The organism is Canicola haemoglobinophilus (genome assembly GCF_002015075.1).
Lineage (GTDB): Bacteria > Pseudomonadota > Gammaproteobacteria > Enterobacterales > Pasteurellaceae > Canicola > Canicola haemoglobinophilus.
In genome coordinates this window covers 150,737-208,407 of record NZ_MUXZ01000004.1, presented here as the reverse complement: position 1 = coordinate 208,407, position 57,671 = coordinate 150,737, and the positions used below count along the sequence as shown (strand labels likewise).

At 37.2% G+C, this 57,671-nt stretch carries 53 protein-coding genes, 3 tRNA genes, 1 other RNA gene and 2 pseudogenes (2 of these 59 running past the window's edge); 26 read left to right on the top strand and 33 right to left on the bottom strand.

Annotated elements, in window-relative coordinates:
- From B0186_RS01540 to ffs, 6 genes are all read right to left on the bottom strand, one after another.
- Nucleotides 1–435 carry the start of a TerY-C metal binding domain-containing protein gene (locus B0186_RS01540; RefSeq protein ID WP_078217623.1) on the bottom strand. 597 nt of this gene lie to the left of the window's left edge, so 435 of the gene's 1,032 nt are visible here — the first part of the coding sequence; the start codon lies at nt 433–435; its stop codon lies off the left edge, out of view.
- 8 nt (nt 436–443) lie between these two features.
- Complete coding sequence (locus tag B0186_RS01535; protein WP_078217622.1) at nt 444–1,082, bottom strand: vWA domain-containing protein; 639 nt, start codon at nt 1,080–1,082, stop codon at nt 444–446.
- 72 nt (nt 1,083–1,154) lie between these two features.
- On the bottom strand, nt 1,155–1,793 hold the full coding sequence (locus B0186_RS01530) for a vWA domain-containing protein (protein ID WP_078217621.1): 639 nt from the start codon (nt 1,791–1,793) through the stop codon (nt 1,155–1,157).
- Nucleotides 1,794–1,821: 28 nt separating this feature from the next.
- Nucleotides 1,822–2,190 carry a stress protein, tellurium resistance protein TerZ gene (locus B0186_RS01525; RefSeq protein ID WP_078217620.1) on the bottom strand — a complete coding sequence of 123 codons (369 nt, stop codon included), beginning with the start codon at nt 2,188–2,190 and terminating at the stop codon, nt 1,822–1,824.
- 9 nt (nt 2,191–2,199) lie between these two features.
- Nucleotides 2,200–3,204, bottom strand: a complete 1,005-nt coding sequence (locus B0186_RS01520; protein ID WP_078217619.1) for a TerC family protein — start codon at nt 3,202–3,204, stop codon at nt 2,200–2,202.
- Between the two features lie 222 nt (nt 3,205–3,426).
- An RNA gene (ffs, locus tag B0186_RS01515) (signal recognition particle sRNA small type) lies at nt 3,427–3,525 on the bottom strand.
- Between the two features lie 128 nt (nt 3,526–3,653).
- Here ffs and B0186_RS01510 point away from each other — a divergent pair.
- From B0186_RS01510 to B0186_RS01495, 4 genes are all read left to right on the top strand, one after another.
- Nucleotides 3,654–4,526: a ferritin-like domain-containing protein gene (locus tag B0186_RS01510; RefSeq protein WP_078217618.1), complete on the top strand. Its 873-nt coding sequence runs from the start codon at nt 3,654–3,656 to the stop codon at nt 4,524–4,526.
- Between the two features lie 90 nt (nt 4,527–4,616).
- Nucleotides 4,617–5,171: a CDP-diacylglycerol--glycerol-3-phosphate 3-phosphatidyltransferase gene (gene pgsA / locus B0186_RS01505; protein ID WP_078217617.1), complete on the top strand. Its 555-nt coding sequence runs from the start codon at nt 4,617–4,619 to the stop codon at nt 5,169–5,171.
- 155 nt (nt 5,172–5,326) lie between these two features.
- Nucleotides 5,327–5,402: transfer RNA gene (locus B0186_RS01500), tRNA-Gly, on the top strand.
- Between the two features lie 21 nt (nt 5,403–5,423).
- Nucleotides 5,424–5,510, top strand: a tRNA-Leu gene (locus B0186_RS01495).
- Between the two features lie 157 nt (nt 5,511–5,667).
- Here B0186_RS01495 and dapB read toward each other — a convergent pair.
- From dapB to map, 8 genes are all read right to left on the bottom strand, one after another.
- A complete protein-coding gene (gene dapB / locus B0186_RS01490) occupies nt 5,668–6,480 on the bottom strand; it encodes a 4-hydroxy-tetrahydrodipicolinate reductase (protein WP_078217616.1) in 813 nt (270 codons plus the stop codon).
- Nucleotides 6,481–6,500: 20 nt separating this feature from the next.
- Entirely contained in the window at nt 6,501–7,130 is a 630-nt protein-coding gene (locus tag B0186_RS01485; protein WP_078217615.1) for a LysE family transporter, read from the bottom strand.
- Between the two features lie 9 nt (nt 7,131–7,139).
- Entirely contained in the window at nt 7,140–7,625 is a 486-nt protein-coding gene (locus tag B0186_RS01480; RefSeq protein WP_078217614.1) for a phosphatidylglycerophosphatase A family protein, read from the bottom strand.
- Between the two features lie 9 nt (nt 7,626–7,634).
- Nucleotides 7,635–8,639, bottom strand: coding sequence for a thiamine-phosphate kinase (gene thiL, locus B0186_RS01475; RefSeq protein ID WP_078217613.1), 1,005 nt, complete (start codon nt 8,637–8,639; stop codon nt 7,635–7,637).
- 27 nt (nt 8,640–8,666) lie between these two features.
- A complete protein-coding gene (gene nusB, locus B0186_RS01470) occupies nt 8,667–9,101 on the bottom strand; it encodes a transcription antitermination factor NusB (protein ID WP_078217612.1) in 435 nt (144 codons plus the stop codon).
- Between the two features lie 9 nt (nt 9,102–9,110).
- Nucleotides 9,111–9,584, bottom strand: coding sequence for a 6,7-dimethyl-8-ribityllumazine synthase (gene ribH, locus B0186_RS01465; RefSeq protein WP_078217611.1), 474 nt, complete (start codon nt 9,582–9,584; stop codon nt 9,111–9,113).
- Between the two features lie 78 nt (nt 9,585–9,662).
- Complete coding sequence (glnD, locus tag B0186_RS01460; RefSeq protein ID WP_078217610.1) at nt 9,663–12,248, bottom strand: bifunctional uridylyltransferase/uridylyl-removing protein GlnD; 2,586 nt, start codon at nt 12,246–12,248, stop codon at nt 9,663–9,665.
- 64 nt (nt 12,249–12,312) lie between these two features.
- On the bottom strand, nt 12,313–13,116 hold the full coding sequence (gene map, locus B0186_RS01455) for a type I methionyl aminopeptidase (protein ID WP_078217609.1): 804 nt from the start codon (nt 13,114–13,116) through the stop codon (nt 12,313–12,315).
- 135 nt (nt 13,117–13,251) lie between these two features.
- Here map and erpA point away from each other — a divergent pair, with 135 nt between their 5' ends.
- The 5 genes from erpA (at nt 13,252) to B0186_RS01430 (ending at nt 21,763) form a co-directional block, all read left to right on the top strand.
- Complete coding sequence (erpA, locus tag B0186_RS01450; RefSeq protein ID WP_078217608.1) at nt 13,252–13,593, top strand: iron-sulfur cluster insertion protein ErpA; 342 nt, start codon at nt 13,252–13,254, stop codon at nt 13,591–13,593.
- A gap of 19 nt (nt 13,594–13,612) precedes the next feature.
- Nucleotides 13,613–13,975, top strand: a complete 363-nt coding sequence (locus B0186_RS01445) for a YacL family protein (protein ID WP_078217607.1) — start codon at nt 13,613–13,615, stop codon at nt 13,973–13,975.
- Between the two features lie 15 nt (nt 13,976–13,990).
- Nucleotides 13,991–16,318, top strand: a complete 2,328-nt coding sequence (gene mrcB / locus B0186_RS01440) for a penicillin-binding protein 1B (protein WP_078217606.1) — start codon at nt 13,991–13,993, stop codon at nt 16,316–16,318.
- Nucleotides 16,319–16,540: 222 nt separating this feature from the next.
- Nucleotides 16,541–18,811 carry a 5-methyltetrahydropteroyltriglutamate--homocysteine S-methyltransferase gene (gene metE / locus B0186_RS01435; protein WP_078217605.1) on the top strand — a complete coding sequence of 757 codons (2,271 nt, stop codon included), beginning with the start codon at nt 16,541–16,543 and terminating at the stop codon, nt 18,809–18,811.
- Between the two features lie 228 nt (nt 18,812–19,039).
- Nucleotides 19,040–21,763: a TonB-dependent receptor domain-containing protein gene (locus tag B0186_RS01430; protein ID WP_078217604.1), complete on the top strand. Its 2,724-nt coding sequence runs from the start codon at nt 19,040–19,042 to the stop codon at nt 21,761–21,763.
- A gap of 81 nt (nt 21,764–21,844) precedes the next feature.
- Here B0186_RS01430 and truB read toward each other — a convergent pair whose 3' ends face one another.
- From truB to B0186_RS01395, 8 genes are all read right to left on the bottom strand, one after another.
- Entirely contained in the window at nt 21,845–22,762 is a 918-nt protein-coding gene (gene truB, locus B0186_RS01425; protein ID WP_078217603.1) for a tRNA pseudouridine(55) synthase TruB, read from the bottom strand.
- Between the two features lie 12 nt (nt 22,763–22,774).
- On the bottom strand, nt 22,775–23,155 hold the full coding sequence (gene rbfA / locus B0186_RS01420) for a 30S ribosome-binding factor RbfA (protein ID WP_078217602.1): 381 nt from the start codon (nt 23,153–23,155) through the stop codon (nt 22,775–22,777).
- A gap of 65 nt (nt 23,156–23,220) precedes the next feature.
- The gene (infB, locus tag B0186_RS01415) at nt 23,221–25,731 is read right to left on the bottom strand and encodes a translation initiation factor IF-2 (protein WP_078217601.1); all 2,511 of its coding nucleotides are present in this window, start codon (nt 25,729–25,731) and stop codon (nt 23,221–23,223) included.
- Between the two features lie 20 nt (nt 25,732–25,751).
- Nucleotides 25,752–27,233 (bottom strand): transcription termination factor NusA, encoded by a 1,482-nt coding sequence (gene nusA / locus B0186_RS01410; protein ID WP_078217600.1) that lies wholly within the window; start codon nt 27,231–27,233, stop codon nt 25,752–25,754.
- A 14-nt stretch (nt 27,234–27,247) separates the two neighbouring features.
- Complete coding sequence (rimP, locus tag B0186_RS01405; RefSeq protein ID WP_078217599.1) at nt 27,248–27,706, bottom strand: ribosome maturation factor RimP; 459 nt, start codon at nt 27,704–27,706, stop codon at nt 27,248–27,250.
- A 172-nt stretch (nt 27,707–27,878) separates the two neighbouring features.
- Nucleotides 27,879–27,955 (bottom strand) — tRNA-Met (locus B0186_RS01400).
- A 94-nt stretch (nt 27,956–28,049) separates the two neighbouring features.
- Nucleotides 28,050–28,181: a hypothetical protein gene (locus B0186_RS12120; protein WP_268875269.1), complete on the bottom strand. Its 132-nt coding sequence runs from the start codon at nt 28,179–28,181 to the stop codon at nt 28,050–28,052.
- Entirely contained in the window at nt 28,181–28,900 is a 720-nt protein-coding gene (locus B0186_RS01395) for a BUD32 family EKC/KEOPS complex subunit (protein WP_078217598.1), read from the bottom strand. Before B0186_RS01395 ends, B0186_RS12120 begins: the two co-directional genes overlap by 1 nt.
- A gap of 153 nt (nt 28,901–29,053) precedes the next feature.
- Between B0186_RS01395 and B0186_RS01390 the strand changes: the two genes are divergently transcribed.
- The gene (locus B0186_RS01390) at nt 29,054–29,530 is read left to right on the top strand and encodes a low molecular weight protein-tyrosine-phosphatase (RefSeq protein ID WP_078217597.1); all 477 of its coding nucleotides are present in this window, start codon (nt 29,054–29,056) and stop codon (nt 29,528–29,530) included.
- A gap of 97 nt (nt 29,531–29,627) precedes the next feature.
- Here the strand turns inward: B0186_RS01390 and B0186_RS01385 are convergent, their stop codons facing one another.
- Nucleotides 29,628–31,019: a Do family serine endopeptidase gene (locus B0186_RS01385; protein WP_078217596.1), complete on the bottom strand. Its 1,392-nt coding sequence runs from the start codon at nt 31,017–31,019 to the stop codon at nt 29,628–29,630.
- 129 nt (nt 31,020–31,148) lie between these two features.
- On the bottom strand, nt 31,149–31,559 hold the full coding sequence (locus B0186_RS01380) for a Z-ring associated ZapG family protein (RefSeq protein ID WP_078217595.1): 411 nt from the start codon (nt 31,557–31,559) through the stop codon (nt 31,149–31,151).
- Nucleotides 31,560–31,764: 205 nt separating this feature from the next.
- Between B0186_RS01380 and lolA the strand changes: the two genes are divergently transcribed.
- Nucleotides 31,765–32,379, top strand: coding sequence for an outer membrane lipoprotein chaperone LolA (gene lolA / locus B0186_RS01375; protein WP_078217594.1), 615 nt, complete (start codon nt 31,765–31,767; stop codon nt 32,377–32,379).
- Nucleotides 32,380–32,444: 65 nt separating this feature from the next.
- Nucleotides 32,445–33,785, top strand: a complete 1,341-nt coding sequence (locus tag B0186_RS01370) for a replication-associated recombination protein A (RefSeq protein WP_078217593.1) — start codon at nt 32,445–32,447, stop codon at nt 33,783–33,785.
- A 49-nt stretch (nt 33,786–33,834) separates the two neighbouring features.
- Here B0186_RS01370 and B0186_RS01365 read toward each other — a convergent pair whose 3' ends face one another.
- Nucleotides 33,835–34,443, bottom strand: a complete 609-nt coding sequence (locus B0186_RS01365; protein ID WP_078217592.1) for a riboflavin synthase subunit alpha — start codon at nt 34,441–34,443, stop codon at nt 33,835–33,837.
- Between the two features lie 56 nt (nt 34,444–34,499).
- On the opposite strand from B0186_RS01365, the gene B0186_RS01360 reads away from it, so the two are divergent.
- Nucleotides 34,500–35,894, top strand: a complete 1,395-nt coding sequence (locus tag B0186_RS01360) for an MATE family efflux transporter (RefSeq protein ID WP_078217591.1) — start codon at nt 34,500–34,502, stop codon at nt 35,892–35,894.
- Nucleotides 35,895–35,947: 53 nt separating this feature from the next.
- On the opposite strand, the pseudogene B0186_RS01355 reads toward B0186_RS01360, so the two are convergent.
- A pseudogene (locus tag B0186_RS01355) lies at nt 35,948–36,064 on the bottom strand (hypothetical protein); the annotation flags it as partial.
- A 20-nt stretch (nt 36,065–36,084) separates the two neighbouring features.
- Nucleotides 36,085–36,786, bottom strand: coding sequence for a hydroxyacylglutathione hydrolase (gene gloB / locus B0186_RS01350; RefSeq protein ID WP_078217590.1), 702 nt, complete (start codon nt 36,784–36,786; stop codon nt 36,085–36,087).
- Nucleotides 36,787–36,821: 35 nt separating this feature from the next.
- Here gloB and B0186_RS01345 point away from each other — a divergent pair, with 35 nt between their 5' ends.
- Nucleotides 36,822–37,541 (top strand): class I SAM-dependent methyltransferase, encoded by a 720-nt coding sequence (locus tag B0186_RS01345; protein WP_078217589.1) that lies wholly within the window; start codon nt 36,822–36,824, stop codon nt 37,539–37,541.
- 19 nt (nt 37,542–37,560) lie between these two features.
- Here B0186_RS01345 and B0186_RS01340 read toward each other — a convergent pair whose 3' ends face one another.
- The 4 genes from B0186_RS01340 to B0186_RS01330 are packed head-to-tail and all read right to left on the bottom strand — an operon-like array spanning nt 37,561 to nt 42,139.
- The gene (locus B0186_RS01340) at nt 37,561–38,376 is read right to left on the bottom strand and encodes a betaine/proline/choline family ABC transporter ATP-binding protein (protein WP_078217588.1); all 816 of its coding nucleotides are present in this window, start codon (nt 38,374–38,376) and stop codon (nt 37,561–37,563) included.
- An 11-nt stretch (nt 38,377–38,387) separates the two neighbouring features.
- Entirely contained in the window at nt 38,388–39,365 is a 978-nt protein-coding gene (locus tag B0186_RS11825) for an ABC transporter permease (protein ID WP_211272413.1), read from the bottom strand.
- Nucleotides 39,352–40,203 (bottom strand): glycine betaine ABC transporter substrate-binding protein, encoded by an 852-nt coding sequence (locus B0186_RS11820; protein WP_211272412.1) that lies wholly within the window; start codon nt 40,201–40,203, stop codon nt 39,352–39,354. The genes B0186_RS11825 and B0186_RS11820 overlap by 14 nt, the downstream gene beginning before the upstream one ends.
- A gap of 46 nt (nt 40,204–40,249) precedes the next feature.
- Nucleotides 40,250–42,139 carry a site-specific recombinase gene (locus B0186_RS01330; RefSeq protein WP_078217637.1) on the bottom strand — a complete coding sequence of 630 codons (1,890 nt, stop codon included), beginning with the start codon at nt 42,137–42,139 and terminating at the stop codon, nt 40,250–40,252.
- Nucleotides 42,140–42,332: 193 nt separating this feature from the next.
- Here B0186_RS01330 and tsaE point away from each other — a divergent pair, with 193 nt between their 5' ends.
- The 6 genes from tsaE (at nt 42,333) to hflX (ending at nt 48,709) form a co-directional block, all read left to right on the top strand.
- Nucleotides 42,333–42,803: a tRNA (adenosine(37)-N6)-threonylcarbamoyltransferase complex ATPase subunit type 1 TsaE gene (gene tsaE, locus B0186_RS01325; protein WP_078217587.1), complete on the top strand. Its 471-nt coding sequence runs from the start codon at nt 42,333–42,335 to the stop codon at nt 42,801–42,803.
- 12 nt (nt 42,804–42,815) lie between these two features.
- Complete coding sequence (locus B0186_RS01320; RefSeq protein ID WP_078217586.1) at nt 42,816–44,087, top strand: LysM peptidoglycan-binding domain-containing protein; 1,272 nt, start codon at nt 42,816–42,818, stop codon at nt 44,085–44,087.
- A gap of 14 nt (nt 44,088–44,101) precedes the next feature.
- Nucleotides 44,102–45,967, top strand: coding sequence for a DNA mismatch repair endonuclease MutL (gene mutL, locus B0186_RS01315; protein WP_078217585.1), 1,866 nt, complete (start codon nt 44,102–44,104; stop codon nt 45,965–45,967).
- Entirely contained in the window at nt 45,964–46,893 is a 930-nt protein-coding gene (gene miaA / locus B0186_RS01310) for a tRNA (adenosine(37)-N6)-dimethylallyltransferase MiaA (RefSeq protein ID WP_078217584.1), read from the top strand. The genes mutL and miaA overlap by 4 nt, the downstream gene beginning before the upstream one ends.
- A 131-nt stretch (nt 46,894–47,024) precedes the next feature.
- Nucleotides 47,025–47,315, top strand: coding sequence for an RNA chaperone Hfq (gene hfq, locus B0186_RS01305; protein ID WP_078217583.1), 291 nt, complete (start codon nt 47,025–47,027; stop codon nt 47,313–47,315).
- 41 nt (nt 47,316–47,356) lie between these two features.
- The gene (gene hflX, locus B0186_RS01300) at nt 47,357–48,709 is read left to right on the top strand and encodes a ribosome rescue GTPase HflX (protein ID WP_172459667.1); all 1,353 of its coding nucleotides are present in this window, start codon (nt 47,357–47,359) and stop codon (nt 48,707–48,709) included.
- 13 nt (nt 48,710–48,722) lie between these two features.
- On the opposite strand, the gene B0186_RS01295 is transcribed toward hflX, so the two are convergent.
- Nucleotides 48,723–49,664 carry a sigma 54-interacting transcriptional regulator gene (locus B0186_RS01295; RefSeq protein ID WP_078217581.1) on the bottom strand — a complete coding sequence of 314 codons (942 nt, stop codon included), beginning with the start codon at nt 49,662–49,664 and terminating at the stop codon, nt 48,723–48,725.
- Between the two features lie 207 nt (nt 49,665–49,871).
- Here B0186_RS01295 and B0186_RS01290 point away from each other — a divergent pair.
- From B0186_RS01290 to B0186_RS01265, 6 genes and pseudogenes are all read left to right on the top strand, one after another.
- A pseudogene (locus tag B0186_RS01290) lies at nt 49,872–50,690 on the top strand (SIR2 family NAD-dependent protein deacylase); the annotation flags it as partial.
- Nucleotides 50,691–50,917: 227 nt separating this feature from the next.
- Nucleotides 50,918–51,385 carry a hypothetical protein gene (locus tag B0186_RS01285; RefSeq protein ID WP_078217579.1) on the top strand — a complete coding sequence of 156 codons (468 nt, stop codon included), beginning with the start codon at nt 50,918–50,920 and terminating at the stop codon, nt 51,383–51,385.
- 67 nt (nt 51,386–51,452) lie between these two features.
- Nucleotides 51,453–52,172, top strand: coding sequence for a Sir2 family NAD+-dependent deacetylase (gene cobB, locus B0186_RS01280; protein ID WP_078217578.1), 720 nt, complete (start codon nt 51,453–51,455; stop codon nt 52,170–52,172).
- A 55-nt stretch (nt 52,173–52,227) separates the two neighbouring features.
- Nucleotides 52,228–52,977, top strand: coding sequence for a PP2C family protein-serine/threonine phosphatase (locus B0186_RS01275; protein WP_078217577.1), 750 nt, complete (start codon nt 52,228–52,230; stop codon nt 52,975–52,977).
- Nucleotides 52,978–53,023: 46 nt separating this feature from the next.
- Nucleotides 53,024–54,361: a DUF262 domain-containing protein gene (locus B0186_RS01270; RefSeq protein WP_078217576.1), complete on the top strand. Its 1,338-nt coding sequence runs from the start codon at nt 53,024–53,026 to the stop codon at nt 54,359–54,361.
- 10 nt (nt 54,362–54,371) lie between these two features.
- Entirely contained in the window at nt 54,372–56,342 is a 1,971-nt protein-coding gene (locus B0186_RS01265) for a GmrSD restriction endonuclease domain-containing protein (RefSeq protein WP_078217575.1), read from the top strand.
- 63 nt (nt 56,343–56,405) lie between these two features.
- Here B0186_RS01265 and pntB read toward each other — a convergent pair whose 3' ends face one another.
- Nucleotides 56,406–57,671 carry the 3' portion of a Re/Si-specific NAD(P)(+) transhydrogenase subunit beta gene (gene pntB / locus B0186_RS01260; RefSeq protein WP_078217574.1) on the bottom strand. The gene runs 195 nt beyond the window's last position, so 1,266 of the gene's 1,461 nt are visible here — the last part of the coding sequence; the start codon falls outside the window, past its right edge; the stop codon is at nt 56,406–56,408.

Below are 57,671 nucleotides of genomic sequence, written 5' to 3'. Positions count from 1 at the left end.
TATACCAATATTGATCAGCTTCGCTCTATGCGAATAGCTATTTTTCCAACGAACAATTGCTGAATTAGTGTCATCAGTACTTGCTCCATCTGACATAAAATAAACAAGCGGCTTCCAATCACCTTTTTTCTCGGCAGTGTTGCGAATAATGTCTTTATCTAAACAGTCCATTAGATGATTTAACGCTGTACCAATTGATGTGCCAGAACCAATCGGTAAACGGGGAGGATAAAAACTAACAAGCTCGGTTAAAGGGGCTAATGTTCCAGCTGCACCAGCAAAAGCAATTACCGAGAGATAAACACTTTCTAAGGCGTAAGGGTCACGACGTAGCTGGTTGACTAATCGGCTCATTCCTTCTTGCATTTGGCGGAGATTTTCTCCCACCATACTCTCAGAAATATCAATGACGAGATACACAGGTAAACGACGCATAAAATCTCCTATAACACTATGTTAATTTCTGTTGGAGGAGGAGGAAGGGAACTATTCGCAGGTGCTCCAACGCTAACACTGGTTTGAGCAACAGAAGCTGAAACCCATTGGAAGAATTGTGCAAAACTGTTGGCATCCATCGTATCTAACGACACCACTGTATCAGTCAGTTTCTTTAATACTTTTGGATCAGCTTTGGGGCCAGCAGCACAAGCCACAATGTTGCCAAAATTGAGCGATTTCACTGCTGGAATAGCTTGCTCATAAGCCATCACATCAGAAGGTTTACCATCGGTGAGTAAAATAAGTATAGGACGCCAATCGCCTTTTTGAGTTTCTGTACCTAAAATACGATCTTTTTTTACCGCACTTGCTAACTCTTCCAACATTTTACCTAAGAAGGTCGCCCCACTATCTGGGCAACTAATTGTTGGTAAGATAACGTCTTCAAGTGCGGTTAGAGGTAAAACATTTTTAATCTGATTATCAAAGGTTGAAATAGAGAGATAAACGCTTTCCAATGCATAAGGATTTTGACGCAACGCAGAAAGAAGTGATTGCAAACCAACATTCACTGCTTCTATTGGCTCTCCTTTCATTGAGCCTGAAGTATCAATACAAATATAGGTGAGAAGTCGTCTAGACATAATAAAACCAAATAAACGTTGTAGATGTGGTAGATATAGAAGACGGAAATAACTTCCGCCGTCTAAATAAGGTTAAAGTACAATATTCAGTTCTGCTGGCGGTGGAGGTAATTCACCTAAACCACTTACATCTTTCTTATTTAAGTCAACTTTTTGGCTAGATACCGAAATGGAAGCGGAAACCCATTTAAAGAAAGCTTTGATAGAATTTGCATCTGCTGTATCAAGAGAAACGACACTTTCTGTAATTTGCTTTAACACATTCGTATCCGCACCAGCACCTGCGGCACATGCAACAAAAGTACCTGTTTTTACTGTGCGGATAGCATTGATGCCTTGTTGTAAATCATCGGTAGGTAGACCATCTGAAAGTAAGAACACAACAGGTTTCCAATCTCCCTTCACTTCCGAAGAGCCTTTTTGCACCTCTCTATTGATACAGTCTACAAGTAAACTTAAAGCACCACCCATTGCAGTAACGCCACTCGCTTGTAAATCAGGAATTTGGAAACTCATTAATTCTGTTAATGGTGTCACTTGTTTTGCTGTGGTGTTAAATGTAATCACAGATAAATAAGCTGTTTCCAAAGCATAAGGATCTTGACGTAAAGCTGATACCAACATCTGCAATCCATTTCTAACAGACTCAATTGCCTCGCCCATCATTGAGCCAGAAGTATCTACTAATAAATAAACGGGTAAACGACGCATAATGTTCTCCTAATCAATTCATATATCATCAATAACAAGATTGTGTTGGTAAACCATTCTTACGATTTAATTCTTGAGCGGCCTTACATGCAGATTGAGATTGTTTACCTGCACAGTTCTGATTAAACCAAGAAGTTAGTTGTCTATGTTTATCCGCTTTTTGGTTATAAGCATTCACTTCGTAGCTTGAATATTGATTAACCGAAGTGCGAGATAATTCTTCATCTAACCACTTCGCTTGGTTATAAATTTCCACGCATTGTTCCATTTGTTGATCGCTAATGACAGGGACGTACCCTGTTGTTGAAGATGTTGGTGGAGCGGTATAACGTTGAGCAACCGCTACACTCATAAAACCTAAACAAGCGGTTAAAATTGTTAAATTTTTTACAAACATAAAATATCCTTATTCTTCAGATTTTTTCTCTGGGAAAATGAGTGAAGCAATAACGCCAACTGCTAATGTACCAAGTACAATATAGAGACTCATATTTGGGCTAATATGAATACCTGTATCACCAAGAGCATGATTCCAAGATTGGATACCCATTTTGACACCGATAAAGAAGAGTAAAGCAATAACGGCTTTCTCAAGGTGAACAAGATATTTCGTTAATGCTGCTAAAATAAAGTAAAGACTACGCAAACCAAGAATAGCGAAGATCATTGCCGCATAAACAAGTAGTGGTTCTTGAGTTACCGCAATTACAGCTGGAACGGAGTCAAAGGCAAAAGCAACATCAGAGGTTTCAATTGCCATTAGGCATAGGAATGCGGGTGTAACATAACGTAAACCTTTACGAGTAGTTGAAGCAATCTGTTCTTCTGAAAGTTCGGAATGTTTTACTAAGAAACGATCACCAAATAATTTGGTATAAACGGGCATTACTTTCCCCGTCCAGAGAACACTCCAGTGGTTTGAATAATCTTCAATTTCTTCATCATCATCGCCACTGCTTGCCAACATTTTCCAACCGCTCCAGATTACAAATGCAGCAAAACCAAAACCAATCCAAGGACTTAAAGAGAAAAGAGCGGTTCCAGCAACAACAAAGATTGCTCGGAAGATTAAGGCTCCCACAATTCCCCAGTATAGAATGCGATGTTGTAGTTTTCCTGTGATACCAAAGGATGAAAAAATTGCCATGAATACCATTAGGTTATCTACCGACAAACTTTTCTCTAATACATAACCAGCAAGATAGAGATCGGCATCATTTTTACTAAAGCGAATCCACAAATAGGCATAAAAAGCTAAAGCGAGCCCAATCCAGAAAAGAGACCAAAGTGTCGCATCTTTAACGCTAATTTCTTTGGTATTGCGGTGAGCAAATAAATCGAGGTAAACGGAGAGCAGAATAACGCTGAAAAAAACAATAATTGTTTCGATAGGGAAGCCGAAATGTTCCATTAAATGCATTCCTTAAAAATTTGAATAAACTTCCTTATTGTAAAAAAAAAAAAAAAAAAATCAAGGACACTGGAAAAAATGTTTAATTTGACTGCGGTAATACAATTATTAGCTACAAAAACCTTTAGGATTTATAAACAAAGGAATGAAATAAGCAAAACAAAGGCAACTGAAAAGTTGCTTTTTTTGTAAGTGATTTTGATATTGGCTTGATGGGCGGAAACCTTTCCAGCTTGATCTCGGCACACAGAAATTCTGACTTTGGCTGCTTTCTTCCGAACCTGACCAGGTAAACCAGACACTATTGCGAGGAACCGAAAAGGTTTCCATAGAATTAACCGAACGGTTAATGGCGCACATTATCCTATAAGCAAATTCCGATTGCAAATCTTTCTCTGATAATTATACTTTGAGCGGCTAAAGATTATTCTATTCAAACAAGGAAAAATATGACCGCACTTTCAGTTCAAGAATTCTGGCAAAAAATCAAAACAGCCTTAGCAGAAACAGATCCTTATGAAAAATGTCGATTAGTTAACTACTTATATGATGAAATTTTACCTAACATCACTTTAGATAAACTAGAAGATTTTCCGATTGTAGTACCAGAACAAGATATCGTTGGAATTCCAACTAAACCATCACTTGTTGCGCCTAAAGATGTACCTAAACGTTCTTTTGCTACAAATGAAGGCTATGCTGCAACATTACACTCCATTGCACATATTGAATTTAATGCAATAAATCTTGGCTTAGATGCTGCTTGGAGATTTGGTCGTAAGGCACAAGAGGAACTCAATCAAGGCATGCCTTTTATCAAAGATTGGCTTAGGGTTGCATGCGAAGAAAGTACTCATTTTGCGCTCATTAATGAGCATTTAAAAACATTAGGTTATCAATATGGTAATTTTGAAGCTCATGCGGGTCTATGGGAAATGGCTCAAGCAACAGCACATGATATTTGGGAACGAATGGCATTAGTGCCCAGAGTTTTAGAAGTAAGAGGATTAGATGCAACGCCTGTACTACAAGAAAAAATTGCACAGCGCAAAGATTTTGATGCGGTGGCAATTTTAGATATTATTTTGCGTGACGAAATTGGCCATGTTTCGATTGGAAATCATTGGTATCATGCGCTTTCAGCCAAACGCCAACTAGATGCAATGAAATGTTTTGGGGAGCTCTTGCATAAGTATCGTATAGTGATTTTCAAAGGTGTCATTAATACTGATGCTCGTATTCAAGCAGGATTTACGCAATACGAATTAGACTGGATCTATGAAATTGAACAAACTTTAAAATCCTATATCAAAAATAATTAATTATTTTATTTTGTTAGTTGTACTCGACTTTTAAAAATAAGGGATATGCTTTAAAATACAGCGTATCCCTACTCTACGCAAAACCGCATTATGAAATTCAATATTCCAACTATTCTCACTTTATTTCGGGTTGCTTTAATCCCTTTTTTTATTCTGGCATTTTATTTGCCATTTAGCTGGGCTCCATTTCTAACAACACTTATTTTTTTTATTGCATCAGTAACTGATTGGCTAGATGGATATTTAGCTAGAAGATGGAACCAAAGCACACCTTTTGGTGCATTTTTAGATCCTGTTGCAGATAAAGTGATGGTTGTTGCAGCTTTAACCTTAGTTGTTGAATATCAAAATGCTTTTTGGGTAACTATACCAGCAATCATCATGATTTCTCGTGAGATTATTATTTCAGCGCTAAGAGAATGGATGGCAGAACTTGGTAGTCGTAGCAAAGTGGCTGTATCTTGGCTAGGTAAAGTAAAAACAGCCTCCCAAATGCTTGCTCTTGGTGGACTTTTATGGCGTTACAATCCATTAATGGAGATTACAGCTATTATCTTTCTATATATAGCAGCAATCTTAACTGTATGGTCGATGTTTCAATATTTAGCTATTGCCAAAAATTACCTTTTAGCTGATAGTGAATAATGTAGATAAAACGCTCAATTCTAATATAAAAAACCACAACACTTTTAACACAGATTTATTTTTAATCACTTGAATAATTTTTGCAATTTTTTATTTGACTCAAGATCAAAAATCAGTAAAATGCACACCTGTTGTCAGGCAGCACTGATAATTAAGCGGGAATAGCTCAGTTGGTAGAGCACAACCTTGCCAAGGTTGGGGTCGCGAGTTCGAGCCTCGTTTCCCGCTCCAAATTAAATCAGCGTTCTTGATGCCCGAGTGGTGAAATCGGTAGACACAAGGGATTTAAAATCCCTCGCCTTTCGAGGCGTGCCAGTTCAAGTCTGGCCTCGGGCACCATTATTTAAAGATGACAATGATGAAAGAGATAGTTGCGATGAGCGACTTTTTTTATGCCTGAAATTCAGAATACATTAGATTGAAAATATATAAATTACTCCCATAAAAAATGGTGCAAGATTTTAAACCTTGCACCATACAAAAAATTCAACCGCACTTACAGATTATTTAAATCCAACACATCAGTCATATCAAAAAGTCCTTTCTGTTTAGAAGAAATCCATTTTGCTGCACGTACTGCCCCATTGGCAAATGTCATTCTGCTAGAGGCTTTATGGGATATTTCTACCCGTTCACCAATATCCGCAAACCATACTGTATGCTCGCCCACAACATCGGCTGCACGAATAGTAGAAAAACCAATCTCATCTCGTTTACGCTCGCCAGTAATACCTTCTCGAGCAAATACCCCATGCGTCTTTAAATCTCTGCCTAAGGTTTTAGCAATATGCTCGCCCATAGATAAAGCTGTGCCAGATGGAGCGTCTACTTTATGGCGATGATGAGCCTCAATTACTTCAATATCGCAATAATCCCCCATAACTTTTGCCGCTTTATCTAAGAGCTTAAACACTAAATTCACGCCCACACTGTAATTTGAGGCAAAAACAATAGCGATGTTCTGTGCTGCTTGTTGGATCGCTTGTTTACCTTGCTCATCAAATCCAGTAGTACCAATAATCATATTTTTTTGTTGCTCAACACAAAATGCTAAGTGCTGAATTGTGCCTTCTGGACGAGTAAAATCAATTAATACATCAAAATTATCTTTTCCTTGCGCTAAATTATCAGTGACTTTAACCCCAATAGCGCCAATACCTGCTAACTCGCCAGCATCAGCCCCGACTAAAGATGAGCCAGTACGCTCAAAGGTTGCGCCAAGTTCAACGCCTTCCGCATTATATACAGCTTGGATTAACTGGCGACCCATTCTACCGCCAGCACCAACAATCCCAATTCTTAACGTCATTGTATTCCTCCTTGTATTTATCAATTGCCAAGACCTAAGGAAAAACCACTATAAATTAAATATCCACCAAAACAAAGAAAAAAGATCCCAGCAAAATTATCAATGTAACGACTATATTGGCTATAAAATCTTTTTACCGATTTGTGAGAAAAAATAAGCGCAATAAAGGAAAAATATAAAAAAACTTCAAGAGTTAATAAGAAAAGTGCGGTAATGATTTGCCATGTTTCGGTTAAATTCACTAACACAAAAGACATCACACTACTGAAGAAAATAATTGCCTTTGCATTAGACAGATTAATCAATAATCCTTTTAAAACCTCTTTGCCAATACTCGTTTTTGAGCTTTTTTCTGGTTCAGCGCTTTCAAATTCAACATTTGTATTCGTTTTTACCATTAATATGCCAAGATAAGCCAAATAGCTACCACCTAGCACCATGATAATGCCCTGTAAACTAGGATAAGTTGTCAATAAAACGGCTAAACCAAGAATAGCTGAAGTTGCCCAAACCAAACAACCTAAGCTAATACCAAAAGATGCACAAATCGCATTTCTTTTAGAATGGCTCGCTGCTAAGCGACTAATGTAGAAAAAATCGGGACCTGGTGTCAGTAAACCGAATAAATTAACTAATAATAAATTCAACATAATTAATCCTTACATAAAATAGCGCAAGATAAAAACACTGATTACTGCGTACATGGCTGCCAAAACATCATCTAGCATAATGCCGAAACCGCTTTCTAATTTATGATCAAAATAGCGAATAGGGTAAGGTTTTAAAATATCGAAGAAACGAAATGTAATGAAAGCAATGCTGCACCAAAGCAAGGACAAATCAGGTATAGCAAGCAATACGATAAAAATGCCAACAAACTCATCCCAAACAATTGAGCCATGATCATGAACGCCCATATCATCTGCTGTTTTTTGACAAAGGTAGCAACCTAATAGGAAACAAAGTGCGGTGGTAATTGCAAAAGAAAATGCGGACATAACCTGCAACAGCAACCACCCCACAATTAAGCCGGCAAGCGTACCCCAAGTGCCCGGTGCAGGTCGAATGAGCCCAGAACCTAAACCAAGAGCAAGAAAATGAATGGGATTAGTTAAAGAAATACGAGATAAAGGATTACCTGCCATAGTGAAATCTTATTTAAAATGATCGAAACCTTGTAATGAATCTAGCTCAACAGGTTTTCCATTACGCTGAAAACTAATACGCTGTTTATGACGAATTTGCCCAACACAACTATAATTTACGCCAATATGCGCTAAAGCTCGCTCTAACTTTTCACGATTGCGATCTGGCACAGTAAAGCAAAGTTCATAATCCTCTCCGCCTGTTAAAGCAAATTTCTCTGCCTGCGCCAAGCCTACAGTTTCGATTAATTGTTCAGACAAAGGCAACTTGTCTAAATCAATCACTGCCCCACATTGGCTACGTTGCAGAATATGTCCTAAATCCGCAATAAAACCATCTGAAATATCAATAGCGGCATTGGCTAGCTCCGCACTTGCTAATTCTAATCCGAGCAAAACTCGAGGCGTTGGGCGCAAATGGCGCTGAATTAAATATTCTTGCTCAAACGTAACCGCACTTTGTGCCCCCATTTGCTCTTGTTCAGCATTTTGTAGCAACAATGCAAGCCCAGCTGCACTATCTCCGAGAGTGCCAGAAACATAGATCCAATCACCATCTTGTGCACTATGACGACAAAGCGCTTTGCCTTTCGGTACAATGCCTTGAGCAGTAATAGTGATGGTATAAACAGGGCCTTTAGTAGTATCGCCACCAATTAGCGCCACATTATAATGATCCAATACATCAAATAAACTTTGGCTAAATTCACTCAGCCATTGCTCATCAACATGAGGCAAAGTAATAGCAAGGGAAAACCATGCTGGCGTTGCCCCCATGGCAGCAAGATCACTTAAATTAGTAGCAGCAGCTTTATAAGCTAAATCGGCAGGCTTAATGGAAGGTAGAAAATGCGTATTTTCTACCATGGTATCAGTGGTTATTGCGATACGTTGATTTTGGTAATGTTCAGTAATGGCGCAATCATCACCGATAGAAACAATCACATCTTTCCGCTGGAGGCGTTTTGATGCGGTGAAATAGCGCTGAATAATATCAAATTCGCCATTACTCATTCTGATAAACCCAGTTATTTACGATAGTTATTTGCGAGAAAGTGCGGGAGCAATTTTATCTAAAACACCATTGATGTATTTATGGCTTTCTTCAGCACCAAATACTTTCGCTACCTCAATCGCCTCATTGATCACGACTTTATAAGGGACGTCTAATTCAAATTTCAGTTCATAAACCGCCAAGCGTAAAATGGCACATTCGATTGGATCTAACTCTGCAGTATTACGATCTAAATAAGGCGCCATTGTGCTATCAACAACATCAACATTATTCACTGTTTGGCGAAATAATTTTCTGAAATACGGCATATCAACGCCTTTCATTTCGTCATCTTGATCCACAATGAAATTTAATTCTATTTCTTCAGGTGCATTTTTTGAAATAGCCCAAGAATAAAGGGTTTGTACCGCACATTCTCTTGCTCTACGGCGCGGAGATAATTTTTTAACTTGTTCTGTCATTTTTATCTATTACGCCTTGTCAATTTGAGCTAATAAATTCACCATTTCTAATGCAACTAATGCTGCTTCTGCGCCTTTATTACCTGCTTTAGTACCTGCACGCTCAATAGCTTGTTCGATATTTTCAGTAGTTAATACCCCAAAAGCAACTGGCACTTCAGCTTGCATTGCAACTTGTCCCAAGCCACTACTCGCCTCGCCTGCCACATATTCAAAATGCGCAGTACCACCACGAATAACTGTACCTAATGCCACAATCGCATCATATTTTTTGCTATCTGCTAAACGGCGAGTCACTAAAGGTAATTCATAAGCACCAGGAGCACGCACTAAAGTAATATTTTCTTCTTTAACTTGACCAATACGTTTAAGCGCATCTAAAGCGCCTTCTAATAAACTTTCATTAATAAAACTGTTAAAACGAGCAATAACAACAGCAATTTTTGCATTTGGCGCTGCAACCATACCTTCTAAAACTTTCATTCTTTTTCCTATTTGGCAATAAAATAAATCGGGTGCGGATTTTAGCATAAAAAATCTAGCCGATGTAGAAATTTATCTTTAGCGAAAACTACTTTCAATACGTTCTTGCAATAGTAAACGCTCTTGCTCGGTTAAGGCTTGATTATGCTTATTAGTCAAAATAAAGAAATCCTCTACTTTTTCCCCAATGGTAGAAATTTTTGCATTTAATAAATTCAGCTCTAATTGGGTAAATATTTGACTAATTTCTGCTAACAAGCCTGCTCTATCTAAGGAACAAAGCTCCATTTCCGTTTGTGCTTGTTTATGCACATTTAAAAATCTTACCTCAGTTTTAACGTAAAAATGTTGCAATTTATGATTGTTCATTCTAATTGCTTTAGGTAATTTGTCACTTTCTAATCCTGCTATTAATGCGCTTTCTAACTGGCGGCGGCGATCATTTTGTAACAAACTTCCATCTAATTCCGTAATGATAAAACTGTCAAACACATAACCATTTGTCCCTGTGATAATTTGCGCCCCATGAATACTCAGTTTCTTAGCACCAATAATACTGGCGACTTTATAAAATAAATGAGCTTGGTCTTGGCAATAAATAAACACTTCTGTGCCAGCGGAAGAAAAACGATTACTCACCTTAACTAAGAAATTATGCTCATTATTGAGCAATAATTCTGAATGCCATGCGATTTGTTTTGGTGTATTACGTAAAAAATATTCACAAGGAAAATCTTGCCAAAGTTGTTCAATTTGTTCTTCCGACAAAAATCCATATTTTTGCTGCAACAAAATCCATGCTTGTCTGCGATGTTCTTCGGCTTTCTTTTGATGATCTAATAAATTGTCCATTCCTTGCTTAAACTGATCTAAGCTGTATTGATATAAAGTCGTAAATAAAGATCTTTTCCAACTATTCCATAAGGTTTCATTGGTTGCACAAATATCCGCCACAGTTAAACAAGTTAAATAATTTAACCGCACTTTATTTTTCATTTCTTCAGCAAAATCTAAAATGACTTGCGGATCATGAATATCTCGGCGTTGCGCGGTAATCGACATAAGTAAATGTTGCTCAACTAGCCATGCCATAGTGTCAATTTCTCGATTATCAAATCCATGTTGCTGCGCAAAAATACGCATATCAACAGCCCCTAATTCCGCATGATCGCCACCACGCCCCTTGGCAATATCATGAAATAAGGCAACAAGGTACAGCAAAGTGCGGTCTGTTAATTCAGAGAAAATAGTATGGCAAATAGGATGACTATGTTTTGCTTCATCCTGTAAAAAACCCTCTAATTTCAGCATTACACGCAAGGTATGCTCATCAACTGTATAAGAATGAAATAAATCAAATTGCATCAAGCCTTTAATTCCACACCATTGCGATAAATAAATATTCAATACGCCATATTTGTGCATTGGCAATAAGGCTCGAGAAATAGGATTAGGTTGTGAAAATAAACGTAAAAATTTTTCTCTGGCAAGAGGTAAATCTGACAAATTCCCTGTAAATTGTTGAATGGCAATATATAGCTTACGCAAGGTTGCAGAATGAATTTCTGTATTAGATCTTTGAGTCAAATAATAAAAAAGATCGAGTATTTTATCTGGCGTTTGCAGAAAAATATCGGGATTTTTAACACAAATCCCATTATTAATAAGGTAAAAATCTGTATCTAAAACCTGCTGTTCAATAATTTGTGAACGAGCCACAAAATGCTCTTGGTAATGCTTAACTAAAATATCACTTAATACTGAAATAGATTGTAGCGCTTGGAAAAAGACTTTCATCATTTTCTCAACGCCTTGATTTCCTTTACCGACAAAACCAAGCAGCTCGCACACTTTAAGTTGGCGATCAAATAACAAACGATTGTCATAGCGTTTTAAAATTAAATGTAAAGCAAACCGCACTTGAAATAAAAATTGCTGGCTTTTTTTCAATAACGCATATTCTTGTGGATAAATAAAGCCAGCATGCAAAATATCCTCTAAATTTTTGGCACCAGTATGTTTCAATGCAAGCCAATAAATAAGATGCAAATCACGCAAGCCACCGGGACTGTATTTTAAGTCTGGTTCAAGGTTGTAGCTAGTATTGTGATAACGCTGATGACGAGCAATTTTTTCAGCGACTTTAGCGTTAAAAAAGTCTTCAATTTGCCAAAAGTCTTCTTGTTGCAAAAGTGCGGTTAATTTTTGCAATAAATCTTGTTGACCACATAAATATCGGCTTTCTAATAAATTTGTTGCAATACTAATATCTTCTCGTCCAGCTTGTTCACATTGTGCTAAAGTCCGTACAGAATGGCCAACCTCAAACCCGCAATCCCAAAGGAATTGAATAAAAGTCGCTATTTTTTCTTCTAATTCAGCACTAGGCTCCTCTTCCCCTAACAATAAAACATCCAAATCGGACAGAGGAAAAAGCTCTTCTCGCCCATACCCCCCCACTGCAATAAGAGTTAAATGGCTTTGATCCAATTGGAAATATTGCCACAAATGAATTAACAGTTGATCACAAAAGGTTGAGCGATTATGAATTAGCTGATCCACAGATAATTGCTGAAAATGAGCCAATTCAAATTGTTTAAGTTGCTCTTTCTGTGCTTTGATTGTTGCGATTGTAGGATTGGGAGTTGGAAGATAAGAAAACATAAGTTGCCCTAAAAATAAATAAAAGAAATGCAACCTTGAAAGATTGCATTTCTAAATTGATAAATTACATATTAACCATTATTCGACTAATTCGCCCAGCTTGTTCTTCTTCCTCACGAATTGTCATCACTTCACAGCCGTCTTTGGTTACAACAACTTGATGTTCATATTGAGCTGAATGGCTACGATCCTTGGTTTTTACTGTCCAACCATCGCCCATTAAACGCACTTCTTTTTTACCAGCATTAATCATAGGTTCAATGGTAAAAACCATGCCTTCACGCAAAATAACACCACCGTCATCAGCATAATAATGCAACACTTGAGGATCACTATGGAACTCCGTACCAATACCATGTCCACAATACTCACGCACCACACTAAAACCTTGGTTTTCCGTATATTTTTGTACTGCTCGCCCAATTTCATTTAAACGAACACCAGGTTTTACCGCTCGCAAACCAATATATAAGGCTTCTTGTGCTGCCTCAACTAATTTTTGGCTACGAATATTGGTTTCTCCCACAATATACATTTTGGAATTATCGCCAAAATAACCGTCTTTAATCACAGTCACATCAATATTGACAATATCGCCATGCTTCAGCACTTTGTCTTCACTTGGGATGCCATGACAAACAACTTCATTTAAAGAAATACAAGTCGCTTTTGGAAAGCCATGATAGCCTAAGCAAGCAGGAATTGCTTTTTGTTCGTTAACAATATATTCGTGACAAAGACGATCTAATTCGCCTGTCGTTACACCTGCCTTAACATAAGGCTCAATCATGACCAATACATCAGAGGCTAATTTACAAGCAGTGCGTAACTTTACTATTTCTTCTTCTGTTCTAATTGGAATTGCCATAATTTCTTCTCTACGTCATAAAAAATTTGTGGCGCATTATAACATTAAATTTTTTATAAATCTTGAATGGTTTAGTTGGTTATTAGATAATAGCCCACTGATTTTTAATACAAGGCAAGATTAGTGGAAGATATTATGACAGATATTGCAGTTCCTTTAACATTTACTGATGCAGCAGCAAATAAGGTCAAAACCTTAATTTCAGAAGAAGAAAATAGCGAATTAAAATTACGAGTTTACATTACTGGCGGCGGTTGTAGCGGTTTCCAATATGGTTTTACTTTTGATGAAAAAACCAATGACGGCGATTTAGTTATCGAAAATTCAGGGGTAAAATTAGTGGTAGATCCTATGAGCTTACAATACCTTATCGGCGGCACTGTTGATTACACTGAAGGCTTAGAAGGTTCGAGATTTATTGTAAACAACCCAAATGCTTCAACAACTTGTGGTTGTGGCTCATCTTTTAGCATTTAATATTTTTACTATTTAAATTATGGACTATCAATTTACTCGCTATCCAGATCAAGTCGTGGTCAAATTTTCTATGGAACATCAAGCGATAGCAAATTGGTTCAATACAGAAGTGCGGTTAAATTCTCAATTAATTCCTACCGCACTTAATTACCTACAACAAGCCAAACAATCTCATAGCAAACAAGAATTTAGCCTGATTGGTAGTGAGTTTTCTCTCTTTATTAATGAAGATGAAGTCATGATCAAAGCAAATAATCTAGCTATTGATGAACAAGACGAATTAGAAGATGACTTCCATTATTACGATGAAGAAAGTATCGCTTTCTGTGGCTTAGAAGATTTTGAACAATTTTTACAATCCTATCTTTCTTTTATTGCTTAAACTAATCAATGATCAATGACAGCGAAACAAAAGCAAAATACAGCTCAATCCAAAAAGAAAAGCAAAAAGCAACGTTTTTTGCTTTTTAGTGCAAAACTTGGTTTCACTTTATTATGTGGAGCTGCATTCTACGGCATCTATTTAGACGGAAAAATCCGTACCAAAATGGACGGGCAAATTTGGCAATTACCTGCCGAGGTTTATAGCCAAATTGAAAGTATTCGTTTATCTGATCAATTAAGCTTAGAGCAAATAAAGCAAATTCTATTAGAAAATGAATATCGCCAAACAACCATGATTGCGGCACCCGGCGATTTTAAAATTGAAGATAATACCTTAGTTATTTTACGCCGAGCTTTTCCTTTCCCAAATCATCCTGAAGCACAACGTGTTTTTCGCTTGCGTTTCAACAATAATAAATTAGCAGTCATTGAAGATTTAATTAGTGTTAAAACAATTGATGAATTTCGTTTGGCACCCAAATTGATTGCAATGTTGCAATCAAATAAAGAAGAACGTTTAGCAATTCCATTGCAGCATTATCCAAGATTATTAATCGATACCTTACTTTTAACCGAAGATCGCCGCTTTTATGAACATGATGGGATAAGTTTACTGGGGATTACTCGAGCTTTAATTACCAATATCAAAGCAGGTCATAATGTACAAGGTGGAAGTACATTAACACAACAACTCGTAAAAAATTTATTTTTAAGCAATGAACGGACTTTAAGCCGTAAAGTGAATGAAGCCTTAATGGCGATCATTTTAGATTTTCGCTACGATAAAAATCGCATTTTAGAAACCTACCTTAATGAAATTTATTTGGGACAAAATGGCGATACACAAATTCATGGTTTTGAATTAGCTAGCCACTTTTATTTTGGTCTGCCTATTCGAGAAATCAGCTTGGATCAAATCGCACTCTTAGTAGGAATGGTAAAAGGTCCTTCACTCTATAACCCTTGGCGTAATCCACAAAATGCCTTAGAACGCCGTAATGTTGTACTAAAACTCATGCTCGATCACAAAGTGATCAGTGATGAACTCTATGAGTTGCTCAGTAAACGCCCCTTAGGTGTTCAAAAGAAAGGACAAATTAACCGCAAATACCCAGCATTTATCCAAACTTTACAACAAGAATTAAGGGAAAAATTAGGCGAAAATAAACTCTCTACTTTATCTGGTGCAAGAATTTTCTCTACTTTAGATCCAAAACAGCAAGAATATGCGGAAAAATCAGTAATAAAAACAGTTTCAGAGTTACAACTGAAACATAAAAATCCACATTTAGAAAGTGCGATGGTAATTGCAGATTATAAAACGGGTGAAATCCGAGCGATTGTTGGAGGGCTACAAACAAACTACGCTGGATTTAACCGCGCTTTAAATGCTCGCCGCCAAATTGGTTCTTTAGTCAAGCCATCTATTTATTTGGCTGCCTTGTCCGATCCTGAGCAATTCCGCCTCAATAGCCCTATTCAAAATCAGCCGATTACCATTCGTATCAAAGGAAGTCAGCCTTGGCAGCCTCGCAACTACGATAGAAAGTATAGTGGTTCAGTCATGCTTATGGACGCCCTTGCACGTTCACTCAATATTCCAACGGTGAATATTGGTATGAAGGTGGGTTTAAGCAAAGTCATTGACACTCAAATGGCAATGGGTTGGGATAATGTCAAAATCCCTAAAGTACCAGCCACATTATTAGGGAGCTACTCTATTTCCCCTTATGATGTGACTAAATTATTCCAAACTATTGCTAATGAAGGAAAACATATTCCATTATCCACTCTCGATAGCATAACAGATCAACAAGGAAACCTGATTTATCAACGCCCAATCGTGCCACAACAAGTAGTTCCACAAGAAGCCGCATTCCAAACCTTATTTGCGATGCAACAAGTTGTTGAGCGAGGAACCGCTCGTAGCTTACAAAATCAGTATGCTTCACTTAATCTTGCTGGAAAAACGGGAACAACCAACGAAGCAAGAGATACTTGGTATGTGGGTATTGATGGCGAAAATGTAGTGACTGTATGGCTGGGACGAGATGATAATGGCGAAACAAAATTAACTGGTGCAAGTGGCGCATTAAAAATCTACCAAGATTATTTATCTCGAGCAGAAGTTCAAAAATTAAAGCCACAAAAACCAGCACAAATTGAATGGATTGGCATCAATTCTTATGGTGGTTGGGACTGCTCTAGTTCTCGAACTATTCCTGTCTGGATAAATAACGGACAAATATTCTGCAACAATGCCCCAGAACCTAGCGAGCCAAGACCATCTATTTGGGATGTCCTATCCGCACCAGTGGAAGATGCGAAACCCGTGCCATAACCTTCCTTTTATTCTAAAAAATAGCGAGTTCAAGCTCGCTATTTGATTCTGATACCCTCTTTCAACAAATCTTTCTTAAATAACACCGCACTTTTATGAATTTTATTCATATAAAACGTGAAAATTATGAGATTGCATCATTTATCACTTTTATTGCATTATAGCTTCACGCAGACGTTTAGACGTCTATTTGATTTAAAATGAAATATAGGAGATTCGATTATGACAACATTCCACGTTTTAGGCTTTCCACGTGTTGGGGCAAAAAGAGAGTTAAAATTCGCTCAAGAGCGTTACTGGCGTAAAGAGTTAGCAGAGCAAGATTTATTAGATTTAGCTAAAGCATTGCGTGAAAAAAATTGGAAACATCAAGCAGATGCAAAAGCTGATTTTGTCGCAGTGGGTGATTTCACCTTTTACGATCACATTTTAGATCTACAAGTGGCAACGGGAGCGATCCCAGCTCGTTTTGGGTTTGATAGCCAAAATTTAACCCTTGATCAATACTTCCAACTGGCTCGTGGTAACAAAGCACAATTTGCGATTGAAATGACCAAATGGTTCGATACCAACTATCACTATTTAGTGCCAGAATTCCACAAAAATACCCAATTTAAAGCGAATCCAGCTCATTATGTGAACCAGATTCGTGAAGCCAAAGCGGCAGGACACAACGTTAAACCTGTGATTGTTGGGCCTTTAACATTCCTTTGGTTAGGTAAAGAAAAAGGTGAAGCCTTCAACCGTTTTGAGTTACTCAATCAACTGGTGCCTGTGTATGTTGAAATTTTAAACGCGTTAGTGGCAGAAGGTGCTGAGTGGATTCAAATTGATGAACCCGCTCTTGCGTTAGATTTACCACAAGAATGGGTTGAAGCTTACAAAACCGTTTATGCCGAACTGAGCAAAGTCAATGCGAAATTATTGCTCGCTACCTATTTTGGATCTGTGGCAGAACACGCTGAATTATTGAAAGCCTTGCCAGTGGACGGTTTACATTTAGATTTAGTGCGTGCTCCAGAGCAACTGGCTGCCTTTGAAGATTACAGCAAAGTGTTATCTGCGGGCGTGATTGAAGGGCGTAACATTTGGCGTGCAAACTTAAATGCAATGCTTGATGTGTTAGAGCCGCTACAAGCGAAATTGGGCGAGCGTTTATGGATTGCCCCAAGCTGTTCATTATTGCATACCCCTTATGATTTAAGCGTGGAAACACAACTTCAAGCGAAAAATCCTGATCTCTATTCTTGGTTAGCCTTCACTCTACAAAAACTGGAAGAATTAAGCGTGATTAAGACCGCACTTGAGCAAGGTCGTTCTGCGGTAGCAAGCGAGTTATCAGCAAGCCAAGCAGCCGCTGATGCTCGTACCAACAGCAAAGAAATTCATCGTCCAGAAGTGGCGGAGCGTTTAGCAAACTTACCTGCCAATGCGGATCAACGTAAATCGCCGTTTAGCGAACGTATCAAATTGCAAAATGCGTGGCTAAACCTACCGCTGTTACCAACCACCAATATTGGCTCATTCCCACAAACAACGGAAATCCGCCATGCTCGTGCAGCCTTTAAGAAAGGCGATTTATCCCTTGAAGATTACGAAGCAGCGATGAAAAAAGAGATCGAGCTTGTGGTGCGTGAGCAAGAAAAATTAGATTTAGATGTGCTTGTACATGGCGAACCAGAGCGTAATGACATGGTGGAATATTTCGGCGAATTATTAGACGGTTTTGCCTTCACCAAATTCGGCTGGGTACAAAGCTACGGTTCACGCTGTGTGAAACCACCAGTAATTTATGGCGATGTGGTTCGCCCTGAACCGATGACAGTGCGTTGGTCACAATATGCGCAAAGCCTTACACAAAAAGTGATGAAAGGAATGCTAACTGGCCCTGTAACTATCCTGCAATGGTCATTCGTGCGTAACGACATTCCACGTTCAACGGTATGTAAACAGATCGGCGTGGCACTTTCCGATGAAGTGTTAGATTTAGAAAAAGCGGGCATTAAAGTGATCCAAATTGACGAACCCGCAATTCGTGAAGGCTTGCCACTCAAGCGGGCAGATTGGGATGCTTATTTGCAATGGGCAGGCGAAGCTTTCCGTTTAAGCTATATGGGCGTGGCGGACGACACACAAATTCACACCCATATGTGTTATTCCGAATTTAACGACATTCTGCCAGCTATTGCAGGCTTAGATGCGGACGTGATCACCATTGAAACTTCTCGTTCTGATATGGAATTATTAACCGCTTTCGGCGATTTCAAATATCCAAACGACATCGGTCCAGGCGTGTACGATATTCACAGCCCACGAGTGCCAACGGAGGAAGAAATCGAACGCTTACTTCGCAAAGCCCTCAACGTTGTACCAAAAGAGCGTTTATGGGTAAACCCAGACTGCGGCTTAAAAACTCGTGGCTGGCCTGAAACCATCGCACAGCTTGAAGTGATGATGGCAGTAACCAAAAAATTACGTGCGGAATTGGCGTAGTCGAAATAATCCTAAAATAGAAAATACAAAACGGGCAGATCGAAAATCTGCCCTTTGAGTTGCAAAAAAAAACAAAAATACCACCGCACTTTTCCCTTTCCTATTTCATATAAAAAGACCTTATCACCCACAATTAATAATAATTCTCAATATTATTGACATTATCTATTTTTTCCTTAAAATTATTGCGCTTTTTACGCAAATTTATAATAACAGGATTATTTCAATATGAATAAATTAGTCAAAACACTGATTGCAACGGCTTTAGCCAGCTATATATCATCAATAGCTTATGCTGATGATGTTGAGGCGGAGCTTGATGCAATTGAGGTTGTAGGGCAAAAAATTAAAGAAAAGGACGAAGCATTCAAGAAATCAGGTGCGGTTAGTATTAGAGATGAAATTAATAATTCATCGAAAGATTTAGATGAAATTATCCGTTCAACGCCTGGTGCTTTTACTCAAATGAATAAAGCAGCTGGTGCGGTTACTGTCAATATAAGGGGTGCTACTGGGCTTGGACGTGTTAATTCTATGGTCGATGGTGTAACTCAAACTTTTTATAGTAGTGGTGGTGATACGGGTACAAAGGGTGGTGGTGCAGGTTCTCAGTTTGGTGCAGCAATAGATCCGCTCTTGTTAACTAGCGTTGAAGTGAATCGTGGTTCTTTTAAAGGGGCTGGTGGTGCAAATGCTTTAGTCGGTTCGGCAAATTTCAAAACTATTGGTGTTGATGATATTTTAAGACTAGATAAAAATTTTGGTGGAATTGTTAAATACTCGTTTGGAGATAATGATTTAAGACCTGAGTTTATGATTGGGTTAGCGGGTAAACATTTCTTTGATTATGGTGGTACGTTGGGCGTTTTGTATGCACACACACGTAAAACTATTACGCAAGATTATCAAGTAGGGGGGGGAGAAACCCACCAGCAAATTTCCGAAAGAGATACCGCACTTATCGCCGAAGAATATCGACGAGCCTATGGTGACGCCTCTCCTTATGATATAAGACCTTTTGATCCAGACAAAGTAAAACAAAAGCCACAAAGCCATTTATTCAAGATTGAATATGTAGATAACTATAATACCCTTGGTTTGCAATATAGAACATTGAAAAATCATTTAGCGGGACGTTCGATTAACACTGATACTAAACAAATTAACTATAATTTTGTCATTCCTAATAACGATTTAGTAAACTTCAATTTTCTTTATTCAAAAAATACTAATAGTCAAAATTATGATGTTGGTGCAACGATTATCAATAGAAAAATTCTGCAACCATTACAAGGAAAAAATAAATCTACCACTATTGATATTAATAATATATTTAAGTTTAATCTTCCTGCAGAAACAACTCTCACGCTGACCCCTGGTTTTAACTGGTTAAAAAATGATTATTCAAGAAATCGTTACCCAGATGAATTAAGAATTTTTAAAGTGTGTGAGGATGATGACGACTCTGAATGTGTCAAATCATTGGGAGAACTCAATCCTTCTGGCACAACTAATCTTTATACGAAAGTCAATGCGTCATTACCAACAAACTCATTTTTCCCACCAGGTGAACAAAAAAACAAAACTTTTTACTTTAATAACAAATTAGAATGGAAAATTTTTACGTTGGATTACAACTTTAATATTGTCAAATCTAATACAAGGGGACAAGTTCTCACCTCGGTAGATCAGGAATACTCTAAATTAGCATCAGAGTTAGATGAAATTGAGGATACTTTAAAAAAACTGCGTAGACAGGGTAATAATCAAGCGCAAAGACAAATATTGCAACAACGAAAAACTGAATTAGAACAAGCCCAAGAAGAATTTGATAAAAAATATGAATACGATAGAGATGACGGATACAAAAAAAGACCTACCTTTATTAATTATAATAGCGTAAATCATACATTTAAAAATTATTCAGCAACTTTAACAGCAGATATAAATCATTATTTCACACCTTTTATTAGCTATGCAAAAACTCATAGAGTACCTACCGTTCAAGAAATATTTTTCTCTAGTTTAACCGATGCTGGTGTTAATCTAAATCTTAAACCTGAAACAGCAAGGACTCAGCAAATTGGTTTTAATGGTTTTGTGGAAGGTGCTATTACAGCTACGGATAAAATAGGTTATAAGGTAACAGCCTATAGAACAAGAATTGATGATTTTATTCATAATGTCTACAGTCTTAAAAGTATCAGAGGTATCAATCCAATACATGGTAGCCAAATAGTTCCTGCTTTACAGCACAGAAACTATCAAGAAACCGTTAAAATCAGAGGATTTGAAACAGAAATCAATTATGATATGGGAAAATTTTTTGTTAATTTAGCCTACGCAAGACAAAAAACCAATCAACCAGCTTCCTATAGTGATATACCACGAACTGCCGCCAATGCTGATGAACAACAAGCTGAAGCACAAAGCTTTGGTTTGACAAAAGTGACTATTTTACCAAATAGCTATGGTTCATTAGAGCTTGGAACAAGATTTTTCGACAATAAACTCACCATTGGTGCTATTGCTAAGTATTATGGAAAAAGCAAAAGAACTAAGTTTGACCCAATAGAGATTTGTAAAGGTGGGCGAGTTTATTTTGATAAAGATGCCAATAGAAAAGTTTGCCCTAATAGTAAAACGAAAGATCTTTCAGAAAGAATTGGCGGTATCGCAGAGTACGAGGAAATTGGTAGTCAACTATTTGTCTATGATTTGTATGTTACATATGAACCAACGGAAAACCTGATGTTGAAATTATATGTCGATAATATCACTGACGTAAGATATGCCAATCCGCTTGATGCTAACAATGATGCGGCATCACAATATGCTAGGTTAACGCATGCGACTAAAAATGCTAATGGTGATTATTTCTACACTAAAGCATTCCAAAACAACTTTGCGAGAGGAAGAACCTTTAAGTTTAGTTTGTCTTATAAATTCTGATAAATTTTAGTCTGCAAAGCTATAAAAATAACCGCACTTTTAAGCTGATCTCAAAAAGTGCGGTTGGTTTTATGTTTAAGTTTAATACACAACCATACGTTGCGGACGGATAATATTATGTTCATCAATAATCGCTACGCCTAAAAATAAATTGTTAGGCGAAATCAACCGCACTTGTCCTTGTATTCTTTGTGCATTGACAAATTTCACTCGCTGACCAAAGCCTACAGCTTTTGTTTGTTCTTCTGTTAGAACTAATTGTGGTAAACGAATAACTGCGGTATCCATTGGCAGAAGATGTTGATCTAACAAATCTAAATCGTCTTGCTCTACCAGTTGCTGCAATTGTTCTAACGTCATCATTTTGTCACGAGGATAATCAGCAACGCCAATACGGCGTAGCATAGTTACATGAGCCCCACAGCCCAAAACCTCACCAATATCATCAACTAAAGTTCTAATATAAGTGCCTTTAGAACAATGTACTTCCAAAGTCAAATAAGGCTCTTGATAGTCAATAAACTTCAATTCAAAAATGCTTATTGGACGAGCTTCTCGCTCAACAGTGATGCCAGCTCGAGCATATTCATACAAAGGTTTGCCTTGATGTTTTAGCGCTGAAAACATAGTTGGCACTTGCATAATATCACCACGAAATTGCTGAAGTGCGGTCAAAATTTTTGCTAAATCCACATTCACTTCACGTTCTTGTACAACTTGCCCATCAGCATCTGAAGTATCAGTGCGCTCACCTAATTTCGCAATCACTTGATAGCGTTTATCTGCATCAAGTAAATACTGCGAAAATTTTGTTGCCTCACCCAAACAAATTGGCAACATTCCTGTTGCCAATGGATCAAGTGCCCCAGTATGCCCAGCTTTATTTGCTTGGAACAGGCGTTTCACTTTTTGCATAATATCGTTGGAACTCATTCCTTGTGATTTATCCAACAAAAAAATACCATTAACATCACGCCCTTTTTTACGTGGTTTATTCATTTCTATCTTCGTCTACTCTTCCACATGACGTTTTTTATCTTCACGTACAACACTAGTTACAAGGTTAGACATGCGCATACCTTCTACTAAAGATTGGTCATAAATAAAGCGTAATTCAGGTACAATACGCAAACGCATTGCTTTACCTAATAGGCTACGAATATAAGGACTTGCTTTCTCTAATCCCTTCATGCCTTGTTCGATTGCACTTTCATCATGATCAAATAAGAAAGTAACAAAAACTTTGGCATAGGCTAGATCGCTTGATACTTCCACATCAGAAACAGTTACCATACCAATGCGAGGATCTTTAACTTCTCGCTGTAAAATAATTGCGACTTCTTTTTGTAGCTCTTGTGCTACTCTATCACTACGTTTAAATTCTCTTGCCATTTTTTACTCTTCTTCTGAAACAAAGTGCGGTCATATTCAACCGCACTTTTGTCATTGAGTTTCAATTAAATTGAACGTTTAACTTCAACAACTTCAAAGACTTCGATTTGGTCGCCAACTTTAACGTCATTGTAGTTCTTAACACCGATACCGCATTCCATACCATTACGTACTTCGCTAACGTCATCTTTGAAACGGCGTAAAGATTCAAGTTCACCCTCAAAAATGACCACGTTATCACGCAATACACGAATTGGATTGTTACGTTTAACGATACCATCAGTTACCATACAACCAGCAATTGCCCCAAATTTTGGATGACGGAAAATATCTCGCACTTCTGCCAAACCAATAATTTCTTGTGTAAATTCAGGTTGTAACATACCGCTCATTGCCGCTTTGATTTCGTTTAATAATTCATAGATGATTGAATAATAACGTAAATCAATATGTTCATTTTCAATCACTCGGCGTGCTGTCGCATCAGCACGAACATTAAAACCAATCATAATTGCGTTTGATGCTGCCGCAAGAGTTGCATCAGTTTCAGTAATTCCACCAACACCAGAACCCACAACTTTCACTTTTACTTCTGCAGTTGACAAATCATGCAAGGCTTGAATAATAGCTTCCACAGAACCTTGAACGTCCGCTTTCACGATTACATTTAATTCTGCGACTTCTCCATCAGCCATGTTGTTAAACATATTTTCCAATTTCGCTTTTTGCTGACGAGCTAGTTTTACTTCACGGAATTTACCTTGACGATAAAGGGCAACTTCACGTGCTTTTTTCTCATCACGTACAACAGTTGCTTCATCACCTGCAGTGGCTACACCTGAAAGACCTAATACCTCCACTGGAATTGAAGGACCTGCGGATTGAATCTCCTTACCGTTTTCATCACGCATTGCACGCACACGACCATACTCAAAGCCACAAAGTACAATATCGCCACGATTTAATGTACCTGATTGAACAAGGATAGTTGCCACTGGGCCACGACCTTTGTCTAAATAAGATTCAATCACGACACCGCTTGCCATACCATCTTTAACTGCGGTTAATTCTAACACTTCAGATTGCAGAAGAATTGCCTCTAGTAAATCATCAATACCTAATCCTTTTTTCGCAGAAACTGGAACAAATTGCACATCTCCACCAAATTTCTCCGAAATCACTTCATGTTGTAATAATTCTTGTTCAATACGATCAGGATTCGCCTCTGGTTTATCGATTTTATTGATAGCAACAACAATCGGAGCTCCTGCTGCTTTAGCATGTTGAATTGCTTCGATAGTTTGTGGCATCACACCATCATCAGCAGCTACCACAAGCACAACGATGTCTGTTGCTTTTGCTCCGCGAGCACGCATAGAAGTAAAAGCCGCATGCCCTGGAGTATCTAAGAATGTGATCATTTTCCCATCATCGGTTTCAACATGATAAGCACCGATATGCTGAGTAATACCTCCTGCTTCACCTGCAGCAACTTTTGCTTTACGTATGTAATCAAGTAATGAAGTTTTACCATGGTCAACGTGCCCCATAATGGTAACAACTGGTGCACGTTGAACTTTTTCACTATTCACATCACGATCTTCCATTACTGATTGTTCAAGCTCATTTTCTTTACGAAGAATAACTTTGTGTCCCATTTCTTCGGCAACAAGTTGAGCGGTATCTTGATCGAGTACTTGGTTAATGGTCACCATTTCGCCCATTTTCATCATAGTTTTTATGATTTCAGTGACTTTCACTGCCATTTTCGATGCGAGTTCCGCCACAGTAATGGTTTCGCCAATCACAACATCGGCTTTAGCAACTTGAGCTGGCTTAGTAAAGGCTTGTTGCAATGCACTGCCTTTTTTACCCTGTTTGCCTTTACCTTTCGCATCTTTTTGGTTACGACGATCTGATTGGCGTTCATTTTTATTGCCATTTTCATCATCACGTCCACCTTTTTTAGCTTTAGCAACTTTATTTTTGCCACGACCACGGCTTTCATTACGACGCTCTTCTTCATCTTCTGCTTCAAGCGCATAACTAGAGGTTAGATGGTAATCGCTATAATCATCTAATGTGGTATTGTCATTGTCGCTATCGTCAAAATCAGCATAACGTTTTGCTTCTTCCGCTGCTTTACGTGCTTTTTCTTCTGCTTTCTGGCGAGCTAATTCGTCAGCTTTACGACGTAATTCTGCTTCTTCTGCACGGCGTTTTTCTTTTTCAGCATCCACTTTCTTGTTTGCTTTTGCCTGTTCTGATTTAGCTTGTGCTAATTTTGCTTTTTCAGCCTTTTCTTGCTCAGCCTTAGCTTTTTCTGCCTCTAATTTAGCTTTCTCCGCCGCAGCTTTTTCTGCAGCCGCTTTTTTCTCTGCTTCTTCTTTTGCTTTTAACTTAGCTTGTTCTTCCGCTTTACGTGCAGCATCAGTGGTCACTGTACGTTTTTTACGAACTTCAACCTGAACTTCTTTGCTTTTTCCTGTTGTGCTTGTACCGCTCACAGTGGTTTTTGTTCGGCGCTGAATACTCAACTTTTTGGGTGCATTTTCTTTTTTTACTTCATCTACCATAATTCTATTACCCCTTCTTTTTAGCTGAACCAACAGATATTACGTGCTGCCATAATTAAATCCGCAGCCTGTTCAGCACTTAACTCTTCAATATCAGCTAAATCATCAACGCCTTGCTCTGCTAATTCTTCAAGAGTTGTAATTTGTTTTTCTGACAATTTGAATGCGATATGACGAGTCATACCTTCTAAATTTAATAATTTTTCTTCAATATGCGCTTGTTTTAGTGCCTCTTCTTCCGCTAATGCCATAGCGGTAATTGCATTTTTCGCACGAGCTTGTAATTCTTCAACGAGATCTTCATCTTCTAAGCCATCAATTGCTGTTAACTCATTAACTGCAACATAAGCGATTTCTTCCAGATTAGTGAACCCTTCATCAACAAGAATGTGTGCAAACTCTTCGTCAATCTCAAGTGCGGTCATAAATAAGCTTAAAATCTTATTGTCTTCTGCTTGATGTTTAGCATTTAGATCATCTGTTGTCATAACATTTAATGCCCAACCAGTTAGTTGTGTCGCTAAACGTACATTTTGACCATTACGTCCAATAGCTTGCGCTAAGTTTGCTGCTTCCACAGCAATATCCATAGAATGATTATCTTCATCAACCACAATTGAACTTACATCAGCTGGTGCCATAGCATTAATCACAAATTGTGCAGGATTGTCATCCCATAACACAATGTCAACTCGCTCGCCGCCTAATTCATTAGTAATAGCTTGCACTCGAGCGCCACGCATACCGACACAAGCACCCACTGGGTCAATGCGTTTATCATTACTTTTCACTGCAATTTTGGCACGTAAACCAGGATCACGTGATGCACCTTTAATTTCAATTAACTCTTCGCCAATTTCAGGTACTTCAATACGGAATAATTCGATGATCATCTCTGGTTTTGCACGAGTGACAAATAATTGTGCACCTTTGCTTTCTGGGCTCACTTTATACAACACACCACGAACTCTATCACCCGGACGGAAATTTTCACGTGGTAACATATCTTCACGCAACATCACTGCCTCTGCATGTTGACCAAGATCCAAAATAATAGAATCACGATTTACTTTTTTCACTGTACCAGTAACAATTTCGCCTTCTTGTGAGCGGAATTGCTCGACAATTTTGTTACGCTCAGCTTCACGGATTTTCGTACTGATCACTTGGCGTGCTGTTTGCATCGCAATACGATCAAAAGCAATAGACTCAATTTGATCTTCAATATAATCGCCTACTTTAACTTCTGGATTTTCAAATTGAGCAGCTTCTAAAGTAATCTCTTTTGTTGGATGGCTAACAGTTTCAACCACTAGCCAACGGCGGAAAGTATCAAATTCGCCCGTTTTTGTATTAATAACAACACGAACATCTATTTCTTGTTCATATTTTTTCTTCGTAGAAAGCGCAATGGCACTCTCTAATGCTTCAAAAATTTTCTCGCGAGGTAATAATTTTTCATTGGACACTGCTTCAGCAGCTAATAGAATTTCTTTACTCATTTCTTTCTCTCTAATTAATTGAATTTAGGAATAACATTGGCTTTTTGAATATTGCCGAAAACTAACACTTGTGGTTGTCCATCAACAACTAAAGTCAGCATATCATTTTCAATTTTCTCTAGCTTACCTTGCCATTTACGGCGATCCAACATAGGAATACGTAAATGCACAGAAATATCCTGCCCGATATAGCGTTCAAATTGTTCCAATCTAAATAATGGTCTATCTAAGCCTGGTGAAGAAACCTCCAAATTATATTTATCTGCAATCGGATCTTCTACATCTAGCACCGCACTTACTTGACGACTCACATCAGCACAATCATCAATAGTTACTCCACCCTCTTTGTCAATATATAAACGTACTGTTAAAAAACGTCCTGCACGTTGACATTCAATTCCCCAGAGTTCGCAACCTAAATCCTCTACGGAAGATTGTAATAATTCTTGTAATTTCTCTTCTAATGTTGCCACTATTTTCTCCTATAAAATGATTAGCAAGATAAATTTGAGCATTTTTTCTACATTTCATAATACACAGATGTAAAAAAAGGGCTATCAGCCCGTTTACTAAATCTCAAGTTTACTCGCACAAAAAAACCCCAAAATTCATTGTGGGGTTCTTTACAAAAACACCTATGTAAAGTGGTTGCGGGGGCTGGATTTGAACCAACGACCTTCGGGTTATGAGCCCGACGAGCTACCAAGCTGCTCCACCCCGCGTCCGAGATATGCGCCATATTATATACAGCATAAAAAAAATAGCAAGCCAAAATTCTTAATTTATTGTTGGTTGCTGATGTTATAAGCAAGTTAATTAAAATCGAATACCTGTACCCAATCCAACACCGATGCCTACACCACTACTCCCTCCACCAGCATTGAAACCAGCACCAACAGAGCAAGCGGTTAGTAAAATAATACTCAAAATAGCAAAAATTTTTTTCATCATGTTTCCTTTGTTTTTAAAACAGCCTCAAATAAGCGATAAATAGCAATTAAATCCATTTTTGCAATAGGCTTGAAAAGGCGAAGAATATAATATAGCGCACGACACTTGTAAACAAAATCCACAGTTCTTTGCCAAGTATCCGTTTCACAATGTGTACGATAATGAGAAATGGTTAATGCAATTTGCTCATCTGAAATATCTGCAGTACGCCCTAAACTATGAATAAACACTAATCCATCACGCACTTTATGCCAACCTATATCACGGCTTGCTGACATACATTCAAAATCAACAAATGCCACTTTGCCCTCTTGCCAAATCATATCTCTCAAAGCTGGACGTCCATGAGCAATATTTTGTTTATGTAAATCTGTCAAAGCTTTTGCACAATCTAACAAGACCTGATTTCTTCGTTCTATAGATAAATTTTCATTTTCAACCAAATGATTGGCACTTACTCCCATATTTTCAGTAACAAAAAAATTATCTCCAAATAAAATCAGCTTAGGTACAGGTGCTGATTTTGTATTGAGCTCCTGCAAACGAGTGATTTCTCGTTTTAAGGTTTCTTCGGGGTTTGATTTTAGCAAACGCCAAATAAAAGAAAGTTTTTCAGTTTGCTTTAGCCAGTAACGTTTTCCCTCATATTCAAAAGAGAAAATCCGAACATCACTTTTTTCTTGCAACAACTGTTCAACATAGTTTGATAAAGACATAATTAGTCACGTTTCAAATAAAGGGGTGCGAATATTACCATAGATTGAAAATAATAAAAAATTATCTCAATACAAGCTTAATTATGTACAATTAAGCGCATTTCTCACAAAAAATTTACCGCACTTTTATTAACTACGATACAAAGGAGCAATATGAAACCACAAATTAATATTTTATTTGTCTGTCTGGGTAATATCTGCCGTTCCCCAATGGCTGAATATATTATGCGTGAAAAAATTCGCTTAGCGCATTTAGATAATCAAATTTTTACTGATAGTGCTGGGACTTCTGGTTGGCATGATGGTGAAGATATGCATCAAGGTACTGCGAAAATGCTCCGCAAATACAACATTGACAATACAGGATTTATCAGTCGGAAAATTCATAAAAATGACTGGCAACAGTTTGATTATCTGATCGCTATGGATAATAACAATTTACATGACCTAGAAAAATTCTTTACAAAAGCACCGCACAAATTATTTCAAATAACAACACTGTGCGATGACTTGGATTATGATCATATTCCAGATCCTTGGTACACAGGCGATTTTCAACAAACCTATCAATTGCTCGATAAATGTTGCGATGCCTTGCTCAAAAGAATTAGACAAGAACATCATATTTAAATAAAAAATCTGCGCTTTAATCAGTAAGCTATAATGCCCACCGTTAAAACGCAGATTCTCTTGTAATTTACTTAAAAAATTGACTTTCTTGATAGAGTTATTGAATTAATAAATAAAAACGACTGTTATCACGCACAATATTCAATGCAATAGCAGAAGGTTTTTTACCTAAAATTTTACGCAACTCAGACAAGTTCTCTACTTTATGACGATTAACGCCAATAATAATATCCCCTTTTTCTAAACCATATTGAGCAGCTAAAGATCTTGATTTAATGTCTGTAATCTCAACACCTTTCGTACCCTTTTGATTGTAATTACTTAACTCTGCACCTTCTAATACAGAAATATTTCCCACCGCTGAAGCTGTTGATTCATCATCAGATTGCAATGTTACTTTCGCCTCTTTCGATTTGCCATCACGCAAGTAGGTTAATTTGATTTCTTTGCCCGCACCAGTTGTCGCAATTTTAGCGCGTAGTTCTGCGAAACTTGCAAGTTTTTGGCCATTAATCGCAGTAATCACATCGCCAGCCTGAATACCAGCTTTTTCTGCTGCTGAGTTAGGTAATACTTCGCTAACAAATGCCCCTTGTTGTACATCAACATTAAAGGCTTTTGCCAAATCAGCATTGAGTTCTCCACCTTTAATACCAAGTAATCCTCGGCGCACTTCGCCAAATTCAATAATTTGTTTCACTAAGCTATTCGCCATATTACTTGGAATAGCAAATGCAATTCCTGCGTTTCCACCACTTGGTGAAATAATAGCGGTGTTAATTCCAATCAGTTCGCCATTTAAATTCACTAATGGCCCACCAGAATTACCTCTATTTACTGCGGCATCCGTTTGAATGTAGTTTTCATAAGAACTACTATCAGATCCTGTTGAACGTCCTAAGGCAGAAACAATCCCTGAAGTTGCTGTTTGTCCCAAGCCAAAAGGATTACCAATTGCTACGGTAAAATCCCCTACTCTCAATTTATCAGAGTCTGCCATCTTAACTGCGGTCAGATTTTTCGGATTTTCTAGCTGGATCAAAGCAATATCTGACATTTCATCTTTGCCAACAACTTTTGCTTTAAATTCACGCCCATCTTCTAATTTAACGGTAATTTTATCCGCTTGATCAATCACGTGATTATTCGTTAATGCATAACCTTTCTCAGCATCAATAATCACTCCAGAACCGATGCCACGGAAATTACGAGGTGAACGACTACCAAATCCTTCAAAACCACCAAAACTATCCCCAAAGAAACGACGGAATTCTTCTGGGATTTCATTATTGAAAGAAGAGGTACTTTTTTGCTTTCCTTCCACCGCAATAGAAACTACTGCTGGTAAAACTTTTTGTAACATTGGAGCTAAACTTGGAAGAGGTTGCCCATCAACAGTCATCGGCAAACTTGCTTGAACATTAATTGATGTAGTGAGAACACTCAATCCTAAAGCAATACCAGTTAAAACAAAGTTAGATTTTTTCACTTTTTTCTCCATTTAAATCAAAATAAATATTGCTGGTTTAAGACAGAAAAAATCAAAAAAAGTTTTAGAAATATGAGAGGGAATAAAGAAATGGTAGAAAAATAGGCACTTTTACGTGCCTATTTGGATTTATTTTTCTGCTTTCAGAATACCTGATGAACCTTCAGAATAATCTCTTGGTTGACCATCTTCGCTGTTTACAGGTGTGGAAACAGTTTCAGCTGCGAGTAAATTAGGTGTAAATAATTCTTTTTGTGCTAATTCAGGCAATAATGCGGTTGATGAATTAGCTAAATGCACATAAAGTTTTTGATAATCTTGTGCAATATTTTTTAATAATTCCGCACTTTCCGCAAAGTGTTGTTCTAATTGTTGTTTTTGATTATTAAGTTGAGTTTTAACCTGCTCTAACTCCGCTTCCGTTTTAATTTGTTTTTTCACTGAACCTTTAGTCAAGCGTAACAATAAATAACCAATAACCACGCCCACACATAAACCAATCAATCCACTTTGCCACATCTCAGGTGTCCAATTTTGCATAAAAAATACTCCTTAAAAATAAATAACAATCCTGTATTATAACCATTAGAAAAAATTTTTCTTTGCACTGGATCACAGTATCAAACAGCAAATAAAATATTCTTTAATTTTTAACATTAATACTTCGTTTTTGTGATATGTTATGCGGCATTTCTGTGATTGGGTTGTGTAAAACCCATTTAGCTAAACTTGAAAAGGAAACATAATGAAAAAATATCTAAAATTAACCGCACTTTTATTGGCAGGTATCAGTAATATAACTTGGGCTGATGCGGTTAATGAACTACAAATCCGCTTGAACAAAATTGATGTTTTAAGTGCGGACTATAAACAACAAGTGAGCGATGCCAAGGGGAAAGAGATCCAACAAGGTAGTGGGAAAATACAGCTCAAGCGCCCAAATTTATTTCGTATGGACAACCAAACACCACAAGAAAGTCAAATTATTGCAGATGGTAAAACCCTATGGTTCTATGATCCTTTTGTTGAACAAGCTACGGCTAATTGGGTAAAGGATGCCTTAAGTGACACACCTTTCGTCTTGCTCACCAGCAATGATCCAAGCCATTGGCAACAATATATTGTAGAACAAAAAGCAGATACTTTTATCCTCAAGCCAAAAGCGCAAAAGAGCGCTATTAAACAATTTAATATCCGTATCGAAAGTGATGGTGTATTAAAGAACTTTAGTACAGTAGAAAAAGATGGACAAAGTAATCTGTATATTTTACGCAATATTACGAATCAATCTTTAAATGATAACGTCTTTAAATTCACCTTGCCTAAAGGTGCTGAACTAGACGATCAACGTAAAAAATAATGAATTAAATTAGAGAATTGGGCGCAATAAGCGTCCATTTTTTAGCTGTTCCTATGGGGTTTTATATGTCCAATTTTTCACTTGATTTCTCTCCCTCAACATTTCAACCTTTAGCAGCAAGAGTTCGCCCACAAACCTTGGATCAATACTGTGGTCAAGAACACTTAATTGGCACAGGAAAACCTTTGCGTAAGTCCATTGAAAATGGGCACATTCACTCCATGATTTTCTGGGGACCTTCAGGAACAGGTAAAACAACGCTAGCAGAAATTATTGCCCAACACATTAATGCGCAAGTTGAGCGGATTTCGGCAGTGACGAGTGGCATAAAAGAAATTCGTGAAAGCATTGAACGAGCAAAACAAAATCGCTTAACTGGTCAACAAACTATTTTATTTGTTGATGAAGTTCATCGCTTTAATAAAAGCCAACAAGATGCTTTCCTACCTCATATTGAAGACGGCACAATCATTTTCATTGGTGCGACTACAGAAAACCCTTCTTTTGAACTCAATAGTGCATTGCTCTCTCGCGCCCGAGTTTATATTTTAAAGCCTCTCAGCAAAGCTGATATTGTGACATTGTTACAAAATGCCAGCCAAAATAAAGAACAAGGACTAGGAAAAGAGCGGTTAGTTTTTGCTGAGAATGTATTGGAAAACTTAGCAGAATATGTCAATGGCGATGCACGTTTAGCCTTAAATTGCTTGGAGCTTATGGTTGATATGGCGGAAGAAACTGAACAAGGAAAAATGATTGATCATCGCCTATTAACTGAAATATTAGGCGAGCGGCAAGCTCGTTTCGACAAACAAGGCGATAGATTTTATGATTTCATTTCCGCCCTGCATAAATCCATTCGAGGTTCTGCGCCTGATGCGGCTTTATATTGGTACGCTAGAATTATTACAGCAGGTGGCGATCCTCTCTATGTAGCCCGACGTTTATTAGCTATCGCCTCTGAAGATGTAGGCAATGCAGACCCAAGAGCAATGCAAGTAGCAATTGCGGCATGGGATTGCTTTACTCGAGTTGGTGCTGCGGAGGGGGAACGAGCTATTGCACAAGCTATTGTCTATTTAGCTGTTGCCCCTAAAAGTAATGCGGTATATGTTGCCTTTAATCAAGCGAAAAAACTGGCAAAAGAAATGCCTGATTATGATGTACCGATACATTTGCGTAATGCACCAACTCATTTAATGAAAGAATTAGGCTACGGTGCAGAATACCGCTATGCACATGATGAACCTAATGCTTATGCAGCTGGGGAAAATTATTTCCCTGTGGAACTAAAAGATACTCAATTTTATTTTCCAACAGAGCGTGGGCTAGAAATTCAGATTAAGGAAAAATTGGAACGCTTGCGTAAAATTGATGAGCAAAGTAGCCAAAAACGTTATAAATAAGAAAGTATGGGGATCAAAAGATCCCCATAAAATTAAATAAAATGAAAGATTATCTATTGGCTAAATAGCGCTCCACTGTATCCACAATTGCCTGCGTTTGCGGATCAATTTCAATATTGACCAAATCCCCAATAGCACGTTTTGCAATTAAAGTGCGGTCAATTGTTTCAGGAATTAAATTAACGCAGAATTGCTGACCTTTTACTTCTCCAATCGTCAGACTAATACCTTCAATAGCGATAAAACCTTTGGTCAACACATATTTCATTAATTCAGCTTCAGGCATCTCAAACCAAATTTGTAAGTTATTTTCTGTTTGAATACGCTCTTTAACTTCGGCAGTACAATAAACATGGCCAGATAAAACATGGCCACCAATTTCATCACCCATTTTCATTGCACGCTCAATATTGACAAAATCCCCTTCAGCTAAATTACCAAGATTGGTAATGCGCAACGTTTCTGTCATTAAATCAAAACTAATCAAATCACCATTGATTTCAGTGACCGTTAAACATACGCCATTATTTGCTACTGATGCACCAATTTCTAAATTCGCCAGTAAATCCTGTGGCATTTTCACTATCTGTGTTCTAAAATTAGCTTTCTCAACAATAGACTGAATTTGCGCTGTTCCTTGAACAATTCCTGTAAACATATAAAAGTTCTCTCTAGATAAAAAATTGTCAACATTATATCAGACTCGTTTTTTTTATGAAATTAACTCATTTTCAACAATATCATGCGGAAGCAAAAAAGTTAGTTGCCATTGCTATTCCTATTTTATTGGCACAAGTTGCGCAAAACTCCATGGGACTCGTGGATACCATCATGGCTGGACGTGTAAGTGCGGCTGATATGGCGGCAATTTCCGTAGGTGCATCAATTTGGCTCCCTTTAGTTTTATTTGGACATGGCTTATTACTTGCGCTACCTCCTACCATCTCTTATTTAAATGGTTCGGGACAACGTTCTCGCATTGCTCATCAAATACGTCAAGGACTATGGCTTGTTCTTTTCAGTAGCATTCCTCTTGATTTATTAATCTACAACAGCGACATGGTAATCCAATATATGAAAATGGATGAAAAACTCGCCAACATCACTATTGGTTACCTGCACGCAATGTTATGGGGATTACCGGGCTATTTATTATTAATTAACTTCCGTTGTTTAAGCGATGGCGTTGCAAAAACAAAGCCAGCAATGGTAATTACGTTCCTTGGTTTACTCCTTAATATTCCGCTAAATTATATTTTTATTTACGGCAAATTAGGCATACCTGCTTTTGGTGCAGTAGGCTGTGGAATTGCCACATCTATTGTGAATTGGGCAATGTGTTTAATGATGATCGGTTATAGTAAAAAAGCCAGAAATCAACGTGACTTAAAAGTCTTTGAACAAATTATCGAAATGCCTAATGGCAAAACATTAGTAAAATTGTTACGTTTAGGTTTTCCCATTGCTGTGGCAATTTGTTGTGAAGTGGCACTATTTGCCCTTGCCTCATTGTTGCTATCTCCGCTTGGAACTCAAGTGGTGGCAAGCCACCAAATTGCACTAAACACCAGTTCTTTTGTGTTTATGTTACCAATGTCTTTAGGCATGGCAGCAACTATTCTCGTGGGACAACGTTTAGGCGAAGGCGCTGTGGATAAAGCAAAACTCGTATCCTACTCTGCCCTTGGGGTCGGCTTATCTATTGCTTGCGTTACCGCACTTATTACCTTTTTCTTCCGCTACGAAATAGCCGCTATCTTTGTCAAAGATAAAGACGTAATTGCCTTAGCAAGTAGTCTGCTAATTATTGCCGCACTTTATCAATTTTCCGACACAATTCAAGTGGTTTCCGGTGGCGCACTAAGAGGATACAAAGATACTCAGGCGATTTCATACATCACCGTATTTTGCTATTGGGGTGTAGGTATGCCGCTAGGTTATTCATTATCAAGAACAGATTGGATTATTGAGAGTATTGGCGCCGCTGGATTTTGGGTATCTTTTGTCGTGAGTTTAACCATTGCAGCTACTTTATTACTTTGGCGCATGCGCAAAATTCAACAACTGCCAGCTCATGTTTTGTTAGCTAAATTGGAAAAACTTAAATAAAGTCCGATTTTTAAAATTTAACTACTTTAGAAAAAGTCTGCAAGCCAGCTGTTTTGCAAGGCTTGTAGCGCTTTTTCTAATAAATCTTGTCTAATTATCTCCGCACTTTCTCGATAATCACGAATTAAATTAGAAAATTGACGGACTTTAAGCCATTCAAAGAAGTCTGCACTTCCCTCTACATCGCGAGTTAGAAAAGATCTTTTGCTTTACGTAATTCAATAAATAGATCAAGGCTATCAGCTTGTAAAAACGGATTAATTTGTTTTTCTAATCCTAATGTGGTCGGTAAACTAGGCTTATTTTCTGCTCTCAGTTTTTTCACTTTTTCGAGCTGATTTTCCACCGCACTTTTATCCTTCGCTACAGTTAAAGCAAAAGCTAAATTGCTTAGTGTATATTCATGGGCTGGACAAATAATAGTGTCATCAGGTAAGGATTTAAATTTCTGCAAAGAACTAAACATCTGCACATAATTTCCCGTAAACACTCGTCCACAACCAGCTGAAAATAAGGCATCTCCACAAAATAAATGCCCATCAACTAAAAAACTAATATGTTGCGCTGTGTGCCCACCTGTAGCCAAAACCTCTACTTCATAGCCAGCTACAGATAATTTCCCTTCTTCAACAATTTGAGTTAATCCTTGATCAGCACATTCATCTGGCCCGTAAATTTCCACATGAGGATAAAGCTGCTTAAATTCCGCTAAGCCACCAACATGATCTTGATGATTATGGGTAATCAGCAAGGCACCAATTTCTAAGTTTTGTTGTTGTACAACTTGAGATAATCCAAGTATTTCTGGTATATCGATCACAATTACAGGCAAATTTTCTCGTTTGTACAACCAAATATAGTTATCATTAAGTGCAGGAATAGAAATGAGCATTAAAGGCCTCCACAGATCATTGAGTAAAACACAATATGAAATTCAAAGCTAAATCAGTAAAAAATTATCAACTGCCAACAAGCTGGCAGCATATTCAAAAAGGCGCCACATATTGTAGCTTAATCAATTCATTTTTTGCAGACTGGTTTCCAAAAGTGTTGGGGTATCAGTGGCTGATGATTGGTGGATTGAGTGCAGAATTGGAGCTCAATTTGCCCTTACGTCATAAAATTATTCTCATGCCAGAAATAACCCAAAATCCCGCCGCACTTTTTACCCCAAATCAAACAGAAGAAATTAGTCTAATACAAGCAGATCCATTACAACTTCCTTTTGTACAACAATCTATTAATGCTTGTGTATTAGCTAACACATTAAATTTCACGGAAAACCCTCATCAGCTACTACGAGAAATTACTAGGGTTTTAGAAGATGATGGCTATTTGTTTATCTCTCTTTTTAACCCTTACAGCCCATTGATTTTTAAACAACAATTAAACTACAAAAATCAGACCGCACTTCCTTTCCGTCAATATTTCAACTGGCGTGTTGTAGATTGGTTGGAATTATTGAATTTTGAAATCATTAAGCAAATAAATCTAGGCGAAACAAAACAGCAAGAATATTTTGCTCCTTTAACTTTAATTGTGGCACAAAAACGAACCTATCCTTTTCCTTTGCAAAGAGCAAAAAATAACATTATTCCTTATCGTCCATTTCAATTTGCAGAAGCGAATATAGAGAGCTCGACATGAAAATGATTGATATAAAAATCTAACAGGGATTTTTTACCAACCTCATAAAATCTTCAACATACTCATTAGCTGGATTTGTTAATAACTCTTGTGGTGTACCTGTTTGAATAAGTTCGCCTGCATTAAGAATCGCAATTTGTTTACCTAAATTAATTGCTTCATCAATATCATGAGTAATAAAAACAATACACTTGTTGAGCTTTTGCTGTAACTTCAAAACAAGTTCTTGTAATTTAATGCGATTGATCGGATCTAGTGCGGAAAAAGGCTCATCCATTAAAATGATATCGGTATTCGCAGCAATAGCTCTAGCAAGCCCCACTCGCTGACGCATTCCACCAGAGAGTTGATCAGGACAGCTATTTTCATAGCCAGCAAGCCCAACTTCATTTAACCAAAACTTTGCTTGTTCCAACCGCTCTTTTGAAGAGACATTTTTTACTTTTAAAGCATAAGAGACATTTTGCACGACATTCATATGAGGAAATAAGCCAAAATGTTGAAATACCATACTAATTTTTTGTTGGCGAAATTCCCTTAACCCATTTTGATCCAACGACATTACATTGGTTTCTCCTACCCAAATATCCCCACAACTTGGCTCAATCAAGCGATTAATGTGACGAATTAAGGTTGATTTTCCAGAACCCGATAAACCAATAATGCAAAAAATGCCACTCCCTTCTATCTCCAAATTGATGTTACGCAAGCCAACTTGGCAGCCTGTCTGTTGAAAAATTTCACTACTAGAAACATTCTGTTTAAGCAGTTTCAATGCCTTATCACATTGTTTTCCATAGACCTTACTGACATTTTGAAACTTAATTTGTGCCATATCTATCCTACTTAATTTCTGCCTTTACCATAAGCCTGAGTAATGCGATCAATAATAATTGCCAAGATAACAATCGCTGTCCCTGCTTCAACACCTTGTCCAATATTTAAAGTTTGAATGGCTTGTAATACATATTCTCCAAGCCCTTTTGCACCAATCATTGAAGCAACAACAACCATACCTAAAGACATCATAATAGCCTGATTGATACCTGCCATAATGCTAGGTTTTGCCTGAGGTAAAAGTACCCAAATCAGCATTTGTCTATTTGTTGTACCAAAGGAGCGAGCCGCTTCAATAATTTGTGGATTTACCTGACGGATACCCAAGGCAGTCAATCGGATAAGGGGAGCTGTGGCATAAATTACTGTGGCAAACAGTGCTGGGACTTTTCCGATACCAAATAACATCAACACTGGAATGAGATAGACAAAACTCGGCATAGTTTGAATCACATCTAAAACTGGTTGTAATAGGCGATGTAATCTAGAACTACAAGCCATTAAAATACCAAGGAGAATACCCAACAAAATAATAAAACTGGCAGAGACCATCAATAAAGCTAACGTTTGCATCAAGGGAATCCAAAGCCCCAAAGCGCCAATAAAATAGAAACCAAAACCGCAAGCAAAAGCAAACCACCATTTTCTTGTGGAATGCCAACCTAGCAAAAATACGCTAAGTAAAATAACCCAAGAAGGCAGTTGTTGTAATACCTTTTCTAAAGGAATAAGTAACCAATCTAAGATATTTTGGCTGACAAAACGGAATTTATCGCCATGCTGTTGCACCGTATTCGCTAAGGATTGATTGAGTTCTTCTGAAAAAGACCAACTTTGGAAAAAAGAGCGGTTTGAATTTTGTTCAGTTTGTAACGCCTTAGCTAAATTTTGAGAGGCACTATCTGAAAGCCATTTTTGCCATATTTCTGGAAATTGTTGCAGAAATAAACGTGCTTGTGTTTCCCCATTACGTTTATTTTCTGTCATCTCTAAGATAGCCTGATTTTTTACTTAATAAAGCAATTAAATCAGGATATTGCTCGGTAAATTCCGTCGAAACAGAGAAAGCCAAAGTAGAGCTAGGAAAACCGCTTACACAAGAGGTTGAATTTTCTCTTTGTAATAAATGTTGCCAACATTGTGGATCAAATTCGGGGAATTGGATTTCAGCAAATTTATACTTCGCCATTAAACCCGTTGGTTGCCAGTAATAAAAAAGAATCGGCTTTTTCTGTTCATAGGCAGAGGAAATTTCCGCATCTAAAGCCGCCCCTGTCCCCGGCAAAACATTATTGAACTGTTTGGCTAACCCTGTATTTTTTAACAAATTACGGTTAAATATTTCACAACTCCAACCCGTTGGGCAATTTAGAAAGCGTGCTTTTGTTGGATTTTCAGGATCTTGGAAAAGGTATGAAAAACGAGATAAATCGGCTAACTTCGTTAATTCGGGATATTTTTGCTGTAAATAATCGGGAATATACCAACCTTGTGTTGCTCCGCCTTTTAAAATATCCCCCACAATTTTGACTTTATTTTCAGATAATCCTTTTTCAATAATTGGCGAACGACCTACCCATTGTTCTGTAATAATTTGAATATCATTTTGCGTTAAAGCATTTTCTAAAGCATTCACTGCACCCGGCACTGTTTCCACATTACATTGGTAGCCATGTTGCAAAATCAACTTAACAAGTGCGGTAGAAAATTGCCCACTTTCCCAATCTAACGCACCAATTTTAATCGGAGAATTAACATTGCAAGCATAGGAAAAGGTGCTGGCAAATAAGAAAAGTAAACCAATTAAAGATTTAAAATATCCCATATTATCTCCAATAAAATTGTATTAATTCCCCAAATTTCTCTGCAACTTATTTACTTACAGGAAAAAACAAGCTCAAAGGCTGACGTTTAATAATTTGCCAAAAAGCCTGCAGGATATTATACCAACTATCAATTTCTGTTCCTCTGGAGCGTAACGCCACGAACAAGGTTAGCGAAAAACTGACGGCAAGATTGACTATTCCTATTAATAATACAAATGCCAGACTTTGTAAGAAAATTGTAGTTCCAATGGAGCCACTAATAGCGGCATAGCCTACATTTGCTGAAGAAAAGGCAATATGGCGAATATCAAGCGGTAAATTTAGCACATAGCCGATGACACCAGTTAAGCCTAACAGCATACCAAAACACATATTCCCCATAATTGAGCCGTAGTTATCATGGAAATATTCTGCAAATGCCACTCTCATTTTCTTCGGCATCATTTTCTTTAATAAAGGATGTTCAGCTAGTCGCATTCTCATATTCAAATAATTACAGCGGTTATCAAAAAATCCTGAAATGATACCAGCACAAAATAACCAAACACCAGCAATTGCAGCGAACCACAAAGTTCCACCAAAAGGATTGACCCCTTGTAATTGATAATCGACTTCCTGTGCTGATAATAAAGGTTCTGCAAAATAATATTCGTAACCAAAAGCAACCGCACTTGCGACTAAAATAGCAGTGGAAATATTGCCAAAAACTGCTGCAGTTTGAGAACGAATTACGTCAACCAAAAGTTGCGCGAGCTTTATATCCACTGCTCTACCTTGTGGATTTTTTTCTACGGCTTCGGCAAAACGAGCCGCCGTCATGGCTGGTTGTTTAGTGGCTACAGTAAAATGCAACATAAAAATTAAGGTAAAGCCTAAGCCATAATTCAGCCCTTCAAGAACACCTTTCCAGATTTTGTCTTCAACGACTGTGCCTAAGTAAATTTTGAGTAATGCCATTAAAGCAATTAAAACACCACCACCAGCCGCTGAATAAAACATCGCAAAATATTCTTTCTTCGATTGGGCAATATAATGTTCACCGTGATCACTTGCACTTTGCGTAATGCTACGAGAAAGCATACTGACACTTTGTTTCCACAAACGGCTAATACTATGTTGGTCCGCTGAAGATTTCGCAAGATCACCGATCAACATTAAAACTCTACGAGGTAAAAAACGATTTGCACCAAATACATTCATTAAGACAGAAAGGCGTTCAAGGGTTTGAGATAAACGCTCCAATAAATAAGAAACATTTAAGGAGGATCCTTGCGTTGCACCTTTCTTTTGTAGTCGTTCGATTAAAGACTGACTTTGTTCAAACATCACTTGTAAATGCGCATCATCAAAGCTTTTGCCCTCAGTATGAGCATCAATCCATAAATCCACTTCTTTTTGTAAAGCCACAAAAGGACTATCCGCACTTAATAAACTCGGATCAAGTCGCATCAAATCAGGGTCCATATCCTCTGAAGCAATCCAAATTGAAAGCATTTTAATCGCAAAAAAGCCTTCATGGCGCACATAATTATGCACCCGTTCTCTTTGTTGAGGGGTAACCTGACAATATAATAATCGAAATAATTTCTCCCATTTTTCAAGAGAAACTTCCTGTATCCATTTACTGTCATTTTTGTCTTTAAACAAGAGAAAAAATATATCACGCAAATCGCTACTATCTCTAAAAGCAGGATTAATTTTTTCGTATAAGCGATTTTTCATTTCTCGTCCAAAACCATCACGACTTAGAATACCTTGCGTAATGAAAAGTGGATACAGTCGCATTGTACAGATCCAATGACAAAGTTCAGAAGCAAAGTTTTCCGCTAATGCCTGATCTTGTTGCAAGACTTCCATAAGGTAAGAAAAATTATTCAAGACATTATCAGGATCTTGTCTGAACTTCTCACAAATATCATTCAATAGTCCAAACATATCTTGCTCTGACAGTTTTTGTGCTATCAATTCATTTAGATTATTTGATTTTAATATTGCCAAAATAGCTCCTCATTCTTTCCTAGAATAAAAATAAAAACTTGCGGATTATCGCATATAAGGCTAACAAAAATCAGTAAAAGTGCGGTACAATTTGCAAGTTTTTTCTCTTATAACTTAGGGAACCTAGCTTATGAATTATCAAAAATATATTCCTGATGAGTTTACCATGTGTCAATTTGGCAAAAAGCTCATGCAGACGATTACCCAAATTAAAAGTGAAAAAGGGATAACTGTTTATTTACAAGGGGATTTAGGCGCGGGAAAAACGACATTAAGCCGAGGTATGATCCAAGGTCTCGGTCATGCTGGCAATGTTAAAAGCCCCACTTATACCTTGGTGGAAGAATATCATCTTACGGAAAAAGATATTTATCATTTTGATCTCTATCGTCTTAGTGATCCAGAAGAATTAGAGTTTATGGGTATTCGTGATTATTTTAATGCCAGATCTATTTGCTTAATCGAATGGGCAGAAAAAGGACAAGGAATACTCCCTGAACCAGACCTCATTATTCACATTAACTATTTTGATGATGCGCGTAATATTGAGTTACAGCCAATATCAGAAAAAGGGCATCTAATCATTAAACAATTAACTTAATTAACTCAACCAATGAATTACTTACAACGCTTTATTTCAGTTATTTTAGCGCTTTTTGCTTTTTCTCATGCTTTTGCTAATGTATGGACTATTGCCATAGACCCAGGTCACGGCGGTAAGGACCCTGGTGCTATTGGGCGTAACCTTAATATTTATGAAAAAAACGTTACCCTTTCTATTGCTCGTGAGCTAAAAAAACTATTAGATAAGGATCCTAACTTCCGAGCAGTGCTTACTCGTAAAGGCGATTATTATATTTCGGTTCCACAGCGTTCTGAAATCGCACGTAAACATAAAGCAAACTACCTTGTATCAATTCATGCTGATTCCTCTGTATCAACTTTATTACGTGGCGCATCCGTTTGGGTTCTATCCAATCGCCGTGCCAATAGCGAAATGGGTCAGTGGTTAGAAGATCATGAAAAACGTTCTGAATTATTAGGTGGTGCGGGTAATGTATTAGCCTCACACAAAGAAAAATACCTCGATCAAACTGTATTAGATCTCCAATTTGGACATAGCCAGCGAGCTGGTTACGAGCTAGGTTCTATTGTTCTACGTCATTTTGCTCGTATTGCAACTTTAAGCCGTAACACACCTCAACACGCCAGTTTAGGTGTCTTACGTTCCCCTGATATTCCTTCCATTTTGGTTGAAACAGGTTTTCTTTCCAATGTAGAAGAAGAAAAAAAATTAAACACATTGGCTTATCGTAAGCAACTAGCAAAAGTCATTTATGAAAGTTTAGTGGAATATCGTAACCGCAATTTTAAAGCGGAATTCAGTTCTATTAAGGAAAATCATCAACCGAAACAAAATAAAAGTGCGGTTGATAAAACGGAAGAAATTCAAATCAAAGATAGTGGCATTCGTCATAAAGTAAAATCTGGCGAAAGTTTAGGTGGATTAGCTGCCAAATATAAAGTAAAAACAAAGGATATTATCAGCTTAAATAAGCTTAAACGTAATGAGCTTTGGATTGGTGAAACAATAAAAATTCCTGAAAATAGTAAAAATAGCGTTCAGGAAAAACCTCAGAATTCAATCAAAGAAAAAACGACTAGCAAAAATAAAACTGAGCCTAAAGATAAATCAGTTGCCCCTGTTAAAAATAAAGAAAAAACTGAGGATAAATCGAAGAAATTCCATATAGTACAAAAAAATCAAACACTCTATGCAATTTCACGTGAATACAATATTCCTGTGAGCACCTTGCTCAAACTCAACCCGAAATTAAAAGAAGGTAAAGTGCAAACAGGACAAAAAATTAGGCTACATGACTAAGGATCAGCAAACTTATGGCAATTAAAATTCTTCCTCCGCAACTGGCTAACCAAATAGCTGCTGGCGAAGTGGTAGAACGCCCCGCGTCCGTCGTCAAAGAGCTGGTTGAAAATAGCTTAGATGCAGGCGCAACTCGTATTCAAATTGAGATAGAAAATGGCGGTGCCAGCTTAATCCGCATTCGAGATAATGGCATTGGAATTGCCAAAGATGAACTCAGTTTAGCCTTGGCTCGCCATGCCACAAGTAAAATTGCCAGCCTTGAAGATCTGGAAATGATTTTAAGTTTAGGCTTTCGTGGCGAAGCACTGGCAAGTATAAGCTCCGTTTCTCGCTTAACCTTAACCTCTCGAACAGAGCAACAAAATGAGGCTTGGCAAGTTTATGCACAAGGGCGAGATATGGAAACGACCATTACGCCAGCCTCACATCCTGTTGGCACAACAGTTGAAGTGGCAAATTTATTTTTTAATACGCCAGCTAGACGCAAATTTCTGCGTACCGACAAAACCGAATTTGCACATATTGATGAAGTCATTCGCCGTATTGCTTTGGCTAAACCACAAGTTGCTTTTACTTTGAGTCATAACAATAAACTTGTACGCCAATATAAAAGTGCGGTCACAGATGAGCAAAAAATTAAACGCATCGCCGCGATTTGTGGTCAAGATTTTGTGCAAAATGCCCTACATATAGATTGGAAACATGATGAGCTACATCTTTCTGGGTGGATAGCGCAACCACAATTTACGCGTAGCCAAAACGACCTTAGTTACAGTTATATCAATGGCAGAATGGTACGCGATAAAGTAGTTACTCATGCTATTCGTCAAGCCTATGCTGAATATCTTAACAATGAGCAATACCCAGCTTTTGTCTTATTTATTGATCTCAATCCAAACGAAGTGGATGTAAACGTACACCCAACAAAACATGAGGTTCGCTTTCATCAAGCTCGCCTTATTCATGATTTTATTTATCAAGGCATTGCCGATGCCTTAAGTTCTGAGCAGAAAAATATTCCGATGAATAATGATACTGCTTGTCTCGAAGTTGCAGAACCACAAGGAATATGGCGTTCATCAACAAGCCAACAAGTAAATCGTGCCGCAGCAGGTGAAAATATTTTTACCCAACAATACCGAGAGAGTGAAAAATCCTCTCAATTTAAACCGCACTTTAGCTCAAATTACAATACAGTTGCACCAAATTACCCCAAAACAACGCCAAGCAAGACGGAGCAAAAGATCTATGGGGAATTGTTAAGTACAAATGAAGAAAAAACAGCAACGTCCTCTGTAACAATAAATCAATTTATGCACAATCTGGCTAATACGCTCAGTGAACAAAAAAATGTTTTACATGCACTTGCGTTGATAAAAAACAAAGCCTTGTTATTACAACAAAATCAGCAACATTTTTTACTTTCTATTAAGGCATTACAGCATCTCAATGTCAGCTTGCAATTACAACAAGATAGCGTTGCACAGCAAGCCTTGCTGATCCCAATTTTATTGCGTTTAAATGAACAACAATATAAATCTTGGCAACAACAAGCGCCTTTTTTTCAACAAATAGGTTTCGAGTTCACTGAAAATGCCACGCAACATCGAATAACCTTAAATCGTTTACCTCATTGCTTGCGTACACAAAACATACAAAAGTTAGTGTTAAGCTTATTAGAACAAACTCATGAAAAATATGAGCTATTTTTTACTGCACTTTGCGCCCAATTAGAATTTCAATCGCTTAGTACATTTTCCGATGCAGTGACGTTGCTCACAGAAACAGAGCAACGACTTTCAAGCAAAAACCAAACCGCACTCCAATCGCTTTTAGTGGAAATAGATTGGCAACAATATTTAGATAAATTGCAATGAACAAAAAACCAACGGCTATTTTTTTAATGGGGCCAACGGCCTCTGGCAAAACTGATCTCGCTATCCAATTACGCCAAGAACTTCCTGTGGAAGTGATTAGTGTTGATTCAGCGCTTATTTATAAAGGCATGGATATTGGCACAGCTAAACCTAATGCGCAAGAATTGGCTTTAGCGCCTCATCGTCTGATCGATATTAAAGATCCAAGTGAAAGCTACTCTGCCGCAGAATTTCGTCATGATGCATTACGAGAAATGGCTGAAATTACTCAACAAGGTAAAATCCCTCTGCTTGTGGGCGGCACCATGTTGTATTACAAAGCCTTATTAGAAGGGCTTTCCCCTTTGCCTTCAGCTGATGAAAAAGTGCGGTTGGAAATAGAGCAAAAAGCAGCACAAATCGGTTGGGCTGAATTACATAAAGAATTAGCCAAGATTGACCCTATTTCAGCTCAGCGCATTAATCCCAATGATAGCCAACGCATTAATCGAGCCTTGGAGGTTTTCTATTTGACAGGACAATCATTGACTGAATTAACTGCACAAAAAGGCGAGGAAATTCCTTACAATATTCTACAATTCGCTATTGCGCCACAAGATAGAGCCATTTTGCATCAACGTATTGAACAGCGTTTCCACAAAATGATTGAGCAAGGCTTTCAACAAGAAGTGGAAAAACTGTATCAGCGTACCGATTTACATCCAGATCTACCCTCTATTCGCTGTGTGGGTTATCGACAAATGTGGGAGCATTTGCGTGGCGATTATGATAAAGAAGAGATGATTTTTCGCGGAATTTGTGCCACAAGACAATTAGCCAAACGCCAAATTACTTGGTTGCGAGGTTGGAAATCACCAATTGAATGGCTGGATAGTTTAAATCCTAAGGAAGCCAAAGCAAAAATTTTGCAAGTATTTTCTGGATAAAAAACATAAAGATAACCGACGCAAACGTTTAAATAATTAGACATAAAAACAAATAATTGCTATATTGACGAGCGGAGAAAGTGTGTTATCTCCAATCTATCCCCTATAATTAATATAAGAAGGAAAGTAAAATGGCAAAAGGACAATCATTACAAGATCCTTATTTAAACGCTTTACGTCGTGAGCGTATTCCTGTATCAATCTACTTAGTTAATGGTATTAAACTTCAAGGTCAAATCGAGTCTTTTGACCAATTTGTAATTTTATTAAAAAATACAGTTAACCAAATGGTTTATAAACACGCTATTTCAACTGTTGTTCCAGCGCGTTCAGTTTCTCATCACAATAATACTCAGCATCACCACAATGCGCATGCACAAGAAACACAAGTAGAAGCAGTTGCTGAAACATCTGCTGAATAACCTTGAATACACATAAAAACTCTGAAATACAAACTGTAGAAATACAAACAAAAAGTGCGGTGGATTTAACACAAAATCCTACCGCACTTTCTTCTAGCTCAAATTCTCCCCTGCCAGATAGCGCAATTGTTGTTCATACATTTTTCTCGCAAAATAAAAACCTTGAAGATTTACAAGAATTCCAACTTCTAGCTAAATCTGCCAACGTAGAAATTCTTTCAGTGATTACTACTTCACGCACTACGCCACAAGCAAAATATTTTGTTGGACAAGGAAAAGCGGAAGAAATAGCTCAGGCTGTTGAACAACTCAATGCGGATATTGTTTTAGTTAACCATAGCTTAACCCCTGCACAAACTCGTAATTTAGAAAGTATCTGCAAATGTCGTGTAGTCGATAGAACAGGCTTGATTTTAGATATTTTTGCGCAAAGAGCACGTTCACATGAAGGGAAATTACAAGTTGAATTAGCGCAACTGAAACATCTCGCAACTCGTCTTGTTCGCCGTAAAACAGGTTTAGATCAACAAAAAGGTACGGTGGGATTGCGTGGACCTGGCGAAACACAATTAGAAACAGATCGCCGTTTAATTAAAGTACGCATTGCTCAATTACAAAATCGCTTGGAAAAAGTAGCAAAACAGCGCAATCAAAATCGCCAAACTCGACAAAAAGCGGATATTCCAACCATTTCTCTAGTAGGCTATACCAATGCTGGAAAATCCACTTTATTTAATACCCTCACACAAGCGAATGTGTATGCAGCAGATCAGCTTTTTGCAACCTTGGATCCCACTTTAAGACGCCTACAAATTCAAGATGTGGGAACCTGTGTGCTTGCGGATACCGTTGGATTTATTCGTGAACTACCCCATGATCTTGTATCTGCCTTTAAATCCACGTTACAAGAAACCACTGAGGCAAGTTTATTACTTCATGTAATTGATGCTGCCGATAGCCGTAAATTAGAAAATATCTTGGCTGTAAATGAAGTTTTAACTGAAATTAAGGCGAACCAAGTCCCAACGCTTTTAATTTATAACAAAATCGATCAGCTGGAAAATGTCCAACCCCATATTGAAGTTGATGAAGAAAATAAACCCATTGCAGTTTATCTTTCAGCCCAACTCAATCAAGGATTAGATTTGCTATTTGAGGCAATTCGACAAAGATTAAGCCATGAAATTCTACATTTAGAAATAAAACTTGAAGCTCAGCAAGGAAAAATTCGTCATCATCTTTATCAACTGAACTGTGTTCAACAAGAACAAATCAGTGAGCAAGGCGAGTTTTTACTCAATATTCACATAGATAAAATTGGATGGTTGAAATTAAGTAAGCAATTTCCACTACTACAATCTTTCTATCAATCCCCAAAAACTGACGAAATATAGACCGCACTTTTGCTTATTTAGCAATACCATATTGCTTTAATTTGTTGGCAATAGCAGTGTGTGAAACCCCTAAGCGAGCTGCTAATTTTCTGGTACTTGGATATTGCTCATAAAATTTTTGCAATACCATAGCCTCAAATTTATTCATTATTTGCTCTAAAGTTTCATTCGCAAATTGTTCCACGCTCACTGGTAAAATTTCTTGCGCTAATAAATTCAAATCAGCAATGGATAATTCATTATTTTTGGCTAACGAACAAGCACGATACAAGGCGTTATACAGCTCACGCACATTACCAGCCCAAGTATAATTGGTTAAATATTGGATAAATTGCTCATTAAAGTGCGGTACTAAAATAGAGAGTTTTTCACTAATTTGACGGATAAAAATTTCTGTAAGAGGTGCTATATCTTCCGTTCTTTCACGCAATGGCGGAATAGTTAAACTGAGTACATTCAGGCGATGAAATAAGTCTTCACGCATTTTCCCTTGCTCCACATAGTTCTGAAGTGGAATTTGCGAGGTACAAATCATGCGCACATTAGCATAATGCTCTTTCTCTTCACCCACACGGCGAAAGGTACCATCGTTCAAAAAGCGCAACAGTTTTGCTTGTAGCTCTAAAGACAATTCTGCCACGCTATCTAATAAAACCGTACCGCCATTAGCATATTCAAAAAAACCGAGGGTTTCATTGCCTTTATCGAAACGCCCAAACATCTCACTTTCCGCATCTTCCGTAGGTAAACCTGCACAGTTTATAGCGATAAATGGTTTATTCTGGCGAGCGCTCGCATTATGACTTGCCTTTGCAATCAAATCCTTTCCTGTCCCAGTTTCCCCTTGAATAAGTAAGGGTGCATCAAGTCCAGCAAAAGCCTTTGCTGTTTCAATTAACGCCTGCATTTTGGTACTTTTACATACAATATCATCAAAAGAAATCAGCTTTGTCATAAGTTGCTCCAGTCAAAATAAGTTGAGCTAGTATTCTAAACTGAGCACAAAAAATGTAAAGAAAAATGAACACCTAGAATAAAAATTTACAGCTTTTATAAAAATATTCTCAGAACACTTATTTTTTATTTCTGACCGCTCTTTTATACGACACAATCTGTCGTAATACTTTTTATATTTCATCTTGTTAGAACAAGAGGAGGATATATGAAAAACGATTTAGATTATGCCATTTCACTCATTCGCCAAGCGGACAGCATTTTAATTACCGCAGGGGCGGGAATGAGTGTAGATTCTGGTTTGCCTGATTTTAGAAGCTCAGGCGGTTTTTGGAATGCCTATCCTCCACTACAAAAAACAGGCTTAAACTTCGCCCAGACTGCCACACCACAGGTTTATCAAGATTATCCCGATATTGCCTACTGGTTCTTTGGACATCGCCTAAATCAATATCGCAATGCCATACCGCACGAAGGCTACCAAATTTTAAAACGTTGGGGAGAAGCCAAGCCAAACGGATACTTTGTTTTCACCAGTAACGTTGATGGGCAATTTCAAAAAGCAGGGTTTGATCATAAACGCATTTGCGAAATTCATGGCACTTTGCACCGCTTGCAATGTATGAAAAATTGTAAAGGACTGACTTGGTCGTCCGATGAATTTATGCCAATCACCGATGATGAACAGTGTAAATTATTGAGTGACCCGCCACGCTGTCATTACTGTAATAGCTTGGCTCGCCAAAATGTATTGATGTTTAATGATTACGATTTTGCAAATGCCCGATACCTTATACAGAAAACGCATTTACAAAGCTGGCTGGCGAGAGTAAATAACCTTGTGGTGATTGAACTTGGTGCAGGTAAAGCCGTACCAACGGTGCGAAACTTTTCGGAACGCACAGCAAAGCAGAAAAAAGCGGGCTTTATTCGTATCAATAACAAAGAAGCAGGAGTGCCTAAAATGCACTTTTTAAGCCTTGAAATGAACATTTTAAACGCTCTGAAAATGCTCGATGAACGCTTAATATTGGCGGAATTTGATGAATGGATTGAAAGCAACGAACATTATCGGCGAGTTTTCCCCGAAGTGCTTACCGCTTTAACAGACAATCCCGAACGCTCAATTTCATCTTTACAACGCCAATTCTCACTCGGTTTCAATTCTGCGATCCGAATGCGAGAAATGGCAACATTAAAACTCAGTCATTTGCCAAAAAATTCGCAAAATGAACCTCTTGTAACGGAGGAAAAATGAAAATCTATTTTCAAACAGCTGTAATTAAAGCCATATTGCAACAACATGAAAGCCAAGCTCAAGGCTTAAAAGCGAGTTTTAAAGGGAGAACTGTTGAAATTCGCTCAGAGTATTGGGATCCCTGCTTAACGCTTATTTTTACCCAACATAGGCACAACCATTTTGAAGGCTATTACTGGTGTGAAAAGCAGGAAAATGGCGAAATAGTCTTTGATATGCCGATCAATATTGATGTGAAAATCGGCAAAAAATCAGGCAAGTACTACGATTGGTGTCAGCATTATGGCTTTAAACAAGGGCAAACGACCTTATTTGATCACCCAGAAGATCTGCTAGAACAAGCGATGTTCCAATATTTATGCCAACCGATTGAACAAGGCAAAACCCTTTGCCCGATTAAATGGTACACAAAAGGAGGAATGTCTGCAGAGTTTCAAATTTGCCCTAAATACCAACTTACATAAAATAAAATTCAAATAAATAATCCTGAATCAGTGAATTTATATCAACAAAATAAGAAGGAAAACTAAAATGACAACGAATAACTTACCTAAAATTGTCGTGCTAACAGGAGCGGGCATTTCCGCAGAGTCTGGTATTCGCACTTTTCGTGCTTCCGATGGCTTATGGGAAAATCACTCCATTGAAGATGTAGCAACACCAGAAGGCTTTCTGCGTAATCCAGAGCTTGTGCAGCAGTTCTATAACGAACGCCGAAGACAGCTGCTATCCCCCGAAATTAAACCAAATGCAGCACATATTGCCCTGGCTAAATTAGAAGAAAAGTTCGGTGATAATCTACTGTTAGTGACGCAAAATGTCGATAACTTACACGAACGTGCTGGCTCTAAAAACATTATCCATATGCATGGCGAATTGCTCAAAGTGCGGTGTGTTTTTAAGGATACAGTTTACGATTGGGATAAAGATATTACTTATAAAGATCGCTGTACTTGCTGTTCACAGCCAAGAAAACTTCGCCCGCATATCGTTTGGTTTGGTGAAATTCCTTTTGAAATGGAGCGAATTTATGATGCCCTAAGTGAGTGCGATTATTTTATTTCCATTGGCACATCGGGAAATGTTTATCCCGCTGCAGGTTTTGTACAAGAAGCCAACCGAGCTGGTGCACAAACCATTGAATTAAATCTTGAACCTAGCTTAACGGGATCGGCATTTAAATCATCACGCTATGGCAAAGCCACCGAAATTGTGCCGAAGTTTGTTGAAGAGCTATTGCAAAATGTTTGAGATTTAAATTAAGCATAGTTTTTAATAACAATAATAAACGAAAAGAGCAGATAAAATGAATAATTGGCATATTACCTTCTGCCAACAAATAGGTAGCAATAAAAAGCATAATCAAGATGCACTTTTTAATGGCGAGCAAGCTTTTCAATATAAATTGAAAAAAGCAGAAACCATTTGTTTGGCAAAAGATCCTATTATTTTAGGAATTGCAGACGGTATTTCCAGTAGTCCTCAATCACAGCTTGCTAGCCGATTTGTGATGGAGCAGTTAGCTCAGTGCCAAAACCTTAACACTCAATGGCTTAGAAAGGTTCAACAGCAATTATCACAAACACTGGCAAGCCGTTATTTAGGTGCTTCCACCACCTTTGTTGGTGCAGAAATATCTACTTCAGGAAAAGGTAAAATCCTCAATGTTGGCGACAGCCGAGCCTATAAAATTACTACCACAGGCGAATGGTTACAACTCAGTTTTGACCATACTTTATTTAACGAAATGCAAGCTCAACAACTTGCTCAAAGCGAAATTGAATATGCCAGTATTTATCATATTTTGTCTGATTATTTAGTGGCAGATGATACGGATAGCGATTTCAAAATTTATTCCGCTGAATTTCAATTACAACAGGGTGAAAATTTATTGCTCTGTTCCGACGGCTTAACCAATTATATTTCCGAACAACAACGCAAGCTCATTTGGCAAAAATACCCCACCAATAAACAGCGTTTAACTGTTTGCAGAAAATTGCTCAAAAAGCACCGCTCTTATGATGATTTTTCAGTGGTGGTTTGTGAGCTTGTTTAGATTTATGGAAAGATTATAATCTTGCCTTCAATCATAAGGAGAAAAAATGACAGAATTATCAGCAGAAATAACCAACGTTGAGGATATTTTAAAGGAAAATTTAGCTATCCCTGAATATCAACGTGCATATAAATGGACTCAGCGTAATGTTCAGCAATTACTTGATGATCTTTGGTTTCATTTCAATTATAAACCAAATTATCGGATAGGTGCTGTTGTATTACATGAAGATGAAGAAAATAAACTTAATATTGTTGATGGTCAGCAGCGTATTATTACATTATCTTTAATATTATTTAATTTAGAAAAAGAAATAAAAACAGATAAAAAGTTAATGTCTAACGGTATTTTAGTCAGGTTGACATTAAGGCACCAAATTAGTATTGATAATATTAAAAATAATAATGAAGTTATTAAAAACTTTATTCAAGATATTTCGCCTGAGAAAAAGTCAGATTTTTATAATTATATTTTAAAATGTGAAATGGTAAGAATCTGTCTAAAAGACATAGATAAAGCTTTCCAATTTTTTGATGCACAAAATGCAAGGGGAAAATCTCTTGCACCTTATGATTTATTAAAAGCCTATCATTTAAGAGAGTTTGAGCCAGATAATCCAAATGTTCTTCAGTCTGTTGAAAATTGGGAAAATGCGGTTGATACTCAAAAAGGAGCGAATTTAAATAAAGTTATTAGTCAAACGTTATTTAGATTAAGACGCTGGGATAAATTGAGAGGAGCAGAATATTTTGAAAATGAAGATATTGTGGATTTTAAAGGTGTGAGTCAATCTTGTCATTATCCTTATGTTAGACAGGCTCTAGCAGGAAATGCAATGCATCTAAGCTATAAACTAAATCCATTTATGTTTAGTGAAAAATTTGCTCAACCTATTTTTCAAACAAATCAAGTCATTATCAATGGGCAATCTTTCTTTGAATATATTGAACATTATCGTAAATCCCACGATTTTTTATTTCATGCTGAAAAAGGCTATTTAAACAGAGTATATTTTGGGTCAGAAGAAAAAAGTTTATTAGCTTTTTTAAATAGTTATCATGGAAATTGGCGCGTTGGTGATCAATATGTGAGAAACCTATTTGAATGTGTACTACTTCGTTATTATGATAAATTTGGATTAGATGAAATAGAAAGAGCAATTACACTCTGTTTTAGATGGGCATATCGAATCAGACTAATAAAAACAAGGGTATTTTTTAGTACTGTTGAAAATGAAGCAAATAGTATAAATGGATTATTGTTTCATATTAACAATTCAATTACACCAAAAGATGTTTTCTGCTTTTCTATACCAAAATATAAAGTGGAGTTTCAAGCACAAGATTTGGTTGACTTAGAAAAATTAGAAGTAGATCAAAAATAGGAAGATAAAAATGAGTAATCAAATAGAAAAACTTAAGATCAATGATTTGGCAATTTCTGGAAGTTATATAGTACCCATTTATCAACGTAATTATGCTTGGGGAGATACTGAAATAAATTTGTTATTAGATGATATTCTTTATGCATTTAAAAAGAATAAGGCAAATAAAAAGAATAAGGCAAAATATTATATTGGTAGTTTAGTCGTTTTTAAACGAGATAATAATTTTGAGGTCATTGATGGTCAACAGCGTCTTACTACCTTAAGTATTTTGTTAAGTTCTTTAGAAAATAAAAGAAATATTAATCTATCCTTTCAACATAGGGAGGCATCTAATAACAGCCTTAAAAAAATAGAAGACGTTATTCAATCCCCTAGAATTGAAGAAGGCTTTGAAATAATAGGAAGAAAATTAGCAGGAATTAAGAAAATATTAGGAATTAATTATTCAGAGTTTGAAGATTTTATACTAGAAAACGTCATTATTCTACGCACAGAGGTTCCTGAGCATACAGATCTTAATCATTATTTTGAAATTATGAACAGCCGAGGTGAGCAACTTGAGAAACATGAAGTTGTAAAAGCAAGGCTAATGGATTTACTTGAAAAATCAGATAGTAATGAACAAAAAGCATTTTCAATGATTTGGAATGCTTGTTCAAATATGGATTTTTATGCTTTGAAAGGATTTCCTTATTCTTCTAAAAAAGAAGAGTCTTTAAGAACAAAATTATTTGGTGACGATTGTAATGGTACACTTTTCTCAATGAAATTTGATGATTTAAAATCTCATTTTGAAAGCTCAACTAGCTCTAAAAATATAGCTAGTTTGAAAGATATATTAGCGGGAAATAACCAATCAGAAAATTTATATAATGATGAAAATTTTTCAAAAGAAGAAAAAACAGATGCAAAATTCAATTCAATAATTGATTTTCCTAATTTCTTGATGCATGTGCTCAGAATTTATTTGAAAAATAAAGAGCTCCCATTAAATGATAAAGAGCTAATTACGCAGTTCGAGAAAATAACTACCTCAGATCAAGCCAAAGAATTTATTATGGTTCTTTTACGTACGAGATTGTTATTTGATCGATATATCATTAAATCAAAACCTGATATTGAAGATGGCTGGAGTTTGAAAGGGTTAAAAAACTACTCAACTTATTTTAAAGAAGTAGATACCTTTGGAAATGCTTGGGAAAAGCCATCTTCTTCAGAAGAAGATGATAATAAAGCAGATGCAAATGACCAATATAAAAAAATAAACCAAGAGAAAATTATAAAACTTCTTTCAATGTTCCATGTTTCTTTTAGACAACGGATCTATAAAGAATGGTTATATGATGTACTTGAATGGCTTTATGCTAAAAATGAAGATAAATATAGTATCAATGCAAGTAGTTATATTTCTTTCTTAGAAAAGCTAGCTAATAAATATTATTGCGATGGCAGAGGGGATGAAAATCCATTATTAAATGATAAGTTTCTATCAAGTAAAGAAAGTAAACTTAATCAAGGAACTGGAGTAAACAACTATGTATTTAATTACTTAGATTATTTAATCTGGAGAGATGGTAATTTATGTGATAAAGCTTCAAAATTTTTACCCTTAGATAAGTTCAAGTTTTCGATGTCAAGAAACTCAATTGAACATTATTTTTCTCAAAATAGAGTTTCTGAACTTAAAGATAATAGCTTATTAGATAACTTTGGCAATCTGTGCTTAATTTCTAATTATCAAAATTCATCGTTGAGTGATCATAGCTGTGAAAGCAAAAAATCACGTTATGAAAATAAGGAATTGCAATGTGTAAGTCTAAAACAAGCAATTATGTTGAGCTATAAGAAATGGAATGATAAAAGAATAAAAAGACATAACAAGGCTATGCGCGAAATTCTCGCGAAGGAAATATCAAATGTAAGTAAGAAAAAAGAAGCTCAGAGTACAAAAGAGCAATCTGAAAATACTATTCAATAATCACCATAAAAAACCGCACTTTTCACAAAGTGCGGTTCTTTTTTCATTAAATTTCAATGAAATTTATAACGCTTTCAAAATATCATCTACTCTTTCTTTCGCATCACCAAATAGCATTTGGGTGTTTTCTTTGAAGAATAGCGGATTTTGAACACCAGCATAGCCAACAGCCATTGAGCGTTTAAACACGATAACATTTGCAGCATTCCAAACTTCCAATACAGGCATTCCTGCGATTGGACTATTTGGATCGTCCATTGCCGCAGGGTTTACAGTGTCATTTGCACCGATAACTAATACAACATCGGTATCAGCAAAATCTTCATTGATTTCGTCCATTTCTAAAACAACATCATAAGGCACTTTTGCTTCTGCTAATAACACGTTCATGTGGCCTGGTAAACGTCCTGCTACTGGGTGAATACCAAAGCGTACATTTACACCACGTTCACGCAATTTCGCTGTAATTTCTGCTACTGGATATTGTGCTTGTGCTACTGCCATGCCATATCCCGGAGTGATAATCACAGAACTTGCATTTTTTAACATTTCTGCTACTTCTTCCGCAGTAGTTTCACGATGTTCGCCCTGTTCTTCAGTTGAGCTTGCTTGAACATCATTACCAAAGCCACCAGCGATAACGCTGATAAATGAGCGGTTCATTGCTTTACACATGATATAAGACAGAATTGCACCTGATGAACCTACTAAAGCACCAGTTACGATGAGTAAGTCATTATTTAGCATGAAACCTGCTGCTGCCGCTGCCCAACCAGAATAGGAGTTCAACATAGAAACAACTACTGGCATATCTGCCCCACCAATAGAAGCAACTAAATGCCAACCAAAGGCAAGAGCAATCGCAGTCATCACTAATACAGGGAAAATATTATGTGGGTTGTTTAAGAAAACGATCATTAATAATGCAGATACCACTAACGCTGCTAAGTTTAACTTATGCTTGTGCGGTAAATTTAGCGCTTTTGAATTTAAACGACCGTTTAGCTTTCCGAATGCAACAACTGAGCCAGTAAATGTTACCGCACCTATGAAGATTCCAAGAAATACTTCTACGTTATGAATATTAGCTAAGACAGCCTGTTCAGCTTCAAACGCTGCCTTTTGTTGCGCTAATAATGCTTGTGCAGCTTCTGTTACATACTCAACGCCTTCTGGAACAACAAATTGTGCAGTTTCATGTAAACCAAAACTATTAAAGCCAACCAGAACAGCTGCTAAACCTACAAAGCTGTGTAAAATCGCCACTAACTCAGGCATTTCAGTCATTTCAACTTTCATTGCACGCTGAATACCGATTACAGCACCTGC

What these genes read in the sequence shown, in the direction of transcription:
- B0186_RS01535 (WP_078217622.1), bottom strand. Translation starts at nt 1,082, where the DNA reads ATGTCTAGACGACTTCTCACCTATATTTGTATTGATACTTCAGGCTCA.
- B0186_RS01530 (WP_078217621.1), bottom strand. Translation starts at nt 1,793, where the DNA reads ATGCGTCGTTTACCCGTTTATTTATTAGTAGATACTTCTGGCTCAATG.
- B0186_RS01525 (WP_078217620.1), bottom strand. Translation starts at nt 2,190, where the DNA reads ATGTTTGTAAAAAATTTAACAATTTTAACCGCTTGTTTAGGTTTTATG.
- B0186_RS01520 (WP_078217619.1), bottom strand. Translation starts at nt 3,204, where the DNA reads ATGGAACATTTCGGCTTCCCTATCGAAACAATTATTGTTTTTTTCAGC.
- B0186_RS01510 (WP_078217618.1), top strand. Translation starts at nt 3,654, where the DNA reads ATGACCGCACTTTCAGTTCAAGAATTCTGGCAAAAAATCAAAACAGCC.
- pgsA (WP_078217617.1), top strand. Translation starts at nt 4,617, where the DNA reads ATGAAATTCAATATTCCAACTATTCTCACTTTATTTCGGGTTGCTTTA.
- dapB (WP_078217616.1), bottom strand. Translation starts at nt 6,480, where the DNA reads ATGACGTTAAGAATTGGGATTGTTGGTGCTGGCGGTAGAATGGGTCGC.
- B0186_RS01485 (WP_078217615.1), bottom strand. Translation starts at nt 7,130, where the DNA reads ATGTTGAATTTATTATTAGTTAATTTATTCGGTTTACTGACACCAGGT.
- B0186_RS01480 (WP_078217614.1), bottom strand. Translation starts at nt 7,625, where the DNA reads ATGGCAGGTAATCCTTTATCTCGTATTTCTTTAACTAATCCCATTCAT.
- thiL (WP_078217613.1), bottom strand. Translation starts at nt 8,639, where the DNA reads ATGAGTAATGGCGAATTTGATATTATTCAGCGCTATTTCACCGCATCA.
- nusB (WP_078217612.1), bottom strand. Translation starts at nt 9,101, where the DNA reads ATGACAGAACAAGTTAAAAAATTATCTCCGCGCCGTAGAGCAAGAGAA.
- ribH (WP_078217611.1), bottom strand. Translation starts at nt 9,584, where the DNA reads ATGAAAGTTTTAGAAGGTATGGTTGCAGCGCCAAATGCAAAAATTGCT.
- glnD (WP_078217610.1), bottom strand. Translation starts at nt 12,248, where the DNA reads ATGTTTTCTTATCTTCCAACTCCCAATCCTACAATCGCAACAATCAAA.
- map (WP_078217609.1), bottom strand. Translation starts at nt 13,116, where the DNA reads ATGGCAATTCCAATTAGAACAGAAGAAGAAATAGTAAAGTTACGCACT.
- erpA (WP_078217608.1), top strand. Translation starts at nt 13,252, where the DNA reads ATGACAGATATTGCAGTTCCTTTAACATTTACTGATGCAGCAGCAAAT.
- B0186_RS01445 (WP_078217607.1), top strand. Translation starts at nt 13,613, where the DNA reads ATGGACTATCAATTTACTCGCTATCCAGATCAAGTCGTGGTCAAATTT.
- mrcB (WP_078217606.1), top strand. Translation starts at nt 13,991, where the DNA reads ATGACAGCGAAACAAAAGCAAAATACAGCTCAATCCAAAAAGAAAAGC.
- metE (WP_078217605.1), top strand. Translation starts at nt 16,541, where the DNA reads ATGACAACATTCCACGTTTTAGGCTTTCCACGTGTTGGGGCAAAAAGA.
- B0186_RS01430 (WP_078217604.1), top strand. Translation starts at nt 19,040, where the DNA reads ATGAATAAATTAGTCAAAACACTGATTGCAACGGCTTTAGCCAGCTAT.
- truB (WP_078217603.1), bottom strand. Translation starts at nt 22,762, where the DNA reads ATGAATAAACCACGTAAAAAAGGGCGTGATGTTAATGGTATTTTTTTG.
- rbfA (WP_078217602.1), bottom strand. Translation starts at nt 23,155, where the DNA reads ATGGCAAGAGAATTTAAACGTAGTGATAGAGTAGCACAAGAGCTACAA.
- infB (WP_078217601.1), bottom strand. Translation starts at nt 25,731, where the DNA reads ATGGTAGATGAAGTAAAAAAAGAAAATGCACCCAAAAAGTTGAGTATT.
- nusA (WP_078217600.1), bottom strand. Translation starts at nt 27,233, where the DNA reads ATGAGTAAAGAAATTCTATTAGCTGCTGAAGCAGTGTCCAATGAAAAA.
- B0186_RS12120 (WP_268875269.1), bottom strand. Translation starts at nt 28,181, where the DNA reads ATGAAAAAAATTTTTGCTATTTTGAGTATTATTTTACTAACCGCTTGC.
- B0186_RS01395 (WP_078217598.1), bottom strand. Translation starts at nt 28,900, where the DNA reads ATGTCTTTATCAAACTATGTTGAACAGTTGTTGCAAGAAAAAAGTGAT.
- B0186_RS01390 (WP_078217597.1), top strand. Translation starts at nt 29,054, where the DNA reads ATGAAACCACAAATTAATATTTTATTTGTCTGTCTGGGTAATATCTGC.
- B0186_RS01380 (WP_078217595.1), bottom strand. Translation starts at nt 31,559, where the DNA reads ATGCAAAATTGGACACCTGAGATGTGGCAAAGTGGATTGATTGGTTTA.
- lolA (WP_078217594.1), top strand. Translation starts at nt 31,765, where the DNA reads ATGAAAAAATATCTAAAATTAACCGCACTTTTATTGGCAGGTATCAGT.
- B0186_RS01370 (WP_078217593.1), top strand. Translation starts at nt 32,445, where the DNA reads ATGTCCAATTTTTCACTTGATTTCTCTCCCTCAACATTTCAACCTTTA.
- B0186_RS01365 (WP_078217592.1), bottom strand. Translation starts at nt 34,443, where the DNA reads ATGTTTACAGGAATTGTTCAAGGAACAGCGCAAATTCAGTCTATTGTT.
- B0186_RS01360 (WP_078217591.1), top strand. Translation starts at nt 34,500, where the DNA reads ATGAAATTAACTCATTTTCAACAATATCATGCGGAAGCAAAAAAGTTA.
- gloB (WP_078217590.1), bottom strand. Translation starts at nt 36,786, where the DNA reads ATGCTCATTTCTATTCCTGCACTTAATGATAACTATATTTGGTTGTAC.
- B0186_RS01345 (WP_078217589.1), top strand. Translation starts at nt 36,822, where the DNA reads ATGAAATTCAAAGCTAAATCAGTAAAAAATTATCAACTGCCAACAAGC.
- B0186_RS01340 (WP_078217588.1), bottom strand. Translation starts at nt 38,376, where the DNA reads ATGGCACAAATTAAGTTTCAAAATGTCAGTAAGGTCTATGGAAAACAA.
- B0186_RS11825 (WP_211272413.1), bottom strand. Translation starts at nt 39,365, where the DNA reads ATGACAGAAAATAAACGTAATGGGGAAACACAAGCACGTTTATTTCTG.
- B0186_RS11820 (WP_211272412.1), bottom strand. Translation starts at nt 40,203, where the DNA reads ATGGGATATTTTAAATCTTTAATTGGTTTACTTTTCTTATTTGCCAGC.
- B0186_RS01330 (WP_078217637.1), bottom strand. Translation starts at nt 42,139, where the DNA reads ATGTTTGGACTATTGAATGATATTTGTGAGAAGTTCAGACAAGATCCT.
- tsaE (WP_078217587.1), top strand. Translation starts at nt 42,333, where the DNA reads ATGAATTATCAAAAATATATTCCTGATGAGTTTACCATGTGTCAATTT.
- B0186_RS01320 (WP_078217586.1), top strand. Translation starts at nt 42,816, where the DNA reads ATGAATTACTTACAACGCTTTATTTCAGTTATTTTAGCGCTTTTTGCT.
- mutL (WP_078217585.1), top strand. Translation starts at nt 44,102, where the DNA reads ATGGCAATTAAAATTCTTCCTCCGCAACTGGCTAACCAAATAGCTGCT.
- miaA (WP_078217584.1), top strand. Translation starts at nt 45,964, where the DNA reads ATGAACAAAAAACCAACGGCTATTTTTTTAATGGGGCCAACGGCCTCT.
- hfq (WP_078217583.1), top strand. Translation starts at nt 47,025, where the DNA reads ATGGCAAAAGGACAATCATTACAAGATCCTTATTTAAACGCTTTACGT.
- B0186_RS01295 (WP_078217581.1), bottom strand. Translation starts at nt 49,664, where the DNA reads ATGACAAAGCTGATTTCTTTTGATGATATTGTATGTAAAAGTACCAAA.
- B0186_RS01285 (WP_078217579.1), top strand. Translation starts at nt 50,918, where the DNA reads ATGAAAATCTATTTTCAAACAGCTGTAATTAAAGCCATATTGCAACAA.
- cobB (WP_078217578.1), top strand. Translation starts at nt 51,453, where the DNA reads ATGACAACGAATAACTTACCTAAAATTGTCGTGCTAACAGGAGCGGGC.
- B0186_RS01275 (WP_078217577.1), top strand. Translation starts at nt 52,228, where the DNA reads ATGAATAATTGGCATATTACCTTCTGCCAACAAATAGGTAGCAATAAA.
- B0186_RS01270 (WP_078217576.1), top strand. Translation starts at nt 53,024, where the DNA reads ATGACAGAATTATCAGCAGAAATAACCAACGTTGAGGATATTTTAAAG.
- B0186_RS01265 (WP_078217575.1), top strand. Translation starts at nt 54,372, where the DNA reads ATGAGTAATCAAATAGAAAAACTTAAGATCAATGATTTGGCAATTTCT.